The organism is Pseudomonas sp. UBA2684 (genome assembly GCA_002354655.1).
Taxonomy (GTDB): domain Bacteria; phylum Pseudomonadota; class Gammaproteobacteria; order Pseudomonadales; family Pseudomonadaceae; genus Aquipseudomonas.
This window is the reverse complement of sequence record DELY01000021.1, coordinates 1-55,409: the sequence shown is the minus strand read 5'-3', so window position 1 is coordinate 55,409 and position 55,409 is coordinate 1. Positions and strand designations below refer to the sequence as shown.

General features: G+C 60.9%; 49 protein-coding genes and 2 pseudogenes. 40 read left to right on the top strand and 11 right to left on the bottom strand.

Annotated features, from left to right (window positions below; all coding sequences use genetic code 11):
• From B3M58_RS08770 to B3M58_RS08655, 24 genes and pseudogenes are all read left to right on the top strand, one after another.
• Positions 1–527, top strand: a pseudogene (locus tag B3M58_RS08770) (type VI secretion system tip protein VgrG); the annotation flags it as partial.
• On the top strand, positions 524–1,534 hold the full coding sequence (locus tag B3M58_RS08765; protein WP_296218386.1) for a DUF2515 family protein: 1,011 nt from the start codon (positions 524–526) through the stop codon (positions 1,532–1,534). The pseudogene B3M58_RS08770 and the gene B3M58_RS08765, both read left to right, overlap by 4 nt.
• Before the next feature lie 71 nt (positions 1,535–1,605).
• Positions 1,606–2,421, top strand: coding sequence for a hypothetical protein (locus tag B3M58_RS08760; protein ID WP_296218385.1), 816 nt, complete (start codon positions 1,606–1,608; stop codon positions 2,419–2,421).
• 58 nt (positions 2,422–2,479) lie between these two features.
• On the top strand, positions 2,480–3,370 hold the full coding sequence (locus B3M58_RS08755) for a hypothetical protein (RefSeq protein ID WP_296218384.1): 891 nt from the start codon (positions 2,480–2,482) through the stop codon (positions 3,368–3,370).
• Between the two features lie 86 nt (positions 3,371–3,456).
• Positions 3,457–3,585 (top strand): type VI secretion protein, encoded by a 129-nt coding sequence (locus B3M58_RS08750; RefSeq protein ID WP_296218383.1) that lies wholly within the window; start codon positions 3,457–3,459, stop codon positions 3,583–3,585.
• 19 nt (positions 3,586–3,604) lie between these two features.
• On the top strand, positions 3,605–4,804 hold the full coding sequence (tagH, locus tag B3M58_RS08745; protein ID WP_296218382.1) for a type VI secretion system-associated FHA domain protein TagH: 1,200 nt from the start codon (positions 3,605–3,607) through the stop codon (positions 4,802–4,804).
• Positions 4,805–4,809: 5 nt separating this feature from the next.
• A complete protein-coding gene (gene tssJ, locus B3M58_RS08740; protein ID WP_296218381.1) occupies positions 4,810–5,292 on the top strand; it encodes a type VI secretion system lipoprotein TssJ in 483 nt (160 codons plus the stop codon).
• Between the two features lie 3 nt (positions 5,293–5,295).
• A complete protein-coding gene (gene tssK, locus B3M58_RS08735; protein ID WP_296218378.1) occupies positions 5,296–6,627 on the top strand; it encodes a type VI secretion system baseplate subunit TssK in 1,332 nt (443 codons plus the stop codon).
• A gap of 2 nt (positions 6,628–6,629) precedes the next feature.
• Entirely contained in the window at positions 6,630–7,511 is an 882-nt protein-coding gene (gene icmH, locus B3M58_RS08730; protein WP_296218377.1) for a type IVB secretion system protein IcmH/DotU, read from the top strand.
• Positions 7,508–11,047 carry a type VI secretion system membrane subunit TssM gene (gene tssM, locus B3M58_RS08725; protein ID WP_296218375.1) on the top strand — a complete coding sequence of 1,180 codons (3,540 nt, stop codon included), beginning with the start codon at positions 7,508–7,510 and terminating at the stop codon, positions 11,045–11,047. Before icmH ends, tssM begins: the two co-directional genes overlap by 4 nt.
• On the top strand, positions 11,047–11,775 hold the full coding sequence (locus tag B3M58_RS08720) for a PP2C family protein-serine/threonine phosphatase (RefSeq protein ID WP_296218374.1): 729 nt from the start codon (positions 11,047–11,049) through the stop codon (positions 11,773–11,775). The genes tssM and B3M58_RS08720 overlap by 1 nt, the downstream gene beginning before the upstream one ends.
• 10 nt (positions 11,776–11,785) lie before the next feature.
• Complete coding sequence (locus tag B3M58_RS08715) at positions 11,786–12,766, top strand: serine/threonine-protein kinase (protein ID WP_296218373.1); 981 nt, start codon at positions 11,786–11,788, stop codon at positions 12,764–12,766.
• A gap of 76 nt (positions 12,767–12,842) precedes the next feature.
• Positions 12,843–14,891 carry a type VI secretion system tip protein TssI/VgrG gene (gene tssI, locus B3M58_RS08710; RefSeq protein ID WP_296218372.1) on the top strand — a complete coding sequence of 683 codons (2,049 nt, stop codon included), beginning with the start codon at positions 12,843–12,845 and terminating at the stop codon, positions 14,889–14,891.
• Positions 14,892–14,928: 37 nt separating this feature from the next.
• Positions 14,929–17,298 carry a hypothetical protein gene (locus B3M58_RS08705; protein ID WP_296218370.1) on the top strand — a complete coding sequence of 790 codons (2,370 nt, stop codon included), beginning with the start codon at positions 14,929–14,931 and terminating at the stop codon, positions 17,296–17,298.
• On the top strand, positions 17,295–17,903 hold the full coding sequence (locus tag B3M58_RS08700) for a hypothetical protein (RefSeq protein WP_296218368.1): 609 nt from the start codon (positions 17,295–17,297) through the stop codon (positions 17,901–17,903). Before B3M58_RS08705 ends, B3M58_RS08700 begins: the two co-directional genes overlap by 4 nt.
• A 93-nt stretch (positions 17,904–17,996) precedes the next feature.
• A complete protein-coding gene (locus tag B3M58_RS08695; protein ID WP_296218367.1) occupies positions 17,997–19,049 on the top strand; it encodes a phospholipase effector Tle1 domain-containing protein in 1,053 nt (350 codons plus the stop codon).
• 75 nt (positions 19,050–19,124) lie between these two features.
• Positions 19,125–19,805, top strand: a complete 681-nt coding sequence (locus B3M58_RS08690) for a hypothetical protein (protein ID WP_296218366.1) — start codon at positions 19,125–19,127, stop codon at positions 19,803–19,805.
• Positions 19,802–20,461, top strand: a complete 660-nt coding sequence (locus B3M58_RS08685) for a DUF2931 family protein (RefSeq protein WP_296218364.1) — start codon at positions 19,802–19,804, stop codon at positions 20,459–20,461. Before B3M58_RS08690 ends, B3M58_RS08685 begins: the two co-directional genes overlap by 4 nt.
• 83 nt (positions 20,462–20,544) lie before the next feature.
• On the top strand, positions 20,545–21,108 hold the full coding sequence (locus B3M58_RS08680; protein WP_296218362.1) for a hypothetical protein: 564 nt from the start codon (positions 20,545–20,547) through the stop codon (positions 21,106–21,108).
• 472 nt (positions 21,109–21,580) lie between these two features.
• Positions 21,581–22,185 (top strand): annotated as a pseudogene (locus B3M58_RS08675) (bacteriophage T4 gp5 trimerisation domain-containing protein); the annotation flags it as partial.
• Positions 22,088–22,567: a hypothetical protein gene (locus B3M58_RS08670; protein WP_296218361.1), complete on the top strand. Its 480-nt coding sequence runs from the start codon at positions 22,088–22,090 to the stop codon at positions 22,565–22,567. The pseudogene B3M58_RS08675 and the gene B3M58_RS08670, both read left to right, overlap by 98 nt.
• A 629-nt stretch (positions 22,568–23,196) precedes the next feature.
• The gene (locus tag B3M58_RS08665; protein ID WP_296218360.1) at positions 23,197–23,598 is read left to right on the top strand and encodes a lysozyme inhibitor LprI family protein; all 402 of its coding nucleotides are present in this window, start codon (positions 23,197–23,199) and stop codon (positions 23,596–23,598) included.
• A 91-nt stretch (positions 23,599–23,689) separates the two neighbouring features.
• The gene (locus tag B3M58_RS08660; protein ID WP_296218358.1) at positions 23,690–24,733 is read left to right on the top strand and encodes a tetratricopeptide repeat protein; all 1,044 of its coding nucleotides are present in this window, start codon (positions 23,690–23,692) and stop codon (positions 24,731–24,733) included.
• 284 nt (positions 24,734–25,017) lie between these two features.
• Positions 25,018–25,173 carry a hypothetical protein gene (locus B3M58_RS08655; RefSeq protein WP_296218356.1) on the top strand — a complete coding sequence of 52 codons (156 nt, stop codon included), beginning with the start codon at positions 25,018–25,020 and terminating at the stop codon, positions 25,171–25,173.
• A gap of 66 nt (positions 25,174–25,239) precedes the next feature.
• Here the strand turns inward: B3M58_RS08655 and B3M58_RS08650 are convergent, their stop codons facing one another.
• The 4 genes from B3M58_RS08650 to purE all read right to left on the bottom strand — a co-directional run bounded on the left by B3M58_RS08650 (position 25,240) and on the right by purE (position 27,963).
• Positions 25,240–25,773: a DUF3299 domain-containing protein gene (locus tag B3M58_RS08650; RefSeq protein ID WP_296218355.1), complete on the bottom strand. Its 534-nt coding sequence runs from the start codon at positions 25,771–25,773 to the stop codon at positions 25,240–25,242.
• An 87-nt stretch (positions 25,774–25,860) separates the two neighbouring features.
• A complete protein-coding gene (locus B3M58_RS08645) occupies positions 25,861–26,106 on the bottom strand; it encodes a GlsB/YeaQ/YmgE family stress response membrane protein (RefSeq protein ID WP_296218354.1) in 246 nt (81 codons plus the stop codon).
• A 132-nt stretch (positions 26,107–26,238) separates the two neighbouring features.
• Positions 26,239–27,324 carry a 5-(carboxyamino)imidazole ribonucleotide synthase gene (locus B3M58_RS08640; RefSeq protein ID WP_296218352.1) on the bottom strand — a complete coding sequence of 362 codons (1,086 nt, stop codon included), beginning with the start codon at positions 27,322–27,324 and terminating at the stop codon, positions 26,239–26,241.
• A gap of 147 nt (positions 27,325–27,471) precedes the next feature.
• Complete coding sequence (gene purE, locus B3M58_RS08635) at positions 27,472–27,963, bottom strand: 5-(carboxyamino)imidazole ribonucleotide mutase (protein WP_296218350.1); 492 nt, start codon at positions 27,961–27,963, stop codon at positions 27,472–27,474.
• A 297-nt stretch (positions 27,964–28,260) separates the two neighbouring features.
• Here purE and B3M58_RS08630 point away from each other — a divergent pair, with 297 nt between their 5' ends.
• The 9 genes from B3M58_RS08630 (at position 28,261) to B3M58_RS08590 (ending at position 39,109) form a co-directional block, all read left to right on the top strand.
• Positions 28,261–29,253 (top strand): AraC family transcriptional regulator, encoded by a 993-nt coding sequence (locus B3M58_RS08630; RefSeq protein WP_296218349.1) that lies wholly within the window; start codon positions 28,261–28,263, stop codon positions 29,251–29,253.
• 194 nt (positions 29,254–29,447) lie between these two features.
• Positions 29,448–30,482, top strand: a complete 1,035-nt coding sequence (locus B3M58_RS08625; RefSeq protein ID WP_296218348.1) for a histone deacetylase family protein — start codon at positions 29,448–29,450, stop codon at positions 30,480–30,482.
• 106 nt (positions 30,483–30,588) lie between these two features.
• Positions 30,589–31,701, top strand: a complete 1,113-nt coding sequence (locus B3M58_RS08620) for a polyamine ABC transporter substrate-binding protein (RefSeq protein WP_296218347.1) — start codon at positions 30,589–30,591, stop codon at positions 31,699–31,701.
• A gap of 411 nt (positions 31,702–32,112) precedes the next feature.
• On the top strand, positions 32,113–33,021 hold the full coding sequence (locus B3M58_RS08615) for a glutamate/aspartate ABC transporter substrate-binding protein (protein WP_296218345.1): 909 nt from the start codon (positions 32,113–32,115) through the stop codon (positions 33,019–33,021).
• Between the two features lie 450 nt (positions 33,022–33,471).
• Complete coding sequence (locus tag B3M58_RS08610; protein ID WP_296218344.1) at positions 33,472–34,218, top strand: amino acid ABC transporter permease; 747 nt, start codon at positions 33,472–33,474, stop codon at positions 34,216–34,218.
• Positions 34,215–34,883: an amino acid ABC transporter permease gene (locus B3M58_RS08605; protein ID WP_296218342.1), complete on the top strand. Its 669-nt coding sequence runs from the start codon at positions 34,215–34,217 to the stop codon at positions 34,881–34,883. The genes B3M58_RS08610 and B3M58_RS08605 overlap by 4 nt, the downstream gene beginning before the upstream one ends.
• Positions 34,880–35,614: an amino acid ABC transporter ATP-binding protein gene (locus B3M58_RS08600; protein ID WP_296218341.1), complete on the top strand. Its 735-nt coding sequence runs from the start codon at positions 34,880–34,882 to the stop codon at positions 35,612–35,614. Before B3M58_RS08605 ends, B3M58_RS08600 begins: the two co-directional genes overlap by 4 nt.
• 248 nt (positions 35,615–35,862) lie before the next feature.
• The gene (locus B3M58_RS08595) at positions 35,863–37,791 is read left to right on the top strand and encodes a sensor histidine kinase (protein WP_296218339.1); all 1,929 of its coding nucleotides are present in this window, start codon (positions 35,863–35,865) and stop codon (positions 37,789–37,791) included.
• Positions 37,784–39,109 carry a sigma-54-dependent transcriptional regulator gene (locus tag B3M58_RS08590; protein WP_296218337.1) on the top strand — a complete coding sequence of 442 codons (1,326 nt, stop codon included), beginning with the start codon at positions 37,784–37,786 and terminating at the stop codon, positions 39,107–39,109. The genes B3M58_RS08595 and B3M58_RS08590 overlap by 8 nt, the downstream gene beginning before the upstream one ends.
• Positions 39,110–39,228: 119 nt before the next feature.
• On the opposite strand, the gene B3M58_RS08585 is transcribed toward B3M58_RS08590, so the two are convergent.
• Complete coding sequence (locus tag B3M58_RS08585; protein ID WP_296218335.1) at positions 39,229–40,140, bottom strand: LysR substrate-binding domain-containing protein; 912 nt, start codon at positions 40,138–40,140, stop codon at positions 39,229–39,231.
• A 350-nt stretch (positions 40,141–40,490) separates the two neighbouring features.
• Here B3M58_RS08585 and B3M58_RS08580 point away from each other — a divergent pair, with 350 nt between their 5' ends.
• The 4 genes from B3M58_RS08580 (at position 40,491) to B3M58_RS08565 (ending at position 45,239) form a co-directional block, all read left to right on the top strand.
• Positions 40,491–41,915: an aspartate ammonia-lyase gene (locus B3M58_RS08580; RefSeq protein WP_296218334.1), complete on the top strand. Its 1,425-nt coding sequence runs from the start codon at positions 40,491–40,493 to the stop codon at positions 41,913–41,915.
• Positions 41,916–42,216: 301 nt separating this feature from the next.
• The gene (locus tag B3M58_RS08575) at positions 42,217–43,662 is read left to right on the top strand and encodes an alanine/glycine:cation symporter family protein (RefSeq protein WP_296218332.1); all 1,446 of its coding nucleotides are present in this window, start codon (positions 42,217–42,219) and stop codon (positions 43,660–43,662) included.
• A 50-nt stretch (positions 43,663–43,712) separates the two neighbouring features.
• Positions 43,713–44,705 carry an asparaginase gene (locus B3M58_RS08570; RefSeq protein ID WP_296218331.1) on the top strand — a complete coding sequence of 331 codons (993 nt, stop codon included), beginning with the start codon at positions 43,713–43,715 and terminating at the stop codon, positions 44,703–44,705.
• Positions 44,706–44,783: 78 nt separating this feature from the next.
• A complete protein-coding gene (locus B3M58_RS08565; RefSeq protein WP_296218329.1) occupies positions 44,784–45,239 on the top strand; it encodes a GNAT family N-acetyltransferase in 456 nt (151 codons plus the stop codon).
• Positions 45,240–45,254: 15 nt separating this feature from the next.
• Here the strand turns inward: B3M58_RS08565 and B3M58_RS08560 are convergent, their stop codons facing one another.
• The 4 genes from B3M58_RS08560 to B3M58_RS08545 all read right to left on the bottom strand — a co-directional run bounded on the left by B3M58_RS08560 (position 45,255) and on the right by B3M58_RS08545 (position 50,289).
• Entirely contained in the window at positions 45,255–45,650 is a 396-nt protein-coding gene (locus tag B3M58_RS08560) for a RidA family protein (RefSeq protein ID WP_296218328.1), read from the bottom strand.
• A 73-nt stretch (positions 45,651–45,723) separates the two neighbouring features.
• Positions 45,724–46,632: a glutaminase B gene (gene glsB, locus B3M58_RS08555; RefSeq protein ID WP_296218327.1), complete on the bottom strand. Its 909-nt coding sequence runs from the start codon at positions 46,630–46,632 to the stop codon at positions 45,724–45,726.
• 421 nt (positions 46,633–47,053) lie between these two features.
• Entirely contained in the window at positions 47,054–48,862 is a 1,809-nt protein-coding gene (oadA, locus tag B3M58_RS08550; protein WP_296218326.1) for a sodium-extruding oxaloacetate decarboxylase subunit alpha, read from the bottom strand.
• A gap of 11 nt (positions 48,863–48,873) precedes the next feature.
• Complete coding sequence (locus B3M58_RS08545; RefSeq protein WP_296218325.1) at positions 48,874–50,289, bottom strand: acetyl-CoA carboxylase biotin carboxylase subunit; 1,416 nt, start codon at positions 50,287–50,289, stop codon at positions 48,874–48,876.
• Between the two features lie 237 nt (positions 50,290–50,526).
• On the opposite strand from B3M58_RS08545, the gene B3M58_RS08540 reads away from it, so the two are divergent.
• On the top strand, positions 50,527–51,471 hold the full coding sequence (locus tag B3M58_RS08540) for a LysR family transcriptional regulator (RefSeq protein ID WP_296218388.1): 945 nt from the start codon (positions 50,527–50,529) through the stop codon (positions 51,469–51,471).
• On the opposite strand, the gene B3M58_RS08535 is transcribed toward B3M58_RS08540, so the two are convergent.
• A complete protein-coding gene (locus B3M58_RS08535; RefSeq protein WP_296218324.1) occupies positions 51,416–51,637 on the bottom strand; it encodes a PA3496 family putative envelope integrity protein in 222 nt (73 codons plus the stop codon). The genes B3M58_RS08540 and B3M58_RS08535 overlap by 56 nt on opposite strands.
• A 178-nt stretch (positions 51,638–51,815) precedes the next feature.
• Positions 51,816–52,682 carry a transcriptional regulator HexR gene (gene hexR, locus B3M58_RS08530; RefSeq protein ID WP_296218323.1) on the bottom strand — a complete coding sequence of 289 codons (867 nt, stop codon included), beginning with the start codon at positions 52,680–52,682 and terminating at the stop codon, positions 51,816–51,818.
• Positions 52,683–52,793: 111 nt separating this feature from the next.
• Here hexR and zwf point away from each other — a divergent pair, with 111 nt between their 5' ends.
• Positions 52,794–54,281 carry a glucose-6-phosphate dehydrogenase gene (gene zwf, locus B3M58_RS08525; RefSeq protein WP_296218322.1) on the top strand — a complete coding sequence of 496 codons (1,488 nt, stop codon included), beginning with the start codon at positions 52,794–52,796 and terminating at the stop codon, positions 54,279–54,281.
• A gap of 301 nt (positions 54,282–54,582) precedes the next feature.
• On the top strand, positions 54,583–55,101 hold the full coding sequence (locus tag B3M58_RS08520) for an Hcp family type VI secretion system effector (RefSeq protein ID WP_090241257.1): 519 nt from the start codon (positions 54,583–54,585) through the stop codon (positions 55,099–55,101).
• Positions 55,102–55,409: the final 308 nt, after the last annotated feature.

Here is a 55,409-nt window from a genome sequence, read left to right as displayed (position 1 = left end):
ACCAGCACGTCAAAATCGGCACCAGCCAGTTCATCGAAGCCGGCAACGAAATCCACTACTACGCCGGCAGCAAAGTGGTGATCGATGCCGGCATGGAACTCACCGCCAGCGGCGGCGGCAGCTTCCTCAAACTCGACCCCGGCGGCGTCACCCTGAGCGGCGCGACGATCAAGATCAATTCAGGTGGAGGGCCAGGCACGGGAACCGGGATCGGTATTCTGCCAGCGGTGCTTCCGTGGATCGCGGATCAGGCGCGGGCAGGCAATGTACTGCAAGCCAAAAAGCCCCAGCAGCACTTCGACGAACAACTGCGTTTCGTCACCCGCACCGGCTTGCCCGTCAAGGGAGTCAAGGCGGCGATTGTTCTGCCCAGCGAAACCTCCCCACGGCTTTACAAAAGCGATGTCGATGGTCGCTACCCACGCCTGCAAACCGAAGTGGCAGAAACCGCAAAAGTCCACCTGTTGTGGGATGAACTGGTCGTACCCATGGGTGCGGACGATTACGAAACGAGCCGAAATAAATGAGCACAGCCCCGATCACCACGTTCGCCACCAACGCCGTGACACGCTCCGTGTGTGAGGAGCCGCTTGCCTGCGACAAGCTGTGGGCCATGGGTCAGGAAGCCGCGATTAGCCGCCTGAGTGTGGAAACACGCAGCTTCTTTTCCACCACGGCCAAACAGGAGCTAGTCGCGGACTTCAGTGCCCGTGCAGCGCGCATTGCCGCCACCTACGCGCGCTTCTATCTGGAACAGGAAGAAGACGGCAAACCGCACCTCAAGGGGCGGTTCTACTGGATGGGTCTGGCCGCCTTTGCCAGCAAGCAGGTCAAGTGCGGGCTCGACTTCATCCCCAGCGAGCCCTACCTCACGCTCGCCACCCCTCCCATCGCTCAGCCGCCACTGCGGATCGGCAAAAACGCACTGGGCAAGGGCAACTTCTGGCTGTTCCAAGACATCTTCGTGTGGCACTGGTTCTACAGCAAATACCCAGAGCAATTTGAAGAGTGTGCGCCCGAGCGGAATGCAAGGGACTGTGTGCCGCAAGTTCAACTCAATATCGATAGTTTGCCGTGGGCGGCGGAAGCATTGGCCACTATCAACAACTTACAGGTTACCGCTGAAATTAAAAAAGCATTTAAATTGATACAGACGTTAGAAGGCATGCCTGACGGCCCCTCTAAAAGAACTGTTCAACTTGAATCGCTTATGGACATTGCCGATCATGAACAACGAAAAATACTGCAGCCATTAATCTATGAAGATTATGCATTCAAATTGGTACTGAATGCACAGGCGCTAGCTGAGGGGCTACCTTTCGTACCGCTCAGAGTAGCAGCGCTTAGCACTGCATGCGATATTGAAAACCCAAAGCTCAGAGTGCAAATGACCGAAGGTAATTTGTATGATGTAGATGACCGCATGACATTTATTACCAAGATTGCCATGCAATATCACAAAATGATGGGCGAGCAAAAAGAATATATGGAAGGCGCCATTTCAACTATTACATCTTGGAGAAATTCAGCATGAAGCCCTATTGGATTCTACTGATTTTTTTCCTTAATGGCTGCAACGACACAAGTAATAGCAAAGGTGCGAACATGACGAATGAACATCCTATTGTTGAAGTAGCACTGCATGAGTCAATTACAGAGCTTCTCGCATCCAGCCCTGTTGAATTCATATCTAGCTGCTTAAAAGAAGTCGGTATGTGCTGGTATGAAATTGAACGCCGAGCCGCCGAGCCAAATCTTCCAACAATTCTGATGAAACATGGCAATACGCCTCTAACCCTGGAGCAAGTAACGAATATTACAATCGTAGTCAATGACGAAAGAGGTGACGAGGTTCATAATTTAACCCTGATCCTACGCAGCATTCCTAGCAACAGCCTGCATGAAGAGTATCGTGATTTCATATATTCGTTGATAGAGAAGATAGAGCTAGCTGGCTGGGAATATTACTACTTTCCCTCCGACCCAAGAATCCCAGGCACGGAAGCCAATAAAATAGCATCGGCGGACGATGTATTGGGCAGCTACGTAATGAGCCATCCATGGCTCGAGCCCAGCCATAAAATTGACCTAGAGCGCTGGCTTAAATTCGGCTCTTTCTATAATTGGTATTTCTATAACGATGGTGCCTATTTGCACCTCAAGGCTTGGCGCCGGGATTCAGATGACGCGCCCAAAGAAAGAGCTACCTACCTCATTACATTGGAATTTTTAACCGAGACCGAATATTGGCTTTCAGGCTTCACTGAAAAAGAAGATAGGACCCGCTGGAAAGAACTCCTGCCTGAGCGTCTCGAAGGCTATAAGCAGCAGCGCAAAGAGCTAGAGGCTAAAGCCCGTGCAGCAGGAATAGCAATTGACGAGAACTATCAAGATCCGTCCATTAAGGCCCTGACAAAATGATGGATAGGGAACCATGAAACATGGCTTTGGCAAAAATTGAAACTTGGCAGAATGGCGCATGAAGCCCTATTGGCTCTTGTTGGTTTTTCTCCTCAATGCCTGCAAAGACGACAACAAAAAAGAGAACAGCACGATGGCTGAAACAATCTCCGTCGAACTGAGGTTCAACGAAACCTTCAAAGGCTTTCTTGCCCGATCGCCGTTACAGTTCGAGCAAGACTGCCTTAAAGAGGCCGATTTTTGCTCATACGAATTTGGCCGTTCGATGAACGAGCCTAATTTGCCAAGTATTTTCATTGAGCAGAGCGGTCAGCGACTGACACTCAAAAATGTCGTAGCCATAACTACCTCTAGCAACATGCAGGCAAGCAGTGAGATTGATAATTTTCAGCTGACTGTTCGCGGCCTCCCGGATGACAGCAGCCATGAAGAAAACAAAGCATTTATCTACGCAATAATTGAAACAATTAAGAGTAATGGCTGGAGTCGCCTGATTTCTCCCACGTCTCCCAGAGTTTCCGGTTCCCAAGCTGAAAAAATCCATTCTGCTGACACTGTGCATGGCGTTTATATATCCAGCCATCCTTGGTTCGACCCGGACTATACACTCGACATGGAGCGCTGGATGAAATGGGGAAGTTTCTATTCGTGGGATTTTTATAATAACGGCCTTTATATGACATTGAATGCGTGGCGACAAAAATCCCAAACTGAACCGCAAAACAAAGGGACTTATCTTATTACGCTTGAGCTCCAGACCGATGCTAAATATTGGAAAAAATCATTTGAAACGGAAGAGCAGCAAAGGGACTGGATATCATTGATCCCGGAGCTAAAGAATAAATATATAACTATTCGCAGCCGCGACGAGAAAACACTTCGCGCGGCCGGAATAGCGATTGACGAAGACTACCAAGACCCGCCCATAAAAGCGCTGGAAAAACAATAAGTGCGAAACATAAAAGCGCACTCAGCTTATTCGCACAAAGCATATGACACGGTTCTGAATACGTTAGGCAATACAAGGATGCAATTATGAATATCCACTACTGGCCAATTGTCCTACTCGCTCTATGCCTCTCCGCCTGCAGCGGTAACTACAAGTTCAGCGACAACGAATACCGCCCCTTGGGCGAACCGCAAGCAGTGCAACGCGGCAACTGACCGCAAGGAGTTAAACACCATGGAACTGGTCTTCGATGTGGTCAGTGCACAGCAGTTCGTGCCAGGTCTATTGACCACCAAAACCTTCAAGCAGGCCGGCGGCATCATTGGCCGTGCGGAGGACTGCGACTGGGTGATTCCGGATCGCAAGCGCGTGCTGTCCAGCCGGCATGCCGAGGTCAGCTACCGTGACGGGGCGTTCTACCTGACCGACACCAGCAGCAACGGCGTGCAGCTCAAAGACAGCGGTGCCAGCCTGCGCAAGGGCGAGGCGCAGCGCATTGGGCATGGCAGCGTGTATTGCCTGGGCGATTTCGAGATTCGCGCGCGGCTGATCCGCGACCCGGCGTTGTTCGAAGGCGATATCGGCCGTGCGCAGCCGGCCGGCAGCATTATCCCGGACGATGCCTTTCTCGACCTCGACCCGCTGACCGCGCTCGATCAACAGGAGCGCGTGTATGCGGAAGTCGACGACCTGACGGCGATCCTGCGCCCGCATAACGTGCAGGCGCAGCAACGTGATTACGCACAGATCGACGAAGAAAACCTGCTGCTGCCGCAATTGGTTGCGCCAACGCCCGAACCGCCGCGCCAACGCGCGCCAGAGCCGGTGCGCTTGCCGCCTACCTTCTGGGAAAAATTCGGCGAGGCTCTTGGGGTCACACTCGACGATCTGGATGACGACGCCCGCGAAGCCCTGGCCCTGCACGCCGCCAAGCTGCTCAAACAGAGCGTCGGCAGCCTGCAACAGAGCCTGCGTACCCGTAGCGAGCTGAAAAACGAACTGCGCTTGGCGCTGACCACGGTGCAGAGCGCCGGCAACAACCCGCTCAAGCACACCGCCGACAGCAGCGAAGCGCTCAACGCCTTGCTGCGCGGCGGTAAGAAAGCCGGCCAACTCAGCGCCGAGCAGGCCATTCGCCACGGCTTTCGCGACTTGCAGGCGCATCAGGTGGCGCTGCTCGCCGCCAGCCGTGCGGCGGTCAAGGGCATGTTCGAGCAGCTGTCGCCGGAGCAACTGAGCCTGCGCTTCGAGCGCGAAGGCCGCAAGCCGCTGCTCGCCACCGCCGGCAGCCGCTGGCGCGCCTATCGCCGCCTGCACAGCGCGCTGGAGCAGAACGACGACTGGAGCGACCGCCTGTTCGCCCGCGATTTTGCCACTACCTATGAAGAACAGGTTCGCCTGATCGCCACCCTCAATACCGACGCTCAAGGATGATGTCCATGCTCCGTTTTTTCCCCCTGGCGCTGCTCGCCGCGCTGCTGACCCTCGGCGGCTGCTCGTCGTTGTCGCCCTACTCGAAGATGACCAAGCTCGACCTTAGCCTGACCGGCAGTGAGCAACTCAACCCAGACCTCAACGGGCGGCCCTCGCCGATCGTGCTGCGGCTGATCGAACTGAAGCACCCGGTGGCCTTCGAGAGCGCCGATTTCTTCTCGCTCTATCAGCGCCCGAAAGAAGCCCTGGCGCCAGACCTGGTGACCCTCGAAGAGCTTGAGTTAAGGCCCGGCGAAACCCGCGAGTTGAAGCTCTCGGTGCAGGAAGGCAGTCGCTATGTCGGGGTGCTCGCGGCCTACCGCGATCTGCCGGAAGCCAGCTGGCGCGTGGTGATTCCGCTGCAAGCCCAGGCGCGCAATCAGGTCGTACTGAACCTGGATGCCCAGGGCATCAAGACCGTCGACGACACGACCCAGGGCGAGGAATAAGCCATGACCCAACATAAAGTGGTCTGGCAGGAAGGCATGCTGCTGCGCCCGCAGCACTTTCAGCAAAGCGACCGTTACTACGATTACCAATTCAAAACCCGCACGCAAAAGCTGGGCAGCTATGCCTGGGGCTTTTTCGAGCTGGAGATCGACCGCCAGTTCCTCAACATGGGCAAACTGGTGGTGAGCAAGGCCAGCGGCATCCTGCCCGATGGCAGCCTGTTCGATATCGGCGCTGAGCGCGAACCGCTGGCCCTCGACGTGCCACCGAATACCGGCAACACCCCGGTGTACCTGGCGCTGCCGCTGGTCACCGGTAACCACATCGAAAGCCGCCGCCCGGATCAGCAGGATGTGCTGGCGCGCTTCACCGCTTTCGACGAAGAAGTCGCCGACTCCAACGCCGGCGACAGCGCGGCTAGTCAGGTCAGCTGCGGCCGCCCGGATTTCCGCCTGCTGCTCGGTGAGCAACAGAGCGACCAGGCTTACGTCAAACTGCAACTGTGCGACGTGCTCGACACCACCCCGGACGGGGTGATCAGCATCGACCCCGAGTTCATCCCGACCTATGTCAACTTCCAGGCTTCCGGCTACCTGCTCAGCTGCCTCAAGGAAGTGATCAGCATGCTCGCCCACCGTGGCGACATTCTTGCCGAACGTATTCGCGCCACCGGCAAGGTCGGCGGTGCCGAAGTCGGCGATTTTATGATGCTGCAACTGATCAACCGCTTCGAGCCGGTGCTGCGCCATTACCTGGGCATCGAACAGGTGCACCCGGAGCAGATCTACCGCGAGTTGCTCGGCCTGCTCGGTGAGCTGGCGACCTTCTCCAGCGAGATCAAACGCCCGCGCCTGGAAGGCCGTTATCTGCACAGCGATCAGGGCGTGAGCTTCCGCAAGCTGATGGATGCGATCCGCCAGGTGCTGTCGATGGTGCTGGAACAGCACGCCATCGAAATGCTGCTGCAGCAGCGTCAGTACGGCATTCAGGTGTCGCCGCTGCACGACCACAAGCTGCTCGCCACCTCCACCTTCGTCCTCGCCGCCAGCGCCCAGTGCGACTCGGAAGAGCTGCGCCAGCGCCTGCCGGCACACCTCAAGGTCGGCCCGGTGGAGCAGATTCGCCAGCTGGTCAACCTGCACCTGCCGGGCATCAAGGTCAAACCGATGCCCGTAGCACCACGGCAGATCCCCTTCCACTCGGGCAAGACCTACTTCGCCCTGGAACTGGGCTCCGAGGAACTGGCGCAGCTGGAACGCTCCGGCGGCTTCGCTTTCCACGTGTCCGGCGAGTTCTCCGGGCTTGAGATGAAATTCTGGGCGATCAGGAACTGATTATGACGACCAAGGAAATGGAATACGGCCAGGACGACAAAACCGTCATCCTCAACCGCAAAGGTGATGCCCCCGCGCACAGCCCGCTGACTGACTTCGCCGCGCCGCCAAAATTCGAGCAGCTGGAAGAGCGGATGATTTATGCCGCACGCCTGCGCCCGGCCGAGAGCTTCAATATCAGCCTCAACCCGCTGGTCGCAGCCGCCGCCACTTTGCTCTCGGAAGTGGTGCGGCTCAAGCACAGCTTCGACAGCGAAGACATGCACGCGCTGAACCAGCGCCTGGCCAGCGCGATCAAGCTGTTCGAACACCGCGCCCTGCATGAAGGCGCGGAAAGCAGCCAGGTAATGGCGGCCCGCTACGTGCTCTGCACCGTGGTCGACGAGGCCGTGGTGACCACGCCCTGGGGCAACGAGAGCGAGTGGTCGCAGATGAGCCTGCTGTCCTCGTTCCACAACGAGACCTTCGGCGGCGAGAAGTTCTTCCAGCTGCTCGAGCGCCTGTCGCGCAACCCGGTCAAGCACCTGCCGATGCTCGAGCTGATGTACCTGTGCCTGTCGCTCGGTTTCGAGGGCAAGTACCGCGTGCTGCCGCGCGGCATGCTCGAACTGGAAGCGGTACGCGACAGCCTCTATCGGCAGATCCGCCAGATGCGTGGTGACGTGCCGCGCGAGGTTTCGCCGCACTGGCAGGGTCTGAAAGACACCCGCCGGCGCCTGGTGCGCATCGTGCCGTGGTGGCTGGTGGCGCTGTTCACCCTGGTGTGCCTGGTGGTGATGTATGGCGGTTTCGCCTGGGTATTGGGCGAGCAGCGCGAAACTATTTTGCAGCCGTACGAGCAACTCGACCCGTCTGCGGGTGTAAGCATGGATGATCTGAAATGAAGAGTTTTTTCGGCAAGTTAGCCGCATTTTTCCGCAAGACCTGGGTATGGAGCCTGTGTCTGGTATTAGTTCTAGCGCTGCTGGTGTGGTTTGTCGGCCCGCTGCTCGCGGTCAACGATTACAAATTCTGGGAATCGGCCACCAGCCGCCTGCTGAGCATCAGCGGGTTGTTCCTGATCTGGGGCCTGGCCATGGTGTTCGCCAGCTGGAAGGCCACCGCCCGCAAGAAGGCCGAGGAAGACGACGCCGATGCCCAGGAGCGCCTGCGCCGCGAAGGCCTGATCAACGAGGAGCAGCTCGAGCTGCGCAATCGTTTCAAGCAGGCCCTGCACACCCTCAAACGCTCCAGCCTGTACCGCGGCCGTAGCGAAAAATGGCGCAACGAGCTGCCCTGGTACCTGCTGCTCGGCCCACAGAGCAGTGGCAAGACCAGCCTGCTGGACTTCTCCGGCCTGGACTTCCCGCTCAATCGCGGTGACCAGCAACGTCTGACCAAGGACGTTTCCGGCACCCGTTATGCCGACTGGTATTTCGCCGACCACGCCGTGCTGATCGACACCGCCGGGCGCTACCTGACTCAGCCCGACCCGGCCATCGACAGCCGTGCCTGGGACACCCTGCTGGGCCTGCTGCGCAAACGCCGCGCGCGTCCACTGAATGGCGTGCTGGTCAACATTCCGGTGGAGCAGCTGCAAGGCGGCAGCGAAATCGAATTGGAAAACCTCGCCCGCCAGACCCGTCAGCGTCTGCAGGATATTCACCAGCGCCTGGGTGCCGATGTCCCGGTGTACCTGGTGCTGAGCAAGGCCGACAAGGTGCTGGGCTTCGATGAGTTCTTCGACCAGCTGTCACGCGAAGAAAGCGATCAGGTACTCGGCGCGAGCTTCCGCAAAGAGCAGAACGCCACCGACGTACAGGTGATCCGCCAGGAGTTCGAAGAACTGCTGCGCCGCCTCAATAGTCAGGTGATCCTGCGCATGCACCAGGAGCGCGACACCCAGCGCCGCGGGCGTATCCTCGACTTCCCGCACCAGCTCGGGCAAATCGGCGAACGCCTGTGCCTGTTCGTCGAGCTGGCCTTTACCGGTAACCGCTACCAGCGCGCCAGCCAGTTGCGCGGCTTCTACCTGACCAGCGCACCGCAACTGAACGAGCAACTCGACCCAACCACCGCTGGCATTGGCCGCAATCTCGGCCTGGCCAGCAGCGCCCTACCGACTTTCCGCAGCGGCCGCGCGCGCTTTATCAACCAACTGCTCAGCCGGGTGATCTTCCCCGAAGCCGACCTCGCCGGCCTCGACCAGAAGGAAGTCCGCCGTATCGACTGGGGCCAGCGCGCCATGTACGCCTGTGCTTTCGCCTGCCTGGCCCTGTTCGGCGTGCTCTGGGCCAACGGTTTCTCGGCCAACCACGGCCGCCTGGAACAGCTGCGCGAGATCGCCCAGCAACTGACTCGCCAGCACGGCGGGATCGGCGCCCAGGACGACGCGCTGCAAACGCTCAAGGCGTTGGACAGCAGCTATGCGGCGACCCAGGTGTTCCCGCGCAAAGGCGAGGTGAGCTACCTGCAACGCGGTGGCTTGTACCAGGGCGAACAGGTCGACCCAACGCTGCAGCGCGCCTACCGCGGTGAACTGGAAAACCTGCTGCTGCCGCGCGTCGGCCGCCAGCTGGAAGCGCAGGTGCGCGCCAACTTGGGTGACCGCGAGCGCCTGCTCAATAGCCTGCGCGCCTACCTCATGCTCAACCTGGAAGAGCGCCGCGACAAGGCCTTCCTCGAAGAATGGCTGGCCGCCGACTGGTCGCTGCGCTACGCCGGCAATAGCGCCGCGCAGCGCGGCCTCAACGGTCACTTCGAGCGCCTGCTGGCTGAACCGTTTACGCCCTATTCGTTAAATGCGCCGCTGGTGGCCCAGGCGCGCCAGGTGCTGCGCAGCGAATCGCTGGCCAACGTGGTCTACCGCATGTTGCGCGAACAAGCGCGCAGCCTGCCGGACTACCGCCTGAGCCAGAAACTTGGCCCGCAAGCCGGGCTGTTCGCCGGCAGCGACTACAGCATTCCCGGCTTCTACACCCAGGCTGGCTACCGCAAGCTGTTCGTCGCCCAGGGCGCCGACCTGGTGCGCGGCATCCTGCGCGACAACTGGGTGCTCGGCGAAGGCGACACTTTGAGCAGCAACGACCTCAGCCGCCTGCTGGTGGAAATGGAGCAGCTGTACTTCCGCGACTACGCCAACTACTGGGGCGAAGCCCTGGCGCAGCTGACGCTGGAGCCGGTCGGCAGCGCCAACCAGGGCGCCCTGCAACTGGCCGGGCTAACCGCCGCCAACTCGCCGCTGCTGCAACTGCTGGTGGAAGTGCGCGACAACACCCGCTTCAAAGGTATGGCCGAAGCCGCCGATGATGCCGGTGCTGCCGCCGAAGCGCTGGAAGGTGCCAAGGGCAAGCTGGGCAAAGTCGCCAAGCTCGCCGGCGCTGCCGCCGAACAGGCGCAAGCGGCACTGGTGAAAAATCTGCCGGATACCGCGCGTAAAACCCTGGAGCGCCGCTTCGAACCGCTGCACCGTTTGCTTGATGAAAACGGCGGTGCCGGCCCGGAACTGGCCACTACCCTGCAGGCGCTGGATGCTCTGCAACTGCAACTGGCCAGCCTGGCGCACGCCAGTGCTCCGGAGCAGGCCGCGTTCGAACTGGCCAAGGCGCGTATGGGCGGCCAGCGTGATGCGATCAACCAAGTGCGCAGCAGTGCCGCGCGCCTGCCGCAACCGGTCGGCAACTGGCTCGGCCTGCTCGCCGAAGACAGCTGGATGCTGGTGCTCAACGACGCCTATCACTACCTCAATCAGCGTTATAAGAGCGAGCTGTACGCCGCTTACGACGGCTCGTTGAAGCAGCGTTATCCGTTCAGCGCGCACAGTGAAAGCGACGTGGCGATTGCCGATTTCCGCGAGTTCTTCAAGAGCCAGGGTATCGCCCAACGCTTCTTCGACAGTTACCTCAAGCCGTTCGTCAGCGGCACCGCCGACCAGTATCAGCTGCGCCGTGTGGATGGCCGTGGCCTGCCGTTGTCGCGCGAGTTCCTGTTGCAGATGAGCCACGCACAAACCATCCGCCGCAGCTTCTTCGCCGAGAACCCCAACGAACCCAAGGTGCTGTTCAAGCTGGAGCCTTACTCGCTGGACTCCAGCCTGGGCCGCGCGGATTTCCGCTTCGGCAGCCAGCAGATGGAATACCGCCACGGCCCCATCGTGCAGACCGCCTTCAGCTGGCCAGCCGAGGCCGACGAAGGGCGCACCAGCCTGGTGGTCGAAGAACTCAGCGGGCGCCGCGTCGGTATCGAGAAGAACACCGGCCCCTGGTCGCTGTTCCGCCTGCTCGACTTGATGAACGTCGACTACCACAGCGGCCGCGACGTGCTGATGCTCAAAGCCGATCTCGGCGGCCTGCACGCCAACTACCTGCTGCACAGCCAGCGCTCGCCGAACCCGTTCGACATCGGCCTGCTGCGCAGCTTCAAACTGCCGGCGACGCTCTGATGCAGGCGGTTGCCAGCCACTGGCGCAGCGCGGCGCGCACCGACACCGGCAAGGTGCGCGCGCGCAACGAGGACGCCTTTCTGGCCCTGCCTGAGCAGGGCCTGTGGGTGGTCGCCGATGGCATGGGCGGCCACCAGAACGGCGCCCTGGCCAGCCGCCTGATCGTCGAGCAGCTGGCCGAACCGAGCACCGGTGACTTGCAGCAGCGCCTGGTCGAGTTGCGCAAGCGCCTGCACGGGCTCAATCGCCGCCTCGGCCAGGAGCTGACCGTCACCGCCGCCCAGCCAGACCCGGTAATCGGCAGCACCGTAGTGGCCCTGCTGATCGACGGCGACCACGCCGCCTGCGTTTGGGCCGGCGACAGCCGCTGCTACCTGTGGCGCGGCAGCCGGCTGTACCAGCTCAGCCGCGATCATTCGCTGTTGCAGCAGCTGATCGACGAACAGCAACTCAGCCCCAGCGAAGCCGCTCGGCATCCGGCGGCGCATGCCCTGACCCGCGCCATCGGCGCCAGCGACGAGCTGAAACTGGAAATTCTCGAACTGGACATACTGCCGGGCGACGCTTTTCTGCTGTGCAGCGATGGCCTCTATCAAGGCCTGTCGGCCGATGAACTGGGCGCAGCACTCAACCTGCCCTCACCGCAGCTGACGCTGAATAGGTTATTCCAGCAGGCCCTCGCCGGCCCGGCGCGGGACAACCTGAGCGCGGTGGTGGTGCGCCGATGAGGACGCGAGGATGAGCGAAAATCTACTCGACGAAGCCAGCGACCTGACCTACTTCGCCCTGGCCGCGACTGCCGCCAAACCGGCGGACCAAGCGCCGCGCGTGGTACTCAGCGAACTGCCGGAAGTGCTCGGCGGCCGCTACAAAATCGAGCGCCTGCTCGGGGTCGGCGGCATGGGTGCGGTGTATCGCGCCCGCGACCTACTGCGCGAACAGTTCGGTGACCCCGAGCCTTACGTGGCGCTGAAAACCCTTAGCGATGACTTCGCCGAATACCCCGACGCCAACTCGCTGCTGTACAGCGAATTCGCCCTCACCGCGCGGCTCAACCACCCGCATGTGGTGCGCCTGTTCGGCTTCGAGGTGGATGTGCCGAGCCAGCGTGCCTTTCTCACCCTGGAGCTGCTCAAGGGTCTGACCCTCGATCAGTTGCTTAGCGAGCGCCCCGACGGCGTGCCCTGGTCCGAGTTGCAGGGCATCGCCATCGCCCTGCTCGACGCCCTGAGCTATTCGCACAGCCTCGGCGTGCTGCATGGCGATCTCAAGCCGAGCAATGTGATGCTCGCCGAAGACGGCCTGCGGTTGTTCGATTATGGTCTCGGCCAACCGGTGGAAGGCCTGCTACCTGGCCTGCCGCGCCTGTGCCGTAACCGCTTTACCGCCTGGACGCCGCGCTACGCCGCATTGGAATTACTCGACGGCGCACCGCTGAGCGCTGCCGCCGATGTCTATGCCGTGGCCTGCGTGCTGTATGAACTGGCCAGCGGTCGTCATCCGTTTCGCCGCCTCAGCGCTAAACAGGCAAAAAGTATGGAGCTGGATAAACAACTGCAACGGCCCGCACACCTGCCGGCTCATTGTTGGCCCGCCCTGCGCACGGCCCTGGCCTTCGACGAGGCGCAGCGCAGCATCGACTGTGCGCAGTTGCTCGAAGTGCTTCGCCAGCCCATGCCCAGCGGCTGGCGGCGTTGGTTGCGGCGCAGCAATTTGTAGGTTGGCGCTGAGCTCCGCGCCGTACCTACTCGCGATACCAGGCATCAATGGATGATCTTTTAACAAGGAAATGACCATGTTTAACCCGGCCAATGAAACCCACTTCAGTCTGACCATCGAAGGCCTCGACCACGACCTGCAAGTGCTCGAATTCAGCGGCCGCGAGGCGATCAGCCAGCCCTACCGTTTCGAGCTGGAGCTGGTCAGCCAGCGCCCTGACGTGGACCTGCAAAGCCTGCTGCATCAGCGCGCCTTTCTCGCCTTCAGCCCAGACGGCCTGGGCATTCACGGCCTGATCTACCGCGTCGCCCAGGGCGAGTCCGGCAAGCGCCTGACCCGCTACACGCTGAGCATCGTGCCGCAACTGAGCTACCTGACGCACCGTACTAACCAACGCATCTTCCAGCACCTCACGGTGCCGCAGATCGTCGCCCAGGTACTCGAAGAACACGGCATCGCCCTTGGCGGTTACCAGTTCCAGCTCGGCCCGACTGTTTACCCGAAGCGTGATTACTGCGTGCAGTACGACGAAAGCGACCTGCATTTCATCCAGCGCCTGTGCGAGGAAGAAGGCATCCACTACCACTTCCAGCACAGCGAGCAGGGCCACGTGCTGGTCTTCGGTGACGACCAGAGCGCCTTCGGCAAACTCGGCCAGCCCACCGCCTACCTGCAAGACAACGGCATGACCGCCGCCGAACCGGTGATCAAACGTTTCGCCGTGCGCCTGGAAACCCGTACCAGCCGCACCACCCGCCGCGACTACGACTTCGAGCAACCGCGCCTGCTGATGGAAGCTGCGTTCGAGGAAGATCGCGGCCCCGAGGCCAAGCCGCTGCCGGATCTTGAGGATTACGACTACCCCGGCCGCTTTGTCGACCGAGCGCGCGGCAAGCACCTCAGCCAACGCCACCTCGAACGCCACCGCGCCGATTACCGCCTGGCCGAAGGCCATGGCGATCAGCCGAAGCTGCTCAGCGGCCACTTCCTCGAACTCTCCGACCACCCGTGCCAGGACTGCAACGACCTCTGGCTGCTGCACGAAGTGATCCACCAAGGCAAACAGCCCCAGGTGCTGGAAGAGTCGGTCAGCAGTCATACCGCAGCCAGCGACGGCTTCCAGCAGGGCTACCGCAACCACTTCACCGCCACACCCTGGACGGTGCCCTTCCGCCCGCCACTGGCGCACCCGAAACCACGGGTATTGGGCAGCCAAACTGCCGTAGTCACTGGCCCGGCTGGCGAAGAAATCCACTGCGACGAGTACGGCCGCATCAAGGTGCAGTTCCATTGGGATCGCCATGGCCAGACCGACGACAAGACCAGTTGCTGGCTGCGCGTGTCTTCCAACTGGGCCGGCGACCGTTACGGCGGCATCGCCATTCCACGGATCGGCATGGAAGTGCTGGTGACCTTCCTCGAAGGCGATCCCGACCAACCCTTGGTCAGCGGCTGCCTGTACCACGCCGAGCATGTCGTGCCCTACGACCTGCCAGCGAACAAGACCCGCACTGTGTTCAAAACACTCAGCACACCGGGCGGCGGTGGCTACAACGAATTGCGCATCGAAGACCGCAAGGGCGCCGAGCAAATCTTTATCCACGCCCAGCGCGACTGGGACGAGAACATCGAGCACGACCAGAAGATCCGCGTTGGCCACGAACGCCACGACACCGTCGAAGCCAACAGCTACACCGAGCTCAAAGCCGAAGAACACCTGACGGTCATCGCCGACCGTAAGGTCGAAGTCAAACCCGACGACCACCTCACCGTCGGACAAAACCAACACATCAAACTCGGCACCGCCCAACTGAGCAAAGCCGGCCGCGAAATCCACCTCAAAGCCGGCCAGAAGATGGTCATCGAAGCCGGCAGCGAACTCACCCTCAACGCCGGCGGCAGCTTTATCAAACTCGATGGCGGCGGCATCACCATCAGCGGCCCTCTGGCCAAAATCAACGCCGGCGGCGCCCCGGGCAAAGGCTCGGGTATCGGTATAAAACCACCGGTACTGCCGGGGGCGGCGGATAGCGATAAGGCGGGGAATTTGTTGGATGAGGCGTTGGTGAATACATCAACTGAGCCCAAGACCGTTATTACCAAGGACTATCCGCTCTCTCTTTAACGCCTGGACGATAAACACTAAGGATTAGGTACTCGCAATGCTGATCAGCCCACCTTTCATTCCCCGCTTGATAGCCGGGGAGAATGACGATGCTTTTATCAACCGCGCCATGCTAGGTGGCGCTCCCGGAGACGGCGCATTTCCTCTTAGCTTCGACTTGAATTGGCACGGCGGCATGCACCTCACCGCCCCCCGTGAAGGAACCGCCTCTCTCCCAGTAAGGGCGATTGCGGATGCCACCCTGGTCTATTTTCGTCAACCAACCGAAGAAGCGAGCGCGCCAGCGGATCATGGACTGCGCTACCGCGATCAGTGGACCGATAACGGCTGCATCGTCCTCAAGCACGAGACAGAGATCGGTGAAGGTACCCTCTCCACAGTGGTCTTCTACTCGGTCTATATGCACCTATCGAAGATCACACTAGCCAACCCAACCAAGGGACAGACGATCTATCGCAAGGACTCGGTAGGAGAAGCCGGACGAATCTACGGCCAGAGCGAGCGCATTCACTTCGAAATAATTGCTGATCAGAGCCAGATTGCACACCTAGTTGGCCGCACCGAGAAAACGCTGAACCATCAAGCTAGCAACGGAAGGACAGACAGCTGCTGGGGAGACATGTACTTCTTTGTTCCTCCGGAAGTACTGGTCTATGAAGCCCCACCCGCTAACCTGCGACAAGCCGAAAATAATGCACCGGTCGTCTATCGCTGTCCTGCCTTGCCCACTGGAGCTCCATCTGTTCAGGAAGGTAACTCTGCCGAGAATGGTAGGGAAGCAGGCCCTACACCTCTGATTCAAGGCTATGACTGGGCAGTGGCCAATCAACTGCAAGAGGGTATCTTTGTTCGTATGCGCTATGAGCGCGGCCAATGCACGCTGACCTCATTCCTGATGGGCGGCGAAGAGATTGGGGCGCATCAAGAAGAAACCGATTACGAATACAACCTTTATCGAACGGCAACCAACCTCTACCCCCAGCGCCCCAGCGCCGGTTATGAACTGCTTCGCTTCGGTAGGGTTCTAGGGCCAGACGCTCTGCAACCAGCAGATGCAGCCAACTGGCGGCAAATAGCACTCCCAGCCCAGGCAGGTGCCTCCCCCAGAGCAGGGTGGGTAAACCTCAATGCCGCAACGGTCGCCAAGTTTAGTGACGCGGACTTTCCCCATTGGCAAGGCTGGCAATTGATCGACGACGACACCGACTCCGATAGCCATTGCCAGTCGCCCTTCATTCGCAGTCTGTTGCGCCTGGATGACGGCAAGGTAGTGTCCGATCAGGTAGATGCAGTGAGCATTGCACTATCACCTGCTTATGCCAGCCTATCGGAAGAAGAGAAGCTCAAACTCTCGGAGCGCTACGAACGAGAACGCGCGCAAAACGAAGCGGCCTTACAAGACCCTGTCACGCAAAATCAACTCAAGCGTTTTATTTGTAAGTTCCCAAGTGAATGGACCAAGAGCGACTTCGACACTCGCTATGGCTGGCTGAGAAAGGTAGCACCCGGAGGGCCGTTATCTGAGGAAAGCTACAACCGATTGCGTAAACACCACCAAGAATTGGCATTTTGGGAAGATGCGGCACTGGAGGGGATTGAGGCAAAGCACTGGCATTTCCCAGCCAAAGAATTCATTCGCACTTTCAGGAAGTGCGGATGGCTATCTGCCAAAGAATTTATACGGATTTATCCCAATGTCACAACAGAAAAAGTGCAGACTTTTTTATCGTACATTAACAAGGCAACATCCAAATATTTAATAGTCGGCAGCCTTCCTCGCGCCCACTTCTTTGGCCAGGCGGGGGTGGAAACTAATCAGCTTAGGTGGATGTCTGAGCTTTACAATGGCGATCCCTATACATATTTTAGAAGATATGAGAAAGCCAAGAATTTTCGGGGTTGGCTTGGCAACATGAAGTGGAACGACGGTGGGAACTTCCGTGGCAGGGGCATGAAGCAGTTGACTGGGCGTGATAACTACGCAAAGTATTGGGTATATCGCGGCTGGATTGCGGAAAATTCATTTACTGACGGATGGTGGCGCAATCCTCGTTGGTGGGGAATTACAGGGGATACTGTTCCTGCTGCTCAGCACAATACTCCCCCAATTCAAAATGCGGTGGCGCTTGCACAGCTGGAGGCCGATATGCGACCACCACAAATAAATAATCCAGACAGAGTGAATACTGATCCATCAACATCGGTAGATACGGCAGGGTGGTTTTGGGCAAAGAATAGGCTCATTAGCATCGCAGATACCAATAATATTGCAGAAATGACGCGGCGGATTCGCGGAGATGGAGCCAATGTTGGTGTCAATACGCCCTGGCCAGAGGCGGCAAATTTCCCTCAGCGTCAAGAATTGACCGAGGAAATATTGGAGTATTTGGGAGATATTTGCGAATGAAAATATTTTACTTTTTTTTCTCACTAATCCTTAGCCATGCATCAGTTGCAGAAAATGAAACTGCTCTTCTTCAGTGCAGGGAAGTGGTTACAGAGGGCAAAAGGTCCTTAATCTTATCGGCCGATAATATTGACTTCATAATTTCAACATCACAGAGCACATGTGAATCGTCTTTTGAATACCAATATCTGAAAAGTGACAACGATAGATATTTGATTACGTCATGGCCGACAAGTGAGGAGCTTGGTGTAAATGCTCAGCGCAATTTATACATAGCATCGCCTGAGAGGCCCGATGCAAAATATATTGGATCAGTTCCAGTTGATGCTGAAATAGTGGGCGAGGGAAGGTATCGCAGAATATCGCAGGAGGGGGGCAGCATACATGAGACGATTTATTTCATGCGTGATGCACAAATAGATATTGAAAAACCGAGCAAGGAATTAGTCATTGCAAATACGGAATGCATTTACCTCCAAGGAAGTGATAGTGAGTGTCAGCGCATGACTGGAACCTTTGAAAATCCAATTTGTGTCTACAGCCATGATGGAAAAAAATCCTTGGCGGATGTTTCGAGTTGCTCGGAGCTTCTAAATTTCCAATAACTGGTATTAGGAAAAATGAAATCAATAGGCCGTCATTGATTTTTGAGACAGCCCTACCGCTTCGAGCTGGAGCTGGTCAGCCAGCGCCCTGACGTGGACCTGCAAAGCCTGCTGCATCAGCCAGCCTTTCTCGCCTATACACCAGACGGCCTGGGCATTCACGGCCTGATCTACCGCGTAGCCCAAGGCGAGTCCGGCAGCGAACCCACCCTCAAAGCCGGCGGCAGCTTTATCAAACTCGATGGCGGCGGCATCACCATCAGCGGCCCTCTGGCCAAAATCAATGCCGGCGGCGCACCGGGCAAAGGCTCGGGTATCAATGTTTTATCAGCCCTCACCCCTGCGGCAGCCGCTATGGCCCTGGCGGGCAACCTGCTTCAAGGCCCAAATGCCAATACAGTGGCCAAGCTAGTCGAGCCTTTGGAGGAAGAAGAGGAAGAAGAGGAGCTGGAAGAAGAAACACCCGTAGGCATCACCCTGCGTATCGGCGTGTTCTTCGATGGCACCGGCAATAACCTGGCGAACTCCGCCGTCACCGAGCAGTGCCGCCGGGACGACATGGCGTTGCTGGACGAACAGGCGCTGGGGGAGCTCATCAAAACATGTCACACCCATGGCTACCGCGACCTGAACGACGGCAGCTTTGGCCGCACGCCGGATAACAGCTATGGCAATGCGGCGAGTAATGTGGCGCACCTATTTGAACTATATCGGGATGACACCGACGAACCTCTTTCCGCAGATGCCCAATTTGCCCATCTACGGGTCTACCTCGAAGGTATCGGCACAACCAGCGATAAGTCCGACTCGACCATCCGCCAAGGCACCGGAACGGGCGGCACCGGAGTGCTTGCACGGGTGAAACAAAGCCCTAGCCAAATATATGAAGCACTGCAATTGCTACTAGGAAACAACCCCGAGCTAGAAATCAAAAATATTGAGTTCGATATTTTCGGCTTTAGCCGAGGGGCCGCAGCGGCACGTCATTTTGCCAACGAGCTGCTCAAACCTGACGGCGGCCTTCTAGCCAGCACACTTAATCAACAAACGCTTGGAATTGCATCAGGGTTCATCTGGGAAGAACGCACCAGCATCAACTTTATCGGCCTGTTCGACACCGTAGCCGCTATTGTCGAGCCCCTCTGAGGCGACCTTAGCCCAGCCAACGAATACAACCCCGGCGTTAACCTCTACCTGCCGCCCGACTGCGCGCGCAAGGTGGTGCAACTGGCCGCCCGTGACGAGCAACGCCACAACTTCGCCCTCAACAGCGTGGCACCGCAGCATCAGGAGGTCAGCGTGCCAGGAGTACACTCCGATATCGGCGGCGGCTACCCCGGCAGGATGACCGAAAAGCTGCTGATCAGCCGCCCGCGTTCCACCCTGGTAACCCCTGCCCAACCGTTGGAACGCAGCCGGGCCTGGCGTGAAACCCAAGAGGCTATTGCCCTGCTGGAGCAGCGCGGCTTGCCCGGTGAGGGGGAAATAAAACCCGCCAAATGGTTTTATACCTTGCCCGGCCGCGCTAACGAAAACTCGCAAACCCAAAGGGCCATGGTCGCGGCGGCCATCAACCGTAACGTACGAGGTGAATTGTCACGGGTGTATTTAAAGCTGATGCGTGAACTGGCCGTACAGCATCAGGTGCCTTTTGACCCGATAGACGAGAGCGATAATCGCGTAAATATTCCGGCTGATCTACAACCAATAGCGGAGTCCATTATCACACAGGGACTGAATGGTAGCGTGCAAGTGAGCCAGGCCGAATACCGTTATTTGCACGCCCGTTATATCCACCTGTCAGCAAACTGGGTGCCCGTCACAGGGTTACTGCTCAATAAACCCGCCAAGAATCACCGTGCGGTATATGTCAATAAACCACAAAAAGGGTATCCCGAATGAAACTGTCCGTGCTGCTGTTATGGCTGGCCACTCTGTGCCTCAGCGGCTGTGCCATCGGCCAAGGGAAACCTAAGTTACCCTACGATAGTTGGTCTATAAGCATGCTGGCCCCTAATTATATGGAAGTATGGGTGGAAAGCGTTGATGTCATTGATCAGCACGGACTAGTATTTGAACGCGTCCATGGCGGCAGAGTGGCAATGCGTAGTCCAGCCAATAACAAAGGAAACCCCACTGGTTGGCCTACAAAACCTGGGGGCAGCTCAAAATCCATCTCAGGAGTCGACCTGCCAGAAATAATATTTGTGCGCTGGCAATCATTGGTTGAACCGCAAACCTATAACGTGCGGATCAACGTACCGGAATGGATCCACAATGAAATGACGACCCCCAGAGAGGTTGGAGACTGCGCCCGGAAAGACCGGCGCTTAACAATTAATCACCGGAAGGTCATCACAATTGGCTTGGCTCCCGGCGGCATTGCCAAGGTTTGGTTACGCGGCGGATGCTTGAAGGCTATGGAAATCGGCCGATTCGAAGGGGTTGTTAATAAAAATGGGCCTTATGACGGAACATCTGGAGGCAAGTATCGTCCCCTTTCCGAGGCATCAAAAACATATATTGAGCAATTCGGTATTCCCTATGGCAGTTGGTAGCGACACAATTAAATCGCCAACCCTGCCACCCTAAATCATTACTTATTACTAGAGACACAATCGAAAATCTGAAAAAGGTTTCCATGAGAATAGTATTACTAATCGGTATTTGTTTAGCTATTAGTGGATGTGCTGGTGTCGGCATCATGACTCCCACAAGTCACCATATTGACTCAAACTGCAAGATCATAAATTTTCCGATTGAACTGAGGTACTCTACAGAAAACAAAACCCGCACAGCCGGCTATAACTACAGCGCCAGAGGAAAAAATAAAACATATAGCACCGATGAAGTACGCCTGGCATGGGGAGCACCTGATGAAATCACTTCAGATGAACACCACACCATTTGGACATACCGCGAGAAAACACTGCGCTGGAGCGGCATGGTATTGCATGCCTTGGTGACCATCCCACTGGCCATACCAACCGGCAAAACCAAATACACCCTGTACTTCAACAACGACAATCTTGAAAAAATTCTGCACCATACATTTTCCACAAAGCTTTTCGTCTGCGATCCACTTTATATGATGACTGGCGTCATGGCAGCGGGAATGTCCCCTACAGGCCAAGACTCATCAATTGGCTTATGTAACGTCATCGACAGGAAAGGCATGTATTTTCACTATTTGATGAACTATTGACGACCTCTAGTTCGTACATGGCACGCGCAACAATTCAACACAAATCGCCGAGCGCTTCTTCGACATATTGAACTTATCCCCTCCCGATTTAGAAGCATGAAAAGACTTTGGGAAAACAACCCTGCACAGCGTGGTGTTGCAATTAGACGAGAAAATTAAGCTTTCACCGGCAAAAAACTAGTCAACTACATCAATAGTTCTAGCGTGGACTACTTAAGTGCCCGGAGAATCATCAACGGTACCGATAAGCAGGCTCTTATTGCAGGGTACGCACGAAAGTTTGAAGCCATCCTCAGGGAAAAATCCTCAGCCAAGGAAACCTTCACACCATGAAGCACATACTATCCGCCACACTGCTTCTATCACTTGCGCTGGTCACCACCGCGCAAGCGCGGACGTACACCGTCACAGCCAATAGAGGCGGAGTCACGGAAACCTACCAAGGGAACATGGACACCGGCGAGTTGACGATCACGAATTGCGCATCGGGGACCGCAAGGGCGCCGAGCAAATCTTTATCCACGCCCAGCGCAACTGGGACGAGAACATCGAGCACGACCAGAAGATCCGCATTGGCCACGAACGCCGCGACAGCATCGAAGCCAACAGCTACACCGAGCTCAAAGCCGAAGAACACATGACGGTCATCGCCGACCGTAAGGTCGAAGTCAAACCCGACGACCACCTCACCGTCGGACAGAACCAACACATCAAACTCGGCACCGCCCTACTGAGCAAAGCCGGCGGCAGCTTTATCAAACTCGACCCAGGCGGCATTACCATCAGCGGCCCTCAGGCCAAAATCAACGCCGGCGGCGCCCCGGGCAAAGGCTCGGGTATCGGTATCAAACCACCGGTACTGCCGGGGGCGGCGGATAGCGATAAGGCGGGGAATTTGTTGGATGAGGTGTTGGTGGGCGGCCTGTTCAACCCCAAAAGAAAGTAAAAAGAACCCTAAATTTTCAGGCTGAGGTAGACAGTGAACGCCATCACCCAAACAAACACGCCTGGGAGCCGGTATATCGCCGGCCAGATGATCGTATTCATCCTGTCCTGTGGCTACCTAGCTGGTTGTAAGGCCCTTGAACTTGAACCCATTACCTATCAGGAAGCCGCCACCCAATACCAGGAGGGCGGCAGCATCGAGAATTACCGCTGCGCGCTGGTTCCGGCCGATGAGCAGTACCAGGCCCTGGACGATGCCCAACCAATCGCCGTTGAGATTGATGAAGTGCTGTTCGTCAAGGTCGATGGATTTGTCCATGAACTGCAGCAGCGCGAGATCAATGAGACGCTCACCGCCTATGCCCTCGAAGACATGAGCGCCGCCCTCACCACGGTCAGCCAGTTTAATCAGTCCGAATACAACGAGTCAGATGACCGGCACGTTGACCTTATCTTCGAATCTGCCGGCCAGACGGCCACCTACAAGACCTTCGGAGCGGCCTGCGGCCTCTGACCGTTAAAGACGATTACAACTTTTTCATAGGACAAGTCATAACAGGGCGTCGCTTCAAAATCGTTGAACGTGTGGGTAACATTTCCAACTCCCCGTTCTTCAGCCGTGTCATTCACTGGCCAGGCAATGATCTTTCAGGGGTGACGTTAGGCAGCGACTATGACATGAGATCCCGAAGCGAATCAGAAATTTATAACCATATGAAAAATGCCGGAATCAATCACGATCAAGCGACAAAAATTTCCCAGGCACATGGAAAAAAGGCACTGCAGTGCAGCAATTTGTAAGAAACAACAAAACAAGTATTGGGGAAATCACTACCGAGCAGGAAATAATTCTGTTCAACACTATCTATCCAGATTACGTATCGCGCGCTATTAAAAATTACAATCACTGGACTGCGAACGAGTCCGGTAGGACAGAGTGGAGGGCCCTTACCCAAATTATTCGGGATGTGCTAGTCGACTTTGTTTACCAAGGCTTCACAAAGGGTCCAAACCCTATGAAAGCCGGTATGAAAAACGATAAAGAAGAATTAATACGCTACATAGAAAACACCCCCGCCATCAACCAGTACGAACTAGGTCGAAATAGAGCCCGGTATCTCAGAAACAACTAGAGCACCCAATATGAAAAAAATATATCCATTTGCCTTATTCTTTCTTGCATTTCCAGCACTCAGCGATATCGTTGAAAATCCATGTAAAGAAATTGAAGCATCTCAACAAATAGCACAATGCGCTGAATATAAAAAAGACTTGTCTAACAAGACCCTAAACTTATCTTACAAGGCGACTTTAGACCGCATAACGCATCAATACAAAGAATCTCCAGCGCTTTCCGACCAGTATCTTTCTCTATTGAGAGGCGCACAAAGAGAATGGATAAGACTACGAGATGCCGATTGCAAACTGGAAGCCTTTGAAATAGAAGAAACCACAGAAGCACACCAGACAACAATTAATAACTGCATCTCAAGGATGAGCGACAATAGAGCACATTATTTGAAAAGCATAGCTCCCGACATATAAACACCACTAGTTCCTCATAGAAAACGCAGATATTTTTATATCTGCAGAATATGCTGGGCGTGAACACAACCCAATGACGCAGGTGCTGAAATTGAACATCAACAAACTCAGCATGCTGCATTTTTCACTCACATCAACCCTGATGCTGGCCAGCGTTATTGCGAGCGCCGAAACAATACGACCTGAGGGCCTGTCCTCACTACAAGAACTGCGTCTTATAGACGGCAACGACACCCGCCCCCAGCGCCTGCTGATTACTGACCGCACAGGCGCTACGGTTGTTGATTCGGATAAAGTCCTACCTCGCATCGAAAATGCGTACTCGCCCCATAGTTACGACGGCTACATGGCTGAGCTGGCCGCTGAACAGCGGGGCAAAGTATCGGCTACCGATCTGCAAGGTGAGCGCTACACCCTGCTCTCGCCCTCGACCCAAGCGGGAGACTATCTGGTTCTGATCACCAGAGAAGACGGGAATGGCGCCTACAATTTCAACCTGAAATTCAAGTACGACAGCGCCGCAAAGTCCTTCGACCTTACACAGGCCCTGTTGAATGAAAACAACACCGAGTGCGAGCAGTCGCGGCTCAGTACGTACGTAATCGACAAGCAACATCTTGCCTTCACGTCGATAGCCGACTTCGACGGTACCCGTGCATTCGGCAAGCTGAAAGATCTGCGCTTTGAACATCAAACATCAGGGGCAGCGTCAGAAAAATTGATGTCGCAGACCGAGTCCGATAATTTCAACGCTGCGCTGCAAGCTTACAAAGCCGGCGACCGTGAAGAGTTGAAAACCCTTGCCAGCTATTTTATTGCAGGAGATGGCGATAGCGCATGCGACCCTGGGAAATACATCGTTGAAAAATATTACTTTCCAAAAAAAGTCAGCTGGTCCAACGACCTTGGCTTCTTGTTCGAGCAAGCTGGCTATTACCAAGAAGCTGTAGAGCTGCTGAAGTACATCACGTTGAAACACCCAGACAGAGCAGTCGCCTACTTGAATCTGGCGGATGCTTATTGGGCACTGGGAAAGAAAGAGCCCGCTCAAAAAGCGTACAACCAGTACTACGAAAAAATGATCGCAACCGGAAAGCAGGCGAGAATCCCGGAGCGTGTCAGAACGAGAAAATAACGCGTAGTAACGCCAGTCTAAACACCTGGTTGTATGCGCTATGCAGTAAAGCTCGCGGCCTTGCCTGACCCCCTGAGCCTACGTTGCCAATATTTCTGTAGGGAAAAGGTGAGCTGATTTATTTACTGCTGCTCCGATCATCAAGCCTTTATTACGGAGGACGCACAAAAGTTAGAAGCCATCCTCCAGAGAAACATCCTCGAGCAAGGAAACCTTCACACCATGAAGCACATACTATCCGCCATGCTGACGAACTGATGTCGGCGGCACCAAAGACCATCGCGATGGCGGGTACGAAAACCCATGAAGTGACCCGCGGCAACACCTATTTCGTGTATGACGCGGATGGCACTACACCGCTGACGCTGGGCGTGGAGGCGGGCCCTGCCACGCACACGCTGACGTCGGCGGCGCTGCTACGCGCCATCGAGGCCAACTGAACCGACCACCCGCTGAGCACCCGTGGGGTAACCGAGATGTGCCGGAAGAAGGCCAACACACGGCCGTTATAGGTCGCTTTCCTCCACCACCCTGACCTCCCCCGCCTCCAACGCATACGCCGCATCCGCCAGTTCGTTGCTCACCGGCTCGACCTTAAGGGTGCCGTTGACCCATAGCGGAGCATAGATGTCTTCCAGTTCGATGCCTTTGGGATAGCGCACCAGCACTAGCTGATTGGGCGGTGGCGGTGGGACGTGGATGCAGGCGCCGGGATAGGGGACGAGGAAGAACAGGGTGCTGCGCCCCTGCGCGTCGGTTTCCAGCGGGACGGGGTAGCCGCCCAGGCGAACTTGCTTGCCGTCGAAAGCGGCGACCGTCTTGGCCGAGTACATCACTGCCGGCAGGTTCTGGTCTTGTTGCTTGAGGCCGCCCGAGTTGTAGAAAGCACTGTCCTGCTCGGGGCTGTTATGGCTGATTTCCGGCATGCTCTCCAGCGCTAAACGGTCTTCTTCCGGCATCAGTTCGAGCCAGTCGGTCTCCGGCAGCTCGGCCAGAGCCAAGCTGCTGAGCAACAGCAGGGGCAGCAACAGGTGGCGCATAGGGTGGCTCGCGGATGTAAAGCAGCGCTATGGGAACGGTAGAAAACCGCCCATGCCGCATACAGCAGCATGGGCGGGATGTCTGGCCTAGCTTTTCTTGAGCATGCCGTAGATTACCAGCAGGACGATGGCGCCGATCACCGCGCCAATAAATCCAGCCGCCTGACCGGCCTGGTAGATACCCAGCGCTTGACCGCCATAGGTCGCGGCGAATGAGCCGCCGATGCCGATCAGAATCGTCATGATCCATCCCATGCTGTCGTCGCCGGGCTTGAGGAAGCGCGCAATCAGCCCCACGATCAGGCCGATAAAAATGGTACCGATAATACCCATGGCGGGTTCTCCGAATTAAGTGAGGGCGCCAGGGGTCAGCATAACTGTGGCGCTAGGCCATCAGACGGGTTAAGCCGACAGAGGTTCAATAACCGGCCCTTGGCGCCGCCCGCAGACGGCGCCGTAACCACCTCAGGCGGGCTTGATCAGCGCCTGCACTGCGGCGATCTGCGTGTCCAGCGTAGCGCGGTCGGCGCAGCGCAGGGTGGCGTGACCGACCTTGCGACCGGCCTTGAAGGCCTTGCCGTAGTGATGCAGGTGGCAGTCGGCGATGGCGATGACTTTATCCACCGCCGGCACCTCACCGATGAAGTTGAGCATGGCGCTCTCGCCGACCTTGGCCGTCGAACCCAGCGGCAGGCCGGCCACGGCACGCAGGTGGTTTTCGAACTGGCTGCACTCGGCGCCTTCGATGGTCCAGTGCCCGGAGTTGTGCACGCGCGGGGCGATCTCGTTGGCTTTCAGGCCGCCATCGACTTCGAAGAACTCGAAGGCCAGCACGCCGACGTAATCGAGTTGCTTGAGCACGCGACCGACGTAGTCCTCGGCCAGCGCTTGCAGCGGATGCTCGGTGCTGGCGATGGACAGGCTGAGAATGCCGCTGTCGTGGGTGTTGTGCACCAGCGGGTAGAAGCGCGTTTCGCCGTCGCGGGCGCGCACCGCGACCAGCGAGACTTCACCGCTGAACGGCACGAACCCTTCGAGGATGCACGCCACGCTGCCCAGTTCGGCAAACGCGCCGCGCACATCTTCCGGCGAGCGCAGAACCTTCTGACCCTTGCCGTCATAACCCAGGGTGCGGGTTTTCAGCACGGCCGGCAGGCCGATGCTGACGGCGGCGGCATCGAGGTCGGCTTGCGACTGGATATCGGCGAAATCCGGGGTGGGGATGCCGAGGTCCTTGAACATCGACTTCTCGAACCAGCGGTCGCGGGCGATACGCAGGGCGGTGGCCGATGGATAGACCGGCACGAACTGCGAGAGGAAAGCCACGGTCTCGGCCGGCACGCTCTCGAACTCGAAGGTCACCAGGTCGACTTCGTCGGCCAGTTGGCGCAGGTGATCCTGGTCGCCGTAATCGGCGCGAATATGCTCGCCCAGGGCCTGAGCGCAAGCGTCCGGCGCCGGATCGAGGAAGGCGAAGTTGATGCCCAGCGGAGTCCCCGCCAGGGCCAGCATACGACCCAATTGGCCGCCACCGATTACACCGATTTTCATCTAGAGAGCCCCTTTCAGTAAGTGGCGAGACCACGCAGTGGCGCGTCGAGCGCCGTGCAGGACGCGGAGTTTACACGCCGTCAATGAGCATGCCGAGCAGCGCACGACGCGCCCATGCGCCGCGCCGCCAGCCTTGACGGACGAGGCTCAGGCCCCGCGCGGGTCCGGGTTTTCCAGCACGGTATCGGTCTGCTCCTGGCGGAACTGCTTGAGCGCCGCATGGAACTGCGGGTGCTGGTGACCGAGGATGCTTGCCGCCAAGAGGGCCGCGTTGATCGCGCCAGCCTTGCCGATGGCCAGGGTAGCAACCGGGATGCCGGCGGGCATCTGCACGATCGACAGCAGCGAGTCGACGCCCGAGAGTACCGCCGACTGTACCGGCACACCGAGCACCGGCAGGTGGGTCTTGGCCGCACACATGCCCGGCAGATGTGCCGCGCCGCCAGCGCCGGCAATGATCACCTGGATGCCGCGGCCTTCGGCCTGTTCGGCGTACTGGAATAGCAGGTCCGGGGTGCGGTGGGCGGAGACCACCTTGACCTCGTAAGGGATGCCCAGCTTCTCCAGCATCTCGGCGGTGTGGCTAAGGGTGGACCAATCGGACTTGGAGCCCATGATCACGCCAACCAGTGCGCTCATCAAAGTGCCTCTTTTCTGTCGGGCGCCTGACGGCGCATCAAAAACCAACAAGCCACGCGGGATGACCGGCGTGGCTTGTGTGCGAATTTGGGCCGGGTGCGACCGGCCAAAGGCCGCGCAGTATACCGCAAAGCCACGGCTGGCGAGCACCCTTCATAACCGTTTGTCCAGAGACCCACCGTTTGTGCCGAAACAGTGTGTAACGGGCCGCGAGACGCGGCCCCTGCTCTCATAACGGCGGCCGAGCGGCATAGTTTTTGCGTTGATTCAGGCACCTGAACCGACGCGGACGCTGCAATGCTGCACGCCAACCTGACCACCCTGCATGTGGTCTCGCTGATTCTCGAGCTGTTCGCCGATCAGCCGGAGCTGAGCGAGCGGCTGCTCGCCGACAGCGGCATTGACGCCAGCGACCTCGGCAACGCCGATAGCCGCATCACCCGCCACCAGGAATTGCGGGTGTGCGCCAATGCCCTGTCCTTGCGCGCCGACCTCGGCCTGGCTCTGGGGCGACGCATGCACGTCTCGGCCTATGGCCTGCTCGGTTACGCCGCACTGTCGAGTGCCACCTTTGGTGACGCCTGGCGCCTGCTGTTGCAGTACCCGGCGTTGCTTGGCACCTACTTCACGCTGGACCTGCACCTTGACGGCGAACTGGCGTGGGTCAGTGCCGACGAATACCGTTACCCGGCGGCCCTGGAAGTATTCAACCTGGAAATGTGCCTGGCCTCGCTGAAACTGATCTGCGATGACTTGCTCGGTCAGCCGCTGCCGCTCAGCGCCGCGCAATTTCGCTATGCCCAACCGGCGTATGTCGAACACTACGGCGCCAGCTTCGCTAGCGCGCTGCAATTCAATGCCGAGCGCAACGCCTTCGCCTTCCCCGCCAGTTGGCTGCAACGGCGCCTGCCGCTGGCCGACCCGGTCACCCACCTGGAAATGCTCGCGCGCTGCCGCAAGCAAAACGCCGAATTCACCACACGCCAGGCCTGGTTGGCGCGCATCCGCCAGCTGCTCTCCGCGCAATTGGCCGAGCCGCCGGGCCTGGAGCAACTGGCGCAGCAGATGCACTGCTCGCCACGCACCCTGCGCCGGCATTTGCAGGAGCTCGGCACGCATTACCAGGAGCTGCTCGACGAACTGCGCTTCGAGCGCGCCAAAACCCTGCTCGGCCAGGAAGACTGGCCGATCTGCCGGATCGCCGAATACCTCGGCTTCAGCGAAACGGCCAGCTTCCGCCACGCCTTCCAGCGCTGGAGCGGCGTGCCGCCCAGTCGTTTTCGCGCCTGACGCGTGAGAAGCGCTTGTGGGAGGGGCTTTAGCCGCGCCCGCGTAACAGCTCGCCGCTGAAGCGCCTCCCACGAAATGTCATGACGGCCGCGCAACTTGGCCACATCGATCCCCTTTTGGCCGTTGTCAGCGTTCTGCAAAGCGCCCGGTAGGCGAACAATGCAGGCACAACAACACGCCTGGAGCCGTTTCACATGCTGACCTACTACAGCGACGACCATCACCTGCACCACGGCAGCTGCGAGCTGATCGACGGTCAGTTGATGCCGTGTTTCGAGAAGCCGCAACGCGCCGACCACATTCTCCAGCGGGTCAAGGATCGCCAGCTCGGCGAAGTACGCGCGCCCAAGGATTTCGGCCGCGCGCCGATCGAGCGCATCCACAGCGCGGCCTACCTGGAATTCTTTGCAAGTGCCTGGGCCCGCTGGCAAGCACAGAACGGCACGGGTGACCTGCTGCCCTACACCTGGCCGGCGCGCACCCTGCGCGCGGTACTGCCGAGCAGCCTGCACGGCCAGTTCGGTTACTACAGCTTCGACGCCGGCGCGCCGATCACCGCCGGCACCTGGCAGGCCGCCTACAGCGCCGCCCAGGTGGCGCTCAGCGCCCAGGCGCATATCGCCGGCGGCGCGCACAGCGCCTTCGCCCTGTGTCGGCCGCCGGGCCACCACGCCGCCGGCGAGCTGATGGGCGGCTACTGCTACCTGAACAACGCCGCCATCGCCGCCCAGGCGTTTCTCGACCAGGGCTACGCGCGGGTGGCGATCCTCGATGTCGATTACCACCACGGCAACGGCACCCAGGACATCTTCTATGCACGAAGCGACGTGCTGTTCGCCTCGATCCACGGCGACCCGCTGGCCGAGTTCCCGTTCTTCCTCGGCTATGCCGATGAATTGGGCGAAGGGGCCGGCGAAGGCTACAACTGCAATTACCCGTTGCCCGCCGGCAGTACCTGGGAAACCTGGAGCGCGGCGCTGGAACAGGCCTGCCAACGCATCGCCGGCTACGCCGCCGAGGTGCTGGTGGTGTCGCTCGGCGTGGACACCTTCAAGGACGACCCGATTTCCCAGTTCAAGCTCGACAGCCCGGATTACCTGGCCATGGGTCGGCGCATCGCCGCACTCGGCCTGCCGACGCTGTTCGTCATGGAGGGTGGCTATGCCGTGGAGGCCATCGGCGTCAACGCGGTGAACGTGCTGGAAGGGTTCGAAGCCGCCAATTTGTAGGGTGGACATACCGAAGGTTTGTCCACCACGCGGCACCGTCATGGTGGACAAGGCTGCGCCATGTCCACCCTACACAAGATGAACAATCACACCGGGGTGCGAAACAATGACCACAATCACACACCTGCTCGGCGCCGCGCTCTGCGGCGCTATCCTGCTGGCCACCACGGCCCAGGCGCAAACTGCGGAAAAGCAGCGCGAGTTGCGCGTGTACAACTGGGCCGACTACATGCTGCCCTCGGTGCCCAAGGCGTTTCAGGAAAAAAGCGGCATCCAGTTGACCTGGGACGTGTTCGACACCAACGAAGCGCTGGAGGCCAAGCTGCTCACCGGCAACTCCGGCTACGACCTGGTGGTGCCGACCAACACCTTTCTCGATACGCAAATCAAGGCCGGGGTGTTTCAGGCGCTGGACAAGAGCAAGCTGCCCAACTGGCAGCACCTCGACCCGGGCCTGCTGCAACTGATGACCACCAACGACCCCGGCAACCAGTTCGCCGTGCCCTACATGTATGGCACCGTGCTGATCGGCTTCAACCCGGCCAAGGTCAAGGCCGTGCTCGGCGAAGATGCCCCGGTGGACAGCTGGGACCTGATCTTCAAGGAAGAGAACATCAGCAAGCTCAAGCAGTGCGGCGTGGCGATGCTCGACTCGCCCGGCGACATCCTACCGATCGCCCTGCATTACCTAGGCCTCGACCCCAACAGCAGCCAAGCCGAGGACTACGACAAAGCCAGAGAGCTGATGCTGAAGATCCGCCCCTACATCGCCTATTTCCACTCGGCCAAGTACATGACCGACATCGCCAACGGCGACATCTGCGTGGCCATCGGCTATTCCGGCAGCTTCTACCAGTTCGCCAACCGCGCCAAGGAAGCCGGCAACGGCGTGGTGGTCGACTGGCGCCTGCCGAAAGAAGGCGCGCCGCTGTGGTACGACTCCTTCGCTATCCCGAAAAGCGCGCAGAACGTCGACGAAGCGCACGCCTTCCTCAACAACCTGCTCGACCCGACAGTGGTCGCGCCGATCAGCGACTTCCTCGGCTACCCCAACCCGAACAAGGACGCGATGCCCTTGGTCGGCGCCGCGATCCGCGACAACCCCAACCTGACACCGACCGCCGAGGCGCAAAAGACGCTCTACGTTCTCCAGCCGCTGCCGCAGAAGGCCGAACGTATCCGCACCCGCGCCTGGACCACCATCAAGTCGGGCACCTGATGCGAGGCCAGCCGCAGGTTTTGTCGTTATCCCCGGCTCTCGGGTAGGGCGGACATGCCGCCAGGCTTGTCCGCCATCTGCACCGCGCCAGGGGGCAAGCGGTGGACAAGGCTGCGCCATGTCCACCCTACAGGGCCTATCTCGACACCCCGGTAATAACGTTCGGTTTTCCGAATGCCTATCCGGGCACGGGTCGCCCAGCCGAACGACTGGGCGTTTTCGTTTCCTGATCAATAAAAATTTATCTTTTCCTTTCAATAACTTAACTTCAAATAAAAATCCTCGATGGACTGGCATACATCCTGCTCCCTGTATTGGCAGGAATGCGATAGCCCTTCCCAGACAGTGGCGTGACAGACCGGCCAACGCCGGAGCGTCAGCCCCATAACAACAACATCGAGGAAACGATTCATGCGTATTGTCCCCCGCGTACTGAGCGCAGCCATTGCCGCTGCCCTGATCTCCACGCCAGCACTCGCCGCTGAACTGACCGGCACCCTGAAGAAGATCAAGGACAGCGGCACGATCACCCTCGGCCACCGCGACGCCTCCATTCCCTTCTCCTATTTCGGCAACAACCCGCAGCAGCCCGTCGGCTACTCGCATGACCTGCAACTGAAAGCCGTCGAGGCGATCAAGCAGGAGCTGGGCATGCCCGACCTCAAGGTGCGCTACAACCTGGTCACCTCGCAGACCCGTATCCCGCTGGTGCAGAACGGCACCGTCGATCTGGAGTGCGGCTCCACCACCAACAACATCGAGCGCCAGCGCCAGGTGGACTTCTCCGTCGGCATCTTCGAAGTCGGCACCCGCCTGCTGACCAAGAAGACCTCCGGGGTCAACGATTTCCCCGACCTCAAGGGCAAGAACGTGGTGACCACCGCCGGCACCACCTCCGAGCGCCTGCTAAAAATCATGAACGCCGAGCAGAAGATGGGCATGAACATCATCTCCGCCAAAGACCACGGCGAGTCGTTCCTGATGCTCGAATCCAGCCGCGCCGTCGCCTTCATGATGGACGACGCCCTGCTCTATGGCGAAATGGCCAAGGCCAAGCAGCCGGCTGACTGGGTAGTGGTCGGCGAGCCGCAATCGTTCGAGATCTACGGCTGCATGATGCGCAAGGGCGACGAAGGCTTTAAGCGCGTGGTCGACGGCGCGATTGCCGCGGCCTTCGCTTCCGGCGAAGTCAACGACATCTACGCCAAGTGGTTCCTCCAGCCCATCCCGCCGAAGAACCTCAACCTCAACTTCCCCATGAGCGACGAGCTGAAAAAGCTCATCGCCACGCCCACCGACAAATCTGCCGAGCAGATCTGACGGTGATGCGCCGTCACGCTCATGAGGCGTGATGGCGCGGGGACTCCGGGGAAGCCAGCGGCTTCCCCAACCTAACTTCTGACGAAGAGAGAATCGTCTGCGCACGCGGACACGGGCATCCCTCGCCCTTCGTCAACGTAAAACGTACTCAAGATCTCGCGAGCTAGAGCCATGCAAGGCGCAACGACCAACGGGAGTAACAGCCAAAGGCTGGCCCGAAGGGTGAGCGCCAGCGAATAAAGCAGGCGAGAAACGCAGCGCAGCGAAGTAGCAGCCAACGGCTGACCCGAAGGGTGAGCGCAGCGAATCAAGCGGAGTGTGCTGTAGCACATGAGCATGACTCGCTTCGCTCGCCCCTTCGGGGCCGCACTGAAGCGCGTTAGCCGCAAGCGGCTTTCCGAGTCTGTTTTCAACGCAGCAGATCGTTTATCCAATCGAGGGGCAACCCGCATGAATTACAACTGGGACTGGGGCATCTTCTTCAAGCCCACCGGCATCGGCAGCGAGATCTACCTGGACTGGTTCCTCACCGGCCTGGGCTGGACCATCGCCATCGCCGTCGTCGGCTGGATCATCGCCCTGGCGCTGGGCTCGCTGCTCGGCGTGATGCGCACCGTGCCGAACCGCTGGATCGCCGGCATCGCCAGCACCTACGTGGAAATCTTCCGCAACGTACCGCTGCTGGTGCAGCTGTTTCTCTGGTACTTCCTGGTGCCCGACCTGCTGCCCGAACCGCTGGAGATGTGGTTTAAGCAGGACTTGAACCCGGCCACCTCGGCTTATCTATCGGTTGTGGTGTGTCTTGGCCTGTTCACCGCCGCGCGGGTCTGCGAGCAGGTGCGCACCGGCATCCAGGCACTGCCCCAGGGCCAGACCGCCGCCGCCTACGCCATGGGCTTCAAGCTGCCGCAGATCTACTGCAACGTGCTGCTGCCGCAGGCCTACCGGATCATCATTCCGCCGCTCACCAGCGAGTTCTTGAACATCTTCAAGAACTCCTCGGTGGCCTCGCTGATCGGCCTGATGGAGCTGCTGGCGCAAACCAAGCAGACCGCCGAGTTCAGCGCCAACCTGTTCGAAGCCTTCACCCTGGCCACCCTGATCTACTTCACCCTGAACATGAGCCTGATGCTGCTGATGCGCATGATCGAGAAGAAAGTCGCGGTGCCCGGGCTGATTTCCGTGGGAGGTAAATGATGGATTTCAGTGCAATCGTTCCGGCCCTGCCAGGCCTCTGGGACGGCATGGCGATGACCCTGCAACTGATGGTCATGGGCGTGCTCGGCGGCGTGCTGCTGGGCACCCTGCTGGCGCTGATGCGCCTGTCGCACAGCAAGCTGCTGTCGAACATCGCCGCCGCCTACGTCAACTACTTCCGCTCGATCCCGCTGCTGCTGGTGATCACCTGGTTCTACTTCGCGGTGCCGTTCATCCTGCGCTGGATCACCGGCGAAGACACCCCGATCGGAGCCTTCACCTCGTGTCTGGTGGCGTTCGTGATGTTCGAGGCGGCGTACTTCTGCGAGATCGTCCGCGCCGGCATCCAGGCCATCCCCAAGGGCCAGATGGGCGCCGCGCAAGCGCTGGGCATGAGCTACGGGCAGACCATGCGCCTGATCATCCTGCCGCAGGCGTTCCGCAAGATGACCCCGCTGCTGTTGCAGCAAAGCATCATCCTGTTCCAGGACACCTCGCTGGTGTACACCGTCGGCCTGATGGATTTCCTCAATGCCGCCCGCTCGCGCGGCGACATCATCGGCCAGCCCCATGAATTTCTGATCTTCGCCGGTCTGGTCTATTTCACGATCAGCTTTGCCGCCTCGCAACTGGTGAAACTCCTGCAAAAAAGGTTAGCCGTATGATCTCGATCAACAACGTCAACAAGTGGTACGGGGACTTCCAGGTGCTGACCGATTGCAGCACCGCCGTGAAGAAAGGCGAAGTGGTGGTGGTCTGCGGCCCGTCCGGCTCGGGCAAATCCACCCTGATCAAATGCGTCAACGCCCTGGAGCCGTTCCAGAAGGGCGATATCGTGGTCGACGAAACCTCGATCGCCGACCCGAAGACCAACCTGCCCAAGCTGCGCTCGCGGGTCGGCATGGTGTTCCAGCACTTCGAGCTGTTCCCGCACCTGACCATCACCGAAAACCTGACCATCGCGCAGATCAAGGTGCTCGGCCGCAGCAAGGCCGAAGCCACCGAGAAGGGCCTCAAGCTGCTCGAACGCGTCGGCCTGCAAGACCATGCGCACAAGCACCCCGGCCAGCTCTCCGGCGGGCAGCAGCAGCGGGTGGCGATCGCCCGCGCGCTGGCCATGGACCCGGTGGTGATGCTGTTCGACGAACCAACCTCGGCGCTCGACCCGGAGATGGTCAACGAGGTGCTCGACGTAATGGTGCAACTGGCCAACGAAGGTATGACCATGATGTGCGTGACCCACGAGATGGGCTTCGCGCGCAAGGTCGCCGACCGGGTGATTTTCATGGACGCCGGGCAGATCGTCGAGGACTGCCCCAAGGAAGAGTTCTTCGGCGATGTCAGCGCCCGCTCCGAGCGCGCCCAGCAGTTCCTGGCGAAGATCCTCCAGCACTGACCTGTAGGATGGGTTGAGCCTGCGATACCCATCACCCACTCGATGGGTATCGCTACGCTCAACCCCTCCTGCTTTCTACTGAGCGCTTGTGGGAGGCGCTTTAGCGGCGATTGGCCGGCCCAGGCTGCAACAGCATCGCGGCTACGACTGCATGGATGCAGGAGTTAGAGCGAAGCAGGATGCCAGAGCCGAAAGCCCCTCCCACGGATAACGCGCGCCCCACAACTACCCAGCCAGGGAGGACTGTGATGCAATGCTCCACCGCCTTTCCTCGCGCCGTGCCGCCAGCCCTGACCGTGAAACCCCGCCTGATTCGCCACCTGCTGCTGCCGATCCTGATGATCGTGCTGGTGCTCGGCTGCGGTTACGCCGGCTTCCACCTCAGCGAACGCGTCGGCATCCGCGCCCTCGCCGAGAACGGCGAACGCCAGCTCGAACTCAACGCCCGCGCCGTCGAGAGCGAGATCAACAAATACACCTACCTGCCCAGCCTGCTGGAGCTGGAGTCCAACGTCAGCCGCCTGCTGCTCACCCCCACTGCTTACCGGCGACAGCGGGTCAACGATTACCTCGAAGGCCTCAACCAGCGCAGCGGCAGCCTGGCCATCTACGTGCTCGACACCAACGGCCGCGTGCTCGCCACCAGCAACTGGCGCGAGGCAGACAGTTACCTCGGCGAAGACCTGGCGTTTCGCGCCTACTTCCAGGAAGCCGTGCAGGGTAAGCCCGGGCGCTTCTACGGTATCGGCAGCACCACCGGCGAGCCCGGCTATTACCTGGCCCACGGCCTGCGCGGCAACGGCCGGGTGATCGGCGTGGCGGTGGTCAAGGTGCGCCTCGATGCCCTGGAACAGCGCTGGCAGCGCGCACGCCTGGAGGCCTACGTCAGCGACGAGAACGGCATCATCATCCTCTCCAGCGATCCGGCCCGCCGGCTCAAGGCCGTGCGCCCGCTCGACGCCGAGACCAAGGAACGCCTGGCGCGCAGCCTGCAATACTACTGGTGGGCGCTGGAGGAGCTGCAACCGCTGGCGCGCACGCCGCTCAGCGACGGCATCGAGCAAGTCAGTTTCGCCACCGGCAGCATTCCCGATCAGGCGTCCGAGCCGATCAATTACCTGGCGCAAACCCGCCCGCTGAGCGACACCCCCTGGCACCTGACCCTGCTCACGCCGTTGCAGGACCAGCGCCGCGCCGCCATCAGCCACGGCATGCTCGCCGCCGTCGCCTGCGCCCTGCTGGCCTTCCTGCTGATCGCCTGGAACGAGCGGCGCAAGGTGATCGCCACCCGCCTAGCGGCGCGCGAAGCCTTGCAGCAGGCCAACAATGAGCTGGAGCGCAAGATCGCCGAGCGCACCGCCGACCTGCAAGCGAGCAACCAACGCCTGACGGCCGAGATCGGCGAACGCCGACAGGCCGAGACCACCCTGCGCCAGGCCCAGGACGAACTGGTGCAAGCCGGCAAGCTGGCGGTGATCGGGCAGATGTCCACCAGCATCGCCCACGAACTCAACCAACCGCTGGCGGCGCTGCGCACCCTCTCCGGCAACACCGTGCGCTTTCTCCAGCGCGGCGCCCTGGACATCGCCAGCAGCAACCTGCACACGATCAACGAACTGGTCGACCGCATGGGCAAGATCACCGCCAGCCTGCGCGCCTTCGCCCGCCGCTCCGACGACGGTGGCGAGGCGCGCCTGGACCAGGCGGTGGACGCCGCGCTGATGCTCCTGCACCCGCGCCTGCAACGCACCAACGTGCGCATCGATCGCGACTATGCCCAGGAGCCGGGCGACGTCTGCCTGGCCATCGACCAGACGCGCCTGGAACAGATCCTGGTCAACCTGATCGGCAATGCCCTCGACGCCATGCGCGACCAAGTCGACCGGCGACTCTGGCTGACGGGCGCCGACACCGGCAGCCACTTCCAACTGGACGTGCGCGACAACGGCCCCGGTATTGCGCCGGATGCGCGCGTGCACCTGTTCGAGCCGTTCTTCACCACCAAACCCGGCGAGCAGGGCCTCGGCCTCGGCCTGACCCTTTCCGCCAGCCTGGCCGCCGCCGCGGGCGGCAGCCTCACCGTGCGCCACCCCGACAGCGGTGGCACGGCCTTCGTCCTCAGCCTGCCGCGCGTAGGCCAAGCCCACGTTAGCGGCGAGACAAGAACCCATGACTGACCGCCTGACCGTTCTCATCGTCGAAGACGACCCGCACGTGCTGCTCGGCTGCCAGCAGGCCCTGGCCCTCGAAGACATCGCCAGCGAAGGCGTGGGCAGTGCCGAAGCGGCCCTGCAACGCATCGATGCCGACTTCGCCGGCATCGTCATCAGCGACATCCGCCTGCCGGGCATCGACGGCCTAGAGCTGCTCAGCCGCCTCAAGCAGCGCGACCCGAGCCTGCCGGTGGTGCTGATCACCGGCCACGGCGACATCAGCATGGCGGTGAATGCCATGCGCGACGGCGCCTACGACTTCATGGAGAAACCCTTCTCCCCGGAACGCCTGGTGGACGTCACCCGCCGTGCCCTGGAACAACGCAGCCTGGCCCGCGAGGTGTCGGCGCTGCGCCGCCAACTGGCCGGGCGCCAGGCCCTGGAACAGCGCATCATCGGGCGCTCGCCCGCCATGCAGCGGTTGCGCGAACTGATGGAGAACGTCGGCGATACCGCAGCCAACGTGCTGATCGAAGGCGAGACCGGCACCGGCAAGGAACTGGTCGCCCGTTGCCTGCACGACTTCAGCCGGCGCCAGGCGAAACAGTTCGTCGCGCTCAACTGCGGCGGCCTGCCGGAGAACCTCTTCGAGAGCGAAATCTTCGGCCACGAGGCGCACGCCTTCACCGGCGCCGGCAAACGGCGCATCGGCAAGATCGAGCATGCCCACGGCGGCACGCTGTTCCTCGACGAGGTCGAGAGCATGCCGCTGAATCTGCAAATCAAATTGCTGCGCGTGTTGCAGGAACACAGCCTGGAACGCCTGGGTTCGAACCAGTCGATTCAGGTGGATTGCCGGGTCATCGCCGCGACCAAGGCCAACCTCGACGAACAGAGCAAGGCCGGGCAGTTCCGCAGCGACCTCTACTACCGGCTGAATGTGGTGACCCTGGAACTGCCACCGCTGCGCGAACGGCGCGAGGACATCTGCCTGCTGTTCGAGCATTTCCTGCAATTGTCGGCACTGCGCTTCGACCGCGCCACGCCGGAACTCGACCGGCAGACCATCGCCACGCTGATGGCGCACGACTGGCCGGGCAACGTGCGCGAACTGCGCAACGTCGCCGAGCGCTTCGCCCTCGGCCTGCCGGTGTTCAAGAAAAGCGGCCTGGCGCCCGACGGCAACGGCCCGAGCTTCGCCGAAGCAGTGGAAGTCTTCGAACGCAACCTGCTCGGCGATGCCCTGGAGCGCCACGCCGGCAACCTCAGCCAGGCCGCCCAAGACCTCGGCATGGCCAAGACCACGCTGTTCGACAAGGTGAAGAAGTACGGTCTGCAATAAGCGGCGCCGTCGGCAGGCGCATGCAGGACGCTCGAGCGCGGGTTCGCGGCTAAAGCCCCTCCTACAGGGCCATGCCAACCCGTGGGAGGGGCTTTAGCCGCGACACACCCCGATTTCACCTACACGTCGTCGCGCCCCACGCCGCCTTCGAGCTTGCGCCAGAGCAGGCGCACCGCCGCCTTGCGCACCAGGGCGCAGCGGTAGAGGCGGATTTCCAGCGGCACCTGCCATTGTTCGTCGCCGCAGGCGATCAGCTCGCCACGCGCCAGCTCGGCGGTCACCGACAGGCGCGGCACCCAGGCCACGCCCATGCCTTGCAGGGCCATGCTCTTCAGGCTGTCGGCCATCGCGGTTTCGTACACCGTGGTCGAGCGCAGCGCGCGCTGGCGCAGCAACAGATTCACCGAACGGCCGAGAAACGCGCCGGTGCTGTAGGCCAGCAACGGCACGCTCTGGCCGCTGTCGAGGTCGAACAGCGGGCGGCCCGCGTCGTCCACCGCGCACACCGGCAGCATTTCCGTGCGCCCCAGGTGCAGCGAAGGAAAGATCTCCGGGTCCATCTGCAGCGAGGCGTCCGGGTCGTAATAGGCGAGGATCAGGTCGCAGGCGCCCTCGCGCAGGGCATGCACCGCCTCGCCGACGTTGGTCGCCACCAGCCGCGTGGTCAGCGGCAGGCCCTCGCGGCGCAAACGCGCGATCCACTCGGGGAAAAAGCCCAGGGTCAGCGAGTGCGCGGCGGCGATCTGCAACATTTCGCCTTGCTGGCCTTCGAGGTTGTGCAGGTGGCGCACCACATCGCCCAACTGCTCGACCAGGCTGCGCGCGGTGACCAGGAACAACTGGCCGGACTCGGTCAGCTCGACCGGCGTGCAGGCGCGGTTGACCAGGGTCAGCCCGAGCATGTTTTCCAGGCTGCGAATACGCCGGCTGAACGCTGGCTGGGTGACGAAACGCTTCGTCGCCGCCTGCGAGAAACTGCGGGTAGCGGCCAGGGTGACGAAGTCTTCCAGCCATTTGGTTTCCAGGTTCATCGATCGTTTCCGTAGTTGAACGTCAAGCTTCAGCCCATCCCGTAGGGTGGGTTAGCCGCTTGCCGCCATTGCCAAACATCACGCCACTCGAAACGCGGCGTAACCCACCACCGGCGCAACGCGGTCGATCGCCTGGTGGGTTACGCGCCGCGCCACAAGCGCATGTGGGATATAGGCCGGTGTACGGCGCCGCTAACCCACCCTACGCTCGCCGATAGTTCGGCGTCACGCCGACATTATGCCGATTATGCATACCCCAGCGCTTAACAGCATTGGTCGCAATCTCGCCACAGCCCTTACTCTATCCGGCATCGCGGTACTTGCCGCATCTTCCAGAGATGATCACCATCATGTCCCCTGCTGCATCCTTCCGCGTCGAAAAAGACCTGCTCGGCACCCTTGAAGTCCCCTTCGATGCCTATTACGGCATCCAGACCCTGCGTGCCGTGCACAACTTCCGCCTGTCCGGCGTGCCATTGGCGCACTACCCGAAACTGGTGGTGGCGCTGGCCATGGTCAAGCAGGCGGCGGCCGACGCCAACCGCGAGTTGGGTCATCTCAGCGCAGCCAAGCATGCGGCGATCAGCGAAGCCTGTGCGCGCATCGTGCGTGGCGACTTCCACGAGCAGTTCGTGGTCGACATGATTCAGGGCGGCGCCGGCACCTCGACCAACATGAACGCCAACGAGGTGATCGCCAACATCGCCCTGGAAGCCATGGGCCACGCCAAGGGCGAGTACGCCTTCCTGCACCCGAACAACGACGTGAACATGGCGCAGTCGACCAACGACGCCTACCCGACCGCCATCCGCCTCGGCCTGCTGCTCGGCCACGACACCCTGTTGGCCAGCCTCGACAGCCTGATCCAGGCCTTCGCCGGCAAGGGTGAAGAGTTCGCCCATGTGCTGAAAATGGGCCGCACCCAGTTGCAGGACGCCGTGCCGATGACCCTCGGTCAGGAGTTCCGCGCCTTCGCCACCACCCTCGGCGAAGACCTGGCGCGCCTGCGCAACCTGGCCCCGGAACTGCTCACCGAGGTCAACCTCGGCGGCACCGCGATCGGCACCGGGATCAACGCCGACCCGCGCTACCAGCAGTTGGCCGTCGACCGCCTGGCGGCCATCAGCGGCCAGCCGCTGGTGCCGGCCGCCGACCTGATCGAGGCGACCTCGGACATGGGCGCCTTCGTGCTGTTCTCCGGCATGCTCAAGCGCACGGCGGTCAAGCTGTCGAAGATCTGCAACGACCTGCGCCTGCTGTCCAGCGGCCCGCGCACCGGGATCAACGAAATCAACCTACCGGCGCGCCAGCCGGGCAGCTCGATCATGCCCGGCAAGGTCAACCCGGTAATCCCGGAAGCGGTCAACCAGGTGGCCTTCGAGATCATCGGCAACGACCTGGCACTGACCATCGCCGCCGAAGGCGGGCAGTTGCAGCTCAACGTCATGGAGCCGCTGATCGCGTACAAGATTTTCGACTCGATCCGCCTGCTGCAACGCGCCATGGACATGCTGCGCGAGCACTGCATCGTCGGCATCACCGCCAACGAAGCGCATTGCCGCCAACTGATGGAAAACTCCATCGGCCTGATCACTGCGCTCAACCCCTACATCGGCTACGAGAACGCCACGCGCATCGCCAAGCTGGCGCTGGACAGCGGCCGCGGCGTGCTGGAACTGGTGCGCGAGGAAAACCTGCTGGACGACGCCACCCTGGCCGACATCCTGCGTCCCGAGAACATGATCGCCCCACGCCTGGTGCCGCTGAAAGCCTGAGGCATCGGCGCGGGCCGCCCGGCCCACCCGAGGGTCTGTTGCCGTTTCATTCGCGGTCGCGCCGGAGCGTGTTTGGGCGCGAGACACGACGTTTGCTTGTTCCAAATAAGTGTCGAGTAACGCCGTATCGCGCAAAAACAGACCCACCCTACGCAAGCCACCCCACGAGCAGCACCCGCACACGGATTTGCGGGGCGGCGAAGCCTATGCGCTTCGCCTGCATCAGCCGCCAGGACGTCGGCAGCCAACGCGAGGCCAGTAGCCCCGCGGGCATACCAACAACAATCATAAGGGTGACACCATGTTGGATTTACTCAACGACCTGCTCTGGAGCAAGGTCCTGATCGTCATGCTGGTCGGCCTCGGCCTGTACTTCAGCATCTGTTCGCGCTTCGTGCAGTTCCGCTATTTCGGCAATATGTTCCGCATCTTCGCCGAAGCCTTTCAGCGTCAGCCCGGCCAGCTCAGCTCGTTCCAGGCGCTGATGCTCAGCGTCGCCGGCCGCGTCGGCGCCGGCAATATCGCCGGGGTGGCCGTGGCGATCATGCTCGGCGGCCCAGGCGCGGTGTTCTGGATGTGGGTGGTGGCCCTGCTGGGCATGGCCACCAGTTATTTCGAGTGTTCCCTGGCGCAGCTGTTCAAGCGCCGTGCAACCGACGGCACCTACCGTGGCGGCCCGGCCTTCTACATCCTGCATGGCCTGGGTCAGCGCTGGCTGGCGGTGATCTTCTCGGTCCTGCTGCTGGTGACCTTCGGCTTCGGCTTCAACGCCCTGCAGTCCTACACCGTCGCCACTTCGCTGCACGACACCTTCGGCCTGCCGACCCATGTCAGCGGTCTGGTGCTGGTGGCAGTGATCGGCCTGATCATCTTCGGCGGCATCAAACGCATCGCCAGCATGGCTGACGTGCTGGTGCCGGTGATGGCCTTCTCCTACATCGGCATGGCGCTGGTGGTGATCGGCATGAACATCGAGGCCGTACCCGCGACCATCGCGTTGATCGTGAAGAGCGCCTTCGGCCTGGAGCCGGCCTTTGCCGGGGGCATTGGCGCGGCGATTCTGATGGGCGTGAAACGCGGCCTGTTCTCCAACGAAGCGGGCCTCGGCAGCGCGCCGAACGTCGCCGCCGTGGCCGAGGTCAAGCACCCGGCGGCGCAAGGCATCGTGCAGTCGCTCAGCGTGTTCATCGACACCCTGCTGGTGTGCACCAGCACCGCGCTGATCATCCTGCTCTCCGGCGTCTACCAGCCGGGCAGCGAGATGGCCGGTGTGGTGTTGACCCAGACCGCCCTGGCGGCCGTGGTCGGCGAGTGGGGCCGGGTATTCGTCAGCCTGGCGCTGCTGTTGTTCGTCTTCACCACGCTGATCTACAACTACTACCTAGGCGAAAACGCGCTGAGCTTCTTCAGCAGCAAACGCTGGCTGTTGCAGGCCTACCGCGTGCTGGTGATCGCCCTGGTGCTGTGGGGCTCGATGCAGGACCTGGGCACCGTGTTTGCCTTCGCCGACATCACCATGGGCCTGCTGGCCATCGTCAACCTGGTGGCCCTGACGCTGCTGTTCAAGATTGGCCTGCGGCTGATGCGCGACTATGACAAGCAGATCGCCGCGGGTGTAGAGTCGCCAGTCTTCGACCCGAAACAGTTCGCCGACCTCAACCTCGATCCGGCGGCCTGGCCGGCCAATCCGCCGCCGGCGCCTGTCACCGGGCGCGGCGAGATCGCTGACGGCGTGCACCAACGCTGATCGTTATCCACAGGGGGCTTTGCCCCCTGTTTTCATTGCAAGGAGAGCCCATGTCGGCATCCACAAAACTGCTGGTGCTCTACACCGGCGGCACCATCGGCATGCAGATGAGCGCCGACGGCCTGGCCCCGGCGTCCGGCTTCGAGGCGCGGTTGCGCGCGCAGCAGGCGCTGGAGCAGGGTCGCGAGTTGCCCGCCTGGATCTTCCGCGAGCTGCTGCCGCCGATCGACAGCGCCAACATGAACCAGACCAACTGGCTGGCGATGGTCGCGGCGATCCGCGCCGGGGTCGAACAGGACGGCTGCGATGCCGTGCTGGTGCTGCACGGCACCGACACCCTGGCCTACAGCGCGGCGGCCCTGAGCTTCCTGTTGCTCGGCCTGCCCGTGCCGGTGCTGCTGAGCGGCTCGATGCTGCCGGCCGGCGCGCCTGGCAGCGACGCCTGGGCCAACCTGTTCGGCGCCATGCAGGCGCTGCACGCGGGCGTCGCGCCGGGCGTGCAGCTGTATTTCAACGGCACGCTGCTGCACGGCGCGCGGGTCAGCAAATTGCGCAGCGATGCCTTCGACGCCTTCAACGTGCTGCCGCGCCAGCGCCAGGGCGAACGAGCCGAGTCCATTCCCACCCGTATCGATTACCGTCAGCCGCGCCAGCCGGTGAACCTGGCGGTGCTGCCGTTCTACCCCGGCATCCAGGCGGCGCATGTCAGCGCGCTGCTGACCAGCGGCGTACGCGGCGTGCTGCTGGAATGCTACGGCAGCGGCACCGGACCGGCGGACAACCGCGAGCTGCTCGCCGCCCTCAAGGCCGCGCACGCGCAAGGCGTGGTGCTGGCGGCAATCAGCCAGTGCCCACACGGGCATGTCGAGTTCGGCGTGTATGCCGCCGGCAGCCAACTGGCCAACGCCGGTCTGGTCTCGGCGGGCGGTATGACCCGCGAAGCCGCCCTGGGCAAACTGTTCGCCCTGCTCGGCGCGGGCTTGAGCCAGGCCGAGGTGGAACACTGGTTCGCCCTCGATCTGTGCGGCGAGCGCGCCGACTGAACGGCCACACACGGTGCACTTGCAGCCAGGCGCCAAGCGTTTCAGGATGATCCATCGCGTCTACAGGAGTTTGCCCCCATGTCCGTCCGTATCCCCGTCGAAATCCGCCCGGTCAGCGCCGCCGACCACGCCGCCTGGTTACCGCTATGGCAGGGCTATCAGCGCTTCTACATGACCGAGATCGCGGCCGCGACCAGCGAGGTCACCTGGCAGCGCTTCCTCGATCCGGGCGAACCGATGTTCGCCGCCCTGGCCTGGCATGAAGGCCAGGCCATCGGTTTGGTGCACTGGGTCGTCCACCGGTCGTGCTGGACGGTCGGCGACTATTGCTACCTGCAAGACCTGTTTATCGGCAAGGAGCTGCGCAGCAGCGGGGTCGGCCGCAAGCTGATCGAGCACGTCTATACCCAGGCCAAAGAGGCCGGCTGCTCGCGCGTGCACTGGCTGACCCACGAGAGCAACAGCAAGGCGATGCTGCTGTACGAACGCATCGCCGAACGCTCGGGGTTCGTGCAGTACCGCAAGCTGCTCTGAGCCGCTCGCCGCGGCTTACGGCCGCCGGGCGATAAAGTCGATCTCGACCAGGGCATGTCGGGCCAGCCCGGTGGTGCCGATGCAGGTGCGCGCCGGGCGTTTGTCTTCCGCGAAGTAGCTGGCGTAGATCGTATTGAAGCGCTGGTAATCGCCGTAGAAATCGGTGAGAAAGGCCCGCGCCGAGACCACGTTTTCCAGGCCCAATCCCAAGTCCTTAAGCACTACCAGCAGGTTGGCGAAAGTCTTGTGGGTTTGCGCCTCGATGCCCTCGGGCAGCGGCGCAGCCTCATTGCCCGGATCAATCGGCAACTGCCCGGTGACGAACACCCAGCCATCGGCCTCGCAGGCATGGGAAAAGGGCGCGACCGGCGCAGGCGCGTCGGCAAACAGGTGGTACACGGGCATCGACATAAGCACTCCAGGTCAGGGTCGGGGGATACCCCGGCGCAACCGCCGCCGGGTCCTTCGACCATAGCCTATCGGCTCAGAACACCGACCAGCCGATACGCTGACTGAGCAACTCCAGCGCGGCCATGCCGGCCAGGGAATTGCCCGCGGCGTTGAGTTCCGGCGACCACACGCAGACGCTGAAACGCCCCGGCACCACCGCGACGATGCCGCCGCCGACGCCGCTCTTGCCGGGCAGGCCGACGCGGTAGGCGAAGTTGCCGGCCTCGTCGTACAGCCCGCTGGTGGCCATGATCGAGTTGACCTGCTGGGCCTGGCGTGGGCTGAGAATCTGCTGGCTGCTGTGCTTGCAGAAGCCGTCGTTGGCCAGGAAGCAGAACGCCCGCGCCAGGTCGACGCAGCTCATGCGCAGCGCGCAGTGGCTGAAATAACTGCGCAGTACCGCCTCGACATCGTTATGGAAGTTGCCGAAGGCCTGCATCAGGTAGGCCATGGCGGCGTTGCGCGCGCGGTGCTGGTATTCCGACTCGGCCACCCGCGTGTCGATGACCACCTCCGGGTTGCCGGCCAGACGGCGGACGAAATCACGCATGGATAACGCCGGCGCGGCGAAGCGCGACTGGTTGATGTCGCAGATCACCAGGGCCCCGGCATTGATGAACGGGTTGCGCGGCCGACCGCGCTCGAATTCCAGCTGCACCAGCGAGTTGAACGGCTGCCCGGACGGCTCATGCCCCAGGCGCTGCCAGATCGCTTCGCCGGAATGCTCAATCGCCTGCACCAGGCTGAATACCTTGGAAATGCTCTGCACGGAGAACGCCGTGCGCGCATCGCCAGCGCAGAACAGCTCGCCATCGTTGCCGTACACGGCGATGCCCAGTTGCTGAGCCGGCACATCGGCCAGCGCGGGGATGTAATCGGCCACCTTGCCCTGGCCGATCAGCGGGCGGACTTCGTCGAGAATGTCGTTCAACAGCGCTTGCATGCTCAGGCTCGTCGGCATGCCCGGACGGCGCCCAGGCTATGCCTGCTAGACGCTTGGCGAGCGGCACTGATCACAGCGCCGCGCGCAGAGTTTCCCGCGCGCAGCACCTCGATCCGGGCCATTCGCCTAGCGGGGGCGCCAGTAACAGCCTCTTCTGGCAAACACGCTCTGTAGCCGTTAACTGTTACTACAGACCGCCATCACGTGGGAGGGGCCTTGGCCGCGAGCTTTTTGGGCGTCAGCAGTGCTGCGCGTTACCTGCACAGCTCGCGGTCAAGACCGCTCCCACAAAAGCCTGGCTTCTCTTGCAACACATAACGGGGATTCTCAGAGCCAAAAAAAGGAGCCTCACGGCTCCCCAAGGGACTTGCTGGTTAACCGGGGCCTGAGCGGCCCCGGCGTACAGGCATCACGCCCGCGCTTATTCGATCTCGATCAGCACTTCACCCGGATTGACCCGGTCGCCTTTGGCCACATGCACGGTCTTCACCGTACCGGCAATCGGTGCCTGCACCTCGGTTTCCATCTTCATCGCTTCGGTGATCAGCACCGCCTGGCCGGCCGTCACCGTGTCGCCTTCCTTCACCAGCACATCGACGATATTGCCCGGCATGCTGGTGCTGACATCGCCCGGCGCACTGGCCGACTTGCGCTTGCTGCCACTGGCGCCGCCGACGTAGTCGTTCAGCGCCTCGAACACCACTTCTTCCGGCATGCCGTCGATGGACAGGTAGAAATGCCGCTTGCCGTCGCCCTTGACGCCGACGCCGGTGATGTCGACGCGGTAGCTCTCGCCGTGCACATCGACGACGAATTCGGTCGGCACACCCTCGCCGCCGGCCGGCGCCACACCGCCGGCTTCCGGGATCGGCAACAGCACTTCCGGGGTCAGGCTGCCGGCCTTGCGCTCCTCGAGGAACTTGCGGCCGATGTCCGGGAACATGGCGTAGGTCAGCACGTCTTCTTCGGAGGTGGCCAGGGCGCCGATGTCCTCACGCAGCTTGGCCATTTCCGGCTTGATCAGATCGGCCGGGCGCACGTCGATCACCTCTTCGCTGCCGATCGCCTGCTTGCGCAGTTGCTCGCTGATCTGGCCCGGTGCCAGGCCGTAACGGCCTTGCAGGTAGAGCTTCACCTCGTTGGTGATGGTCTTGTAGCGCTCGCCAGCGAGCACGTTGAATACCGCTTGGGTACCAACGATCTGCGAGGTCGGCGTCACCAGCGGCGGGAAGCCGAGGTCTTCGCGCACCCTGGGGATTTCCGCAAACACTTCGTTGATGCGACTCAGCGCCCCCTGCTCCTTCAACTGGTTGGCCAGGTTGGACATCATCCCGCCCGGCACCTGGTTGACCTGCACGCGGGTATCCACGGCGGTGAACTCGCTTTCGAACTGGTGGTACTTCTTGCGCACGGCGTGGAAGTACATGCCGATTTCCTGGATCAGCGCCAGGTCCAGACCGGTGTCGTACTCGCTGCCCTTGAGCGCCGCGACCATCGATTCGGTGCCCGGATGGCTGGTGCCCCAGGCGAAGCTGGAGATGGCGGTGTCGATGTGGTCGGCGCCGGCTTCAATGGCCTTGAGCTGACACATCGAGCCCATGCCGGCGGTATCGTGGCTGTGGATGAAGATCGGCAGGTCGACCTCGGCTTTCAGCGCCTTGACCAGCTCAAAGGTGGCGTATGGCGTGAGCAGGCCGGCCATGTCCTTGAGCGCGATGGAGTCGATGCCCATGGCCTGCATGGCCTTGGCCTGGTCGACGAACGCCTTGACCGTGTGCACCGGGCTGGTGGTGTAGGCGATGGTGCCCTGGGCATGTTTGCCCGAGGCCTTTACCGACTCGATGGCCACACGCAGGTTACGCACATCGTTCATCGCATCGAAGATACGGAACACGTCGATGCCGTTACCCGCCGCCTTGGCGACGAAGGCGCGCACCACGTCATCGCTGTAGTGGCGGTAGCCGAGCAGGTTCTGTCCGCGCAGGAGCATCTGCAAACGCGTGTTGGGCAGCGCCTTGCGCAGTTCGCGCAGGCGCGTCCACGGGTCTTCCTTGAGAAAGCGCACGCAGGCGTCGAAGGTCGCGCCGCCCCAGACTTCCAGCGACCAGTAGCCGACTTTGTCGAGCTTGTCGCAGATCGGCAGCATGTCGTCCAGGCGCATGCGCGTGGCCAGCAACGACTGGTGGGCGTCGCGCAGGATGGTATCGGTGACGGTGATCTTTTTAGACATGGTTCGAGTCCTCACAGGCCGGCGTGGGCGGCGATGGCGGTGGCGATGGCCAGCGCCAGGTGCGATGGGTTGCGCTTGATCGAGTACTGGGTCAGCTCAGGGTGGCTTTCGACGAAGCTGGTGTTGAACTGGCCGCTGCGGAACTCGGGGTTGCGCAGGATTTCCTGGTAATAGGCGGCGGTGGTCTTGACCCCCTGCACGCGCATGTCGTCGAGGGCGCGCAGGCCACGGTCCATCGCCTCTTCCCAGGTCAGCGCCCAGACGATCAGCTTCAGGCACATCGAGTCGTAGTACGGCGGGATGGTGTAGCCGGTGTAGATCGCCGTGTCGGTGCGCACGCCGGGGCCGCCGGGGGCGTAATAACGGGTGATCTTGCCGAAGCTGGGCAGGAAGTTGTTCTTCGGGTCTTCGGCGTTGATGCGGAACTGCAGGGCGAAGCCGCGGTACTGGATGTCTTCCTGCTTGATCGACAGCGGCAGGCCGCTGGCGATGCGAATCTGCTCGCGGACCACATCGATGCCGGTGATTTCTTCGGTGATGGTGTGCTCCACCTGCACCCGGGTGTTCATCTCCATGAAGTACACCTCGCCCTCGGCGAGCAGGAACTCCACGGTACCGGCGTTCTCGTAGCCCACCGCCTGCGCGGCGCGCACCGCCAGGTCGCCGATGTAGGCGCGCTGCTCGGGGGTCAGCTGCGGGCTGGGGGCGATCTCGATAAGCTTCTGGTTACGCCGCTGGATCGAGCAGTCGCGCTCGAACAGATGCACCACGTTGCCGAAGCTGTCGCCGAGGATCTGCGCCTCGATGTGCTTGGGGTTGACGATGCATTTTTCCAGGAACACCTCGGCCGAGCCGAAGGCCTTGGTCGCCTCGGAAATCACCCGCGGAAACGCCTGCTCCAGCTCCTCGCGGCTGTTGCAGCGGCGAATGCCGCGACCGCCGCCGCCGGAGGTGGCCTTGAGCATCACCGGGTAGCCGATGCGCTCGCCTTCCAGCAGCGCCTCGGCGATGTCCGCGACGTTGCCTTCGGTGCCCGGGGTGACCGGCACGCCGGCCTTGATCATGCTGCGCCGCGCTTCGGTCTTGTCGCCCATGCGGCGGATCACTTCGGCGCTCGGCCCAATGAATTTGACTCCACGTTCGGCGCAGATCTCCGCCAGTTCGGCGTTTTCCGACAAGAAGCCATAGCCTGGGTGCAAGGCATCGCAACCGGTTTCCACCGCCAGATTGACCAGCTTGCGCGGGTTCAGGTAACCGGCCAGCGGGTCGGCACCAATGCCATGCGCCTCGTCGGCACGCTTGACGTGCAACGCATGGCGATCGGCATCGGAGTAGACCGCCACCGAGCGGATGCCCATCTCGGCGCATGCACGCACGATTCGCACGGCAATCTCACCGCGGTTGGCAATCAGGATTTTCTTGATCACGAGCCAGCTTCCTCGATCACGTGAGCAGGCGACCGGTAGAGCCGGTCGGCGAGTGGCCACTTCTCATGTAGTGGCCGCGTAGTCACCCTACGCCGCACAGCGGATTACCCAAAATCAATAATTATTTGATTGGCTATAAGCTAAAGCTAATACATGCTGACAACGCGCCGCGAAACGCTGCCCGCCCCCACCACTCAAGCCCACGCTCACACGAGGTTAACCATGCGTAAGTCTTTGATGCGCATGACATTGCGCCAACTCCAGGTGTTTCGCGCAGTGTGCGAGCAGCGCTCCTACAGCCGCGCTGCCGAAGACATGTCACTGACCCAACCGGCGGTCAGCCTGCAAATTCGCCAGCTGGAAGAACTGCTCGGCCAACCGCTGTTCGACTATGTCGGCAAGAAGCTCTACCTGACCGACGCGGCCGAGGCCCTGCAACGCGCCAGCGCGGATATCTTTGGCCGCCTGGAGAGCCTCGACATGCAGCTGACCGACCTGCAAGGCTCGCTGCAAGGGCAACTGAGCCTGGCCGTCGAATCCAGCGCCAAATACTTCGTACCACACCTGTTCGCGGCATTTCGCCACGAATACCCGGAAGTTAGCCTGCAACTGGTGGTGGTCAACCACGCCCAGGCGATCAAGCGCCTGAGCGCCAACCGCGATGACCTGCTGATCATGTCGCTGGTGCCGCCAGACATGGCCCTGGAGTTTCTGCCCTTCCTCAACAACCCGATCGTCGCCGTGGCGCCGCCCGAGCATCCGCTGTGCCGCCACGACCAACTGACCCTGCAAGACCTCACCGCCTGGCCATTGCTGGTGCGCGAGCCGGGCTCGGGCACGCGCAAGGCCTGCGAGGAGTATTGCCATCAGAAACGCGCGCACTTCGCCCAAACGCTGGAGGTCGGCTCCATGGAGGGACAATGCGAAGGGGTGATCGCCGGCCTCGGCCTGGCCCTGCTACCGCGCCACGCGGTGCGCCGTGAACTGGAGTGCGGCGCCCTGCGCGAACTACCGGTGACCGAGTTGCCGCTGCTACGCAGTTGGTGCGTGGTGCACCCGCGCGGCAAACACCTGTCGCCGGTGGCGCAGGCGTTTTTCGCCTTCGTGCGCAACCAGCGCAGCCAGATCAGCGTGCTGGCTGAGCGCTTCGCCGCGGTAACGCCTGGGTCGCCAAGTAGTTAGCGGCGACCAGTTCCGGGTAATCGGCCAGTTGCTGCTGCAACTGGCGCTGCTCGGCGTAGCTTTCAATGGCGCGCCGGTACTCCATGCGCCGCTGGTCGAGCAGCTTGCGGCGGGCCTTGGCATCGGTGTTGGCGTGGCTCTGGGCTTTATCCAAGTAAGCAGACATCGGGGGCAACTCCCAAGCTGAATAACGGGAGTCACAGGATCGGCCAGGGATATGACGCTTTGCGGGCAAGGTGATGAAGTTGCGATGACCGCGACGAGCGGCGGCTTGTACTTCTCCGGACGACAACTGGGCAAGGTGGACACGCCTGGCGGCGCGTCCACCGACGACTATGCAGTTATCAGTCTTCGACGCTCTTATGCGCCTTCGGCGACAAACGCAGGCTGCGCAAGCTGCGTTTAACGCTTTTCAGGTGATTGACCAGGCTCGGCCCACGGGCCATGGCCACGCCCATGGCCAGCACGTCGATCACCACCAGGTGGGCGATACGCGAGGTCAGCGGGGTATAGATTTCAGTGTCTTCCTGCACGTCGATGGCCAGGTTGACCGTAGCCAGATCGGCCAACGGCGTTTGGCTCGGGCACAGGGTGATCAGCGTGGCGCCGGTTTCACGCACCAGGTTGGCGGTGATCAGCAGGTCCTTGGAGCGCCCGGATTGGGAGATGCAGATCGCCACATCGGTCGGCTTCAGGGTCACCGCCGACATCGCCTGCATGTGCGGGTCGGAATAGGCCGCGGCCGTCAGCAACAAGCGGAAGAACTTGTGCTGGGCATCCGCCGCCACCGCGCCGGAGGCACCGAAACCGTAGAACTCCACGCGCTGGGCATGGGAGCAGGCGGAGATGGCCCGCTGCAACGCCTGCGGATCAAGATGCTCACGCACCTCGATCAGCGTATGCAGCGTGGTGTCGAAGATCTTCAGGCTGAAGTCGGCGACCGAGTCATCCTCGTGAATCGCGAACTGACCGAAGCTCGCGCCCGCCGCCAGGCTCTGCGCCAGCTTCAGCTTGAGGTCCTGGAAACCGCTGCAACCGATGGCGCGACAGAAGCGCACGATGGTCGGCTCGCTGATGCCGACGCTGTGCGCCAGCTCGGCCATGGAGCTGTGCATCACCGCCGCCGGGTCGAGCAACACGTGGTCGGCCACCTTGAGTTCCGACTTGCGTAAGAGATGACGCGACTGGGCGATGTGCTGCAACAAATTCACAGGAATAGGCTCGGCTGAAAAGTAACGAATCCATCGGCACACCCTCATCCGAGTTGCGACTCGGTTATGATCGGGACACGCCGGGTTGTAGTGACCTTGTAGTTATACTACATGGCCGCCACCCCCGCACAGGTAAACCGAGCCGGAGTTGATTCGTTGAGCATTCCCTGCGACATGCTGGTCTTTGGCGGTACGGGCGACCTCGCCCTGCATAAACTGCTGCCCGCGCTCTACCACCTGCATCGCGACGGTCGCCTGCACGCCGACATGCGCATCCTCGCCCTGGCGCGCAGCAGCCACAGCCGCGAAGCCTATCAAGCCCTCGCCGAACGCCGCTGCCGCGCCCAGGTGGCCCGCGCCGACTTCGACAACGCCACCTGGCACAGCTTCGCCGCGCGTCTCGATTATTTCGCCATGGACGCCTCGCAGAGCGCCGACTTCGGCCGCCTGGCCAAGCGCCTGGGCAGCGCCGGCGAACGCGTGCGGGTGTACTACCTGGCCACCGCACCGGACCTCTTCGAAGACATCGCCTCGCACCTGAACATCGCCGGCCTGGCCGGCCCGCAGGCGCGCATCGTCCTGGAAAAACCCATCGGCCACTCGCTGGAGTCGGCCAAGGCGATCAACGCCGCCATCGGCGCGGTGTTCGACGAATCGCGGGTGTTTCGCATCGATCACTACCTGGGCAAGGAAACCGTGCAGAACCTCATGGCACTGCGCTTTGCCAACGCCCTGTTCGAGCCGGTGTGGCGCGCCGGGCACATCGACCACGTACAGATCAGCGTGTGCGAAACCCTCGGCGTGGAAAACCGTGGCGCCTACTACGACCACGCCGGGGCGATGCGCGACATGATCCAGAACCACCTGCTGCAACTGCTCTGCCTGGTGGCCATGGAAGCCCCGGTGCGCTTCGACGCCGAGGCGGTGCGCAACGAGAAAGTGAAGATCCTCGAAGCCCTCAAACCGATCTCCGGGCTCGACGTGCAGGACAAAACCGTGCGCGGCCAATACACCGCCGGGAAGATCGGCGGGCAGGAAGTACCGGCCTACTACTTCGAGAAAAACGTCGATAACGACAGCGATACCGAGACCTTCGTCGCCATCCAGGTGGAAATCGACAACTGGCGCTGGGCCGGCGTGCCGTTCTACCTGCGCACCGGCAAACGCCTGGCGAAGAAAACCTCGGAGATTCTTATCCAGTTCAAACCGGTGCCGCACCGTCTGTTCGGCGAGGGCGAAGCCAATCGCTTGCTGATCCGCCTGCAACCGGAAGAACGCATCAGCCTGCAACTGATGGCCAAGAACCCTGGCAAAGGCATGCGCCTGGAGCCGGTGGAACTGGACCTCAACCTGGCCGCCGCGTTCAGCCAGCAGCGCCGTTGGGACGCCTACGAACGCCTGTTGCTGGACGTGATCGACGGCGACTCGACGCTGTTCATGCGCCGCGACGAGGTCGAAGCCGCGTGGAGCTGGGTCGATCCGATCCTCCAGGGCTGGCACCAGCATTACCAGAGCCCGCGCCCCTACCCGGCCGGCAGCGACGGCCCGGAGCAACTGCAAAATCTGCTGGAACGCCACGGCCGCCATTGGATGGAGTAAGCGCTCTCGAGCCCAACGCCAATGCGCAGCTTCTTGCGCTACAGACTGTGGATAACCCAGTGGATAGATCCATCGAGACCAGCGCGTTAAAGGATCACAGACCAACTGCGCAACAAGCTGCGCAGCGCTGCGCCACTTACTGCGCAGCTTTCTGTGACTGACTTGGCAGCGGCTGCTCAGCGACGCCACTAGATCCAAATAAAGCACTGTTTTTAAACATGTTTTACCGAGTTGGCATGCGCCTCGCTATACACCTGGTCCCCGGATCACTCGATCCATGAACCAGGCAAGGAAAGCACTCATGCCAACACCCGCGTATCTGTCCCTCGAAGGCACCAAACAAGGCCTGATCACCGCCGGCACCTTCACCGAAGACTCGGTCGGTAACATCTTCCAGGAAGGTCACGAAGACCAGATTCTGGTTCAAGCCTTCAACCATCAGGTGATCATCCCACGTGACCCGCAATCCGGTCAGCCGACTGGCCAGCGCGTGCACAAGCCGCTGATGATCACCAAGGTGTTCGACAAATCCTCGCCATTGATCTTCAACTCCCTGACCTCCGGCGAGCGTCTGAACAAGTGCCGTCTGGAGTGGTACCGCACGTCCTCCACCGGCACTCAAGAGCACTACTTCACCATCGAGCTGGAAGACGCAGTGATCGTCGACGTGCAGTCGCGTATGCCGAACTGCCAAGACCCGAACATGTCGCACTTCACTCACCTGGAAGACGTCTACTTCACCTACCGCAAAATCGTCTGGACCCACGAAGTCTCCGGTACTTCCGGCTCCGACGACTGGCGTACCCCGATCTCCGCCTAAGCATCGGCTGAGCTCTTGTACCCCGCAGCGGCCAGGCATTGTCCTGGCCGCTGCGTTTCGGCCAGACACTCGTGGCAAGCCCGCGCCGGCAAGCGGGCACGTCGGGTGCGACATGGCGAAGCCTTGTTCATCGGGGGCTCACCCCGCGACAACGGTTTTACCTGCGGTTTTTGCTAAGCGTTAGCGCATAAACGTCGAATGCGCCCAGCCGTCAGGTCGACGCTTTCGTAAAATGGCTGGCCTATTCATGGAACGAAAGAAGAGGAACAACGAATGTTCGCCCCTGCCAACCAGACCCATTTCAGCCT

Excerpts from the sequence above, each read along its gene's own strand:
- B3M58_RS08630 (WP_296218349.1), top strand. The coding sequence starts at position 28,261 with ATGCTGCACGCCAACCTGACCACCCTGCATGTGGTCTCGCTGATTCTC.
- B3M58_RS08650 (WP_296218355.1), bottom strand. The coding sequence starts at position 25,773 with ATGCGCCACCTGTTGCTGCCCCTGCTGTTGCTCAGCAGCTTGGCTCTG.
- tssJ (WP_296218381.1), top strand. The coding sequence starts at position 4,810 with ATGCTCCGTTTTTTCCCCCTGGCGCTGCTCGCCGCGCTGCTGACCCTC.
- zwf (WP_296218322.1), top strand. The coding sequence starts at position 52,794 with ATGGCCGCCACCCCCGCACAGGTAAACCGAGCCGGAGTTGATTCGTTG.
- B3M58_RS08605 (WP_296218342.1), top strand. The coding sequence starts at position 34,215 with ATGATGGATTTCAGTGCAATCGTTCCGGCCCTGCCAGGCCTCTGGGAC.
- B3M58_RS08705 (WP_296218370.1), top strand. The coding sequence starts at position 14,929 with ATGCTGATCAGCCCACCTTTCATTCCCCGCTTGATAGCCGGGGAGAAT.
- B3M58_RS08720 (WP_296218374.1), top strand. The coding sequence starts at position 11,047 with ATGCAGGCGGTTGCCAGCCACTGGCGCAGCGCGGCGCGCACCGACACC.
- B3M58_RS08750 (WP_296218383.1), top strand. The coding sequence starts at position 3,457 with ATGAATATCCACTACTGGCCAATTGTCCTACTCGCTCTATGCCTCTCC.
- tssM (WP_296218375.1), top strand. The coding sequence starts at position 7,508 with ATGAAGAGTTTTTTCGGCAAGTTAGCCGCATTTTTCCGCAAGACCTGG.
- B3M58_RS08540 (WP_296218388.1), top strand. The coding sequence starts at position 50,527 with ATGCGCATGACATTGCGCCAACTCCAGGTGTTTCGCGCAGTGTGCGAG.
- B3M58_RS08685 (WP_296218364.1), top strand. The coding sequence starts at position 19,802 with ATGAAACTGTCCGTGCTGCTGTTATGGCTGGCCACTCTGTGCCTCAGC.
- B3M58_RS08715 (WP_296218373.1), top strand. The coding sequence starts at position 11,786 with ATGAGCGAAAATCTACTCGACGAAGCCAGCGACCTGACCTACTTCGCC.
- B3M58_RS08580 (WP_296218334.1), top strand. The coding sequence starts at position 40,491 with ATGTCCCCTGCTGCATCCTTCCGCGTCGAAAAAGACCTGCTCGGCACC.
- B3M58_RS08585 (WP_296218335.1), bottom strand. The coding sequence starts at position 40,140 with ATGAACCTGGAAACCAAATGGCTGGAAGACTTCGTCACCCTGGCCGCT.
- purE (WP_296218350.1), bottom strand. The coding sequence starts at position 27,963 with ATGAGCGCACTGGTTGGCGTGATCATGGGCTCCAAGTCCGATTGGTCC.
- B3M58_RS08645 (WP_296218354.1), bottom strand. The coding sequence starts at position 26,106 with ATGGGTATTATCGGTACCATTTTTATCGGCCTGATCGTGGGGCTGATT.
- B3M58_RS08760 (WP_296218385.1), top strand. The coding sequence starts at position 1,606 with ATGACGAATGAACATCCTATTGTTGAAGTAGCACTGCATGAGTCAATT.
- B3M58_RS08680 (WP_296218362.1), top strand. The coding sequence starts at position 20,545 with ATGAGAATAGTATTACTAATCGGTATTTGTTTAGCTATTAGTGGATGT.
- B3M58_RS08620 (WP_296218347.1), top strand. The coding sequence starts at position 30,589 with ATGACCACAATCACACACCTGCTCGGCGCCGCGCTCTGCGGCGCTATC.
- tssK (WP_296218378.1), top strand. The coding sequence starts at position 5,296 with ATGACCCAACATAAAGTGGTCTGGCAGGAAGGCATGCTGCTGCGCCCG.
- tagH (WP_296218382.1), top strand. The coding sequence starts at position 3,605 with ATGGAACTGGTCTTCGATGTGGTCAGTGCACAGCAGTTCGTGCCAGGT.
- B3M58_RS08570 (WP_296218331.1), top strand. The coding sequence starts at position 43,713 with ATGTCGGCATCCACAAAACTGCTGGTGCTCTACACCGGCGGCACCATC.
- B3M58_RS08665 (WP_296218360.1), top strand. The coding sequence starts at position 23,197 with ATGAAAAAAATATATCCATTTGCCTTATTCTTTCTTGCATTTCCAGCA.
- B3M58_RS08640 (WP_296218352.1), bottom strand. The coding sequence starts at position 27,324 with ATGAAAATCGGTGTAATCGGTGGCGGCCAATTGGGTCGTATGCTGGCC.
- B3M58_RS08520 (WP_090241257.1), top strand. The coding sequence starts at position 54,583 with ATGCCAACACCCGCGTATCTGTCCCTCGAAGGCACCAAACAAGGCCTG.
- B3M58_RS08535 (WP_296218324.1), bottom strand. The coding sequence starts at position 51,637 with ATGTCTGCTTACTTGGATAAAGCCCAGAGCCACGCCAACACCGATGCC.
- B3M58_RS08600 (WP_296218341.1), top strand. The coding sequence starts at position 34,880 with ATGATCTCGATCAACAACGTCAACAAGTGGTACGGGGACTTCCAGGTG.
- B3M58_RS08575 (WP_296218332.1), top strand. The coding sequence starts at position 42,217 with ATGTTGGATTTACTCAACGACCTGCTCTGGAGCAAGGTCCTGATCGTC.
- glsB (WP_296218327.1), bottom strand. The coding sequence starts at position 46,632 with ATGCAAGCGCTGTTGAACGACATTCTCGACGAAGTCCGCCCGCTGATC.
- B3M58_RS08765 (WP_296218386.1), top strand. The coding sequence starts at position 524 with ATGAGCACAGCCCCGATCACCACGTTCGCCACCAACGCCGTGACACGC.
- B3M58_RS08625 (WP_296218348.1), top strand. The coding sequence starts at position 29,448 with ATGCTGACCTACTACAGCGACGACCATCACCTGCACCACGGCAGCTGC.
- B3M58_RS08655 (WP_296218356.1), top strand. The coding sequence starts at position 25,018 with ATGGCGGGTACGAAAACCCATGAAGTGACCCGCGGCAACACCTATTTC.
- B3M58_RS08590 (WP_296218337.1), top strand. The coding sequence starts at position 37,784 with ATGACTGACCGCCTGACCGTTCTCATCGTCGAAGACGACCCGCACGTG.
- B3M58_RS08595 (WP_296218339.1), top strand. The coding sequence starts at position 35,863 with ATGCAATGCTCCACCGCCTTTCCTCGCGCCGTGCCGCCAGCCCTGACC.
- B3M58_RS08610 (WP_296218344.1), top strand. The coding sequence starts at position 33,472 with ATGAATTACAACTGGGACTGGGGCATCTTCTTCAAGCCCACCGGCATC.
- B3M58_RS08755 (WP_296218384.1), top strand. The coding sequence starts at position 2,480 with ATGAAGCCCTATTGGCTCTTGTTGGTTTTTCTCCTCAATGCCTGCAAA.
- oadA (WP_296218326.1), bottom strand. The coding sequence starts at position 48,862 with ATGTCTAAAAAGATCACCGTCACCGATACCATCCTGCGCGACGCCCAC.
- icmH (WP_296218377.1), top strand. The coding sequence starts at position 6,630 with ATGACGACCAAGGAAATGGAATACGGCCAGGACGACAAAACCGTCATC.
- B3M58_RS08565 (WP_296218329.1), top strand. The coding sequence starts at position 44,784 with ATGTCCGTCCGTATCCCCGTCGAAATCCGCCCGGTCAGCGCCGCCGAC.
- B3M58_RS08700 (WP_296218368.1), top strand. The coding sequence starts at position 17,295 with ATGAAAATATTTTACTTTTTTTTCTCACTAATCCTTAGCCATGCATCA.
- B3M58_RS08615 (WP_296218345.1), top strand. The coding sequence starts at position 32,113 with ATGCGTATTGTCCCCCGCGTACTGAGCGCAGCCATTGCCGCTGCCCTG.
- B3M58_RS08560 (WP_296218328.1), bottom strand. The coding sequence starts at position 45,650 with ATGTCGATGCCCGTGTACCACCTGTTTGCCGACGCGCCTGCGCCGGTC.
- tssI (WP_296218372.1), top strand. The coding sequence starts at position 12,843 with ATGTTTAACCCGGCCAATGAAACCCACTTCAGTCTGACCATCGAAGGC.